Raw genomic sequence first — 50,769 nt, 5'->3', positions numbered from 1 at the left:
GCACCGCAGTAATTTTTCCCTTTTCGTTTGACAGATATTGGACACCCATACAGCAAATATAATCAAGATTAGCATCAAAAACAAATGTCCGGAGGAGGTTTGAACTCAAAATTTATTTTCTCTTAAAATACTCGAAGACTTCTTTCTTCGACGCCTCTCCTTTCAGCGTCTTCTTGGTTGTTTTCCGTTTTTCCAGTTCCTTGCCGACATAAGGGGCTAGCAATCCCATCTATATCCTCCNCTTCGACGCCTCTCCTTTCAGCGTCTTCTTGGTTGTTTTCCGTTTTTCCAGTTCCTTGCCGACATAAGGGGCTAGCAATCCCATCTATATCCTCCTTCTGGCCGTCTATGGCATCGATAGTGTGCTTACCATCATCCACCGGCTCATGAAGCGCGAGAACATCTTTGAGGCGCACCGCAGCCACCTCTACCAATACTTGGCCAATGAGGCAAAAGGGAACAGCCTACTCATCTCGTTTACTTATGGTCCATTGCAGGTGCTAATCGGCTTGCTCGTCATACAGATAGCTCAATGGGATACGTCTTTGCAATGGGTGTATGCCTTGGTGATAAATCCATCCAATATCACGAATGGAAAATGTTGCGGGATTTCCTACCAGCATTGCGGCATCGGTCACCTTTCCGAAAAGCGGTATACGACCCTTGGTGCGGACCGCGGCGTAACGCAGTGTAAACGTAAAACTAAATTTGTTAGTTTATTGCTTTTTGTGTAAGTTTGCTTTCAACACCATACCGTGAAAACATGGCCGACACCGAAAACAGCGTAAAAACCAACGGCAGGCAGGACGACCGCCTCTGGAAGGCCGTGCTGGAGCATGTCTTCCGGGATTTCCTGCGGTTCTTCTTCCCCCAAGACAGCGGACTGTTCGACTTCCGGAAAGGTTTTGTTTACTTGGACAAAGAGATGGACGAGCTTTTCCCCGAGCATAGGCAGGGAGGGAATAAAGGCGTGCGCTATGTGGACAAGCTGGTCAAGGTGTTCCTCAGGGACGGCGGCGAGCAATTCATACTATGCCATGTGGAAGTGCAGTCGCAGAAAGGGAAAGGCGATCTGGCCAGGCGCATGGCGGATTATTACATCAAGCTCCGTGAAAAATACAAGGCCCCCATCACGGCGATCGCCATACTCGGGGACGGCAATAAAAGCTACCGCCCGTCAGGCTACGAGGAGGGCTTGCTAGGCACCAAACTCACCTATGAATTCACCAGCTATAAGATATTGGACCAGAACGAGGTCGCGCTGCGTGCCGACCCCAATCCGTTTTCGGTGGTGGTGCTCACAGCGCTGATGGCCATCAGGCGCAAGAGTATGGATGACGATACCCTGCGGGGCATCAAACGGGACCTCTATTTCGAAATGAAAGCCAGGAAGATACCAAAGCACACCCGGACAGGTATTTACGACTTTTTAAAATACTACGTTTCTTTTGTCGATCCAAATCAATTCGCTATCTTTGAAGAAGAAACAGCACAAATAGAAGGAAGGAACACCGAAGCTATGGGAACAACGGAATATTTATTGGATAAGGCCGAAAGGCAAGGAATCCAAAAAGGCATAGAAAAAGGCATAGAAAAAGGCATTGAGAAAGGCGAGGAAACTAAAAGTTATAAAGTTGTAGCCAACCTAATCCAGCAATTGGGCTTAGACGATGCAGCTGCGGCAGGGATCGCTGAGGTCCCCATCGATTTCGTTCGCAAGGTCCGCGCTGTTTTGGCCAAAAAGAAATAGGGTACCCTATCCTATTATCCATATAACACAAGCCATACCCCAAAGGATATGGCTTTTTATTTCCTCACAAATTCAGTATTGCCCGGCCTCTGTTGATGATGGTATATTAGGTAGTGGTTTTTTCCGGAGGATTCTCCGATGGCAATGGGGTGGGGGATTTTACTCTTAAATAAAAAACCTCACATCCGACAGGTGTAATAGGCACGCTCAAATGGTTGTAAATTAAACTCGTTTTGCGTATTTTTGTATCATAAAAAATTGATCAAATGACAACATTGATTATTGAGAGTTCCGATCCAAAGAATGTGAAATTGCTTACTGAGTTGGCCAAGAAACTGGGGGATCGCGTGAAATCCATCAGTGCCACGGAAACGGAAGACTTGCTTTTAGGGGATTTGATGAATTCAGTGAAAACCGGAGAGTATGTGGACAAAGCCGACGTAATGAAAGCGTTGCGGTCCTAGTTTGACTTAAGTCCAAGCTTAACCTTCCATGAACCTAAAATTTTAAAATTTGACAAATCTTTTTTAAAGTCTGTTGAGAAAATTAAGGATGTCTCATTAAAACGGAAAATTGCGGATGCCATCGACAATGTGGAATCTGCTAAAGATCTGAATGAGGTTAAACAACTTAAGAAACTGAAGGGTTACGAAGCGAAGTTCGATTTCAGCAAATTGACGGTTTTTGAGGTATCGGTAAAGCTCTCGGAAAAACGCATTATTTGATTTTTGACTATCCAAAGGGCTACCCGAAACCACCCAAAAGACTACCCAAAGGCTTTCAAAATGATCTTCTTGATTTGCGGTAAACGATGCAGCGGAATATCCAATGAGCTTTAGACGGCTTCTTTTTTGATAATAATTGAGTATCTTTGACATTATGGATACGTTACAAGTTGATATTTTGAATCCAAAGGCGGAGAGATTGCTTAAAGATTTAGCTTCGTTGGGTTTAATTGAAATAAAACCTTTGGCTAACGATGGCTTCCTTGAAGCAGTTGAAAAAATCCGTTCCAAAGCCAAGAGGGATATTCCGAGCTTGGAAGATATAACCCAAGAGGTTGAATTGGTAAGATCGCAACGTTATGCCAAGAAAAAGGCATAGGGTAATTATCGATACTAATCTCTGGATAAGTTATCTGCTGTCCCCAAATTTCAAGAAGCTGGATGCCATTCTTGCTAGGAAAGAAATTAACCTATTGTTCTCTCAAGAACTATTAGACGAATTAATAACAGTTACCCAAAGACCAAAATTCAAGAAGTACTTTAATGCAAAGGATGTATCATCGCTATTATACCAGTTGAGAACAAGGGCAGAGTTAGTCAATGTTACCAGTATAGTACATGTTTGCAGGGATGATAAAGACAATTTTTTATTGGGTTTGGCTGAAGACGGAAAAGCTACTCATTTAATAACAGGCGATAAGGATTTGTTGATTCTGCAGAAGCATAAAAAAACAACAATTGTTTCAATAGCAGATTATCTTCGAAATCATTAAATTTAACCCATCAGCTTCAGCCAGGCGGGTAGTGTTTTTTTCAACAATTCTTTATCCTGAACTCACATTTACCTCTTTCTGTGAGGCAAAAGGGAACAGGCTACTCATCTCGTTTACTTATGGTCTATTGCAGGTGGTAATCGGCTTGCTCGTCATACAGATAGCCCAATGGGATACGTCTTTGCAATGGGTGTATGCCTTGGTGATATTGGGTGGGCTGGCGCTGGTGTATGTGGTGATGAAGATGTATTTGCTGAAGCGGTATGTGGGGTATCCACAGCCAATTTACTTTGAACCTGTGATGGCCCAAGTGACGTTTCACTTAACTTGAGCCAGAGAGGATAGCTTTTCTATTTCAGCAGCGTCCCGTCCTTCTCATATTGCTCCACGATGCCACGCTCTTATCTTTACCGCATAGGCGGAGCCGTGCTTTTTTCAAATTGAGCCACGGTTTTTTCATGGCTTCGGCAAGATGCATATGGCCGGGAGGCACGGTTGATACAACCAATTCTTGCTGATTGCTTTCCAGTAAATCGGAAAAAGCAGAAAGTGCTGTTCAAAGTGGGGAAACATCATATTTGTGGCCGATCAAAGTTTCGATTGCGTCACTAATTTCCGTACGCTCATCTCCTATTTTACGGGCTTTTTTATCGTGTGGTTTTTCCTCAGGGTGGCGGCATATTTCCGTTTATATTCTGAAGGGTTCATCCCGAAAAGCTTCGAAAACTGCTCCCTGAAATACTTGATATCATTAAATCCGGCCGCGAAAGCGGCTTCGCTGATATTTTGATTGGTGCTGATCAGCAGTTGCGCGACCTTGCGCAAGCGGATAAACCGGATGAATTCGCTGGCCGACTTTCCTGAAATCGACTTGATGCGCTTGTATAGATTCGGCCGGCTCATATCCAGTTCATCAGCCAGCGCGCTCACATTGAAATCTGGGTTGTTCAGCTGCAACTCGATCAGCTTGATGCACTTTTTCAGAAACTCGCTGTATTCGACGGGAATTTTATGGTCGTTGCTTTGCAGGGTGATTTCATTATAGAAAAATTGCTGCAACCGATTCCGGCTTTTGATGATGCTGGACACCCTGGCAATCAACAATTCGTTGTCAAAGGGTTTGGTCATGTAGTCGTCGGCTCCGCCCTCGATGCCTTTGAGCTTGACATCCGTGGATGAACTGGCCGTGAGCAGGATAACCGGTATATGGCTGTACAGCGGATCCTGCTTGATGCTTGAACATAAATCGATGCCAGTCATGCCGTTCATCACGACGTCGCTGATCACAATATCCGGTTCGTGTGTCTTGACCAGTTCGAAAGCATCATGCCCATTGTCGGCCTCGTATACCGTGAAGTCGTTTTCAAAAAGCCGGTAAATGTATTGCCGGATCTGCTCGTGGTCATCAACGACCAGCATCACAAGGCGATCGGAAATGACTTTAGAGACCTGATTCAGCTCCTTTTTGGCGATCGGCAATCGTGCGGCCTCCTCTCCAATCGGTGCTTCAGGGAGCAGCTCATCCAAGAAAACAGAATGCTCCCCGATGTCCTCGAACACCAAATGGCTGTCGAGGTGGTTTCTTCCCTCCAGCAAATGCAGGGTAAAACACGTCCCCTCCCCCGCAACGCTCGTATACGAAACGGACCCACTGTGGGCCTCGGCAAACGTTTTGACCAGAAACAGACCGATCCCGAATCCCTCTACCGCCTCTCCGTTGCTCGTATAGTCCCTGTGGAAACTGTTGAACAGTGCATCGCCCACATGCGGCGGGATACCGAACCCGGTGTCTGTTACGGTGATGTCGATGCCATCTCCTGCACGGGCCAGCGATACCTCCACGCTGCCCTGTTCGGGTGTAAACTTGATGGCATTGCTGATCAAATTGAACAGGCAGATTTCCAGTTTTTCACGGTCGCCGAGTACTTCAATATGGTCTGCGTCGCAGCTAAAGCGATAATCCAGCTGACGCGACGATGCATGCTGTTTGAAGCACAGAAATACTTCATGGCATAGGTTGACGATGTCCAACCGAGATAATCTCAATTCATCCATGCCGCTGTCCGCCTTCCGGAAGAGCAGCAGCTTGTCGACAAGGCTGAGCAGCCTCCTGGAATTCCGGTAGATGTTCGTCAGCTCCTCAGGATCGGTCATCTTGTTTTTGCTGTCGTACAGCATATCCTTGATGGGATTGACAATCAGTGTCAGCGGCGCGCGGAATTCATGGGAGATGTGGGTAAAAAAGGCAATCTTTTTCTCGTTGAGCTCCCGTTCTTTTTCCACCGTGACCTCGGCCAGCTCCAGGTGATGTTTCAGCTTCATCTGCCGCCGGTCGTAGTGCACGTACGCAGCGACGGCGGCCAAGGCCAGGCATAAATACAAGCCGTAGGCCCAGGGTGTGCGCCACCACGGTGGCAGCACCTCGATGGCCATGGTCCGTTCGAGCCCCGTCCATAGGCCGTTGGCGTCGGTAGATTTGATGCGCAGCGTATACTTGCCTTCATGCAGCCGAGAGTACCGCGCCGTCCGTTCGCCATTCACATAGTTCCAGTCGTTGTCCCATCCCTCCAGAAAGTAAGCGTACCTGATCTTATCCGGAAAAGAAAACTCCAATGCCGCAAACCCGAAGGTAAGCACCGCTTGATGGTACGGAATAACCAGCTTCTTTATGGTCAACAGGCTCTCGCCGTTTTCGTTGGTCCGATCAAACGGTTGGTTGTTGATGTGGAGGTCCGTAAGCACCATCTTGGGAGCGACGGATTCCAGGCGAACACCATCGGGATGGAATATGTTGAACCCGCGGATGCCACCAAACACAAATTCCCCGGATCTCAGCCTAAGGGCGGCATTGTAGCCGAATTGGTTGCTCTGCAATCCGTCTGATTCGAAAAAGTTCTGGAAGGTTCCGGCGGCGGGATGGAATTTCGATAGGCCATGATGGGTGGATATCCAAAAATTGCCCTTGCTGTCCTCCAACAGCTTCAGTAAGGTATTGCTGGGCAGGCCGTCCGATTCGGTGTAACGCCTGAACGTTTCGGTGACAATATCAAACTCCAGCAAGCCGCCTCCATTGGTACCGAGCCACAATACGTTGTCTTTTCCTTTGTGGATAAAGCGGATAGGGTGGTCAACCGGATACCGGTGTTTTGACCTGGACGCCATATCAACCCGGACAAGCTCCCCGTAATTCCCGAACCAAAGCACGTCGCTTCCGTCTTCCAATAGGCTGAGTACACTGGACACATCCATGTCAAACGGTTCAAACCGACCGGACTGCGCGTTCAACAGGAAGACGTGCCCGCCTTTAAGCGTAGTGGCCCAGATGCGGCCTTTGGAGTCCTCGTAGAGCTGCCAAATATAGGGGTTTTCATCGCGGGCATTGTTTTCCTTGCATGCATACCGGATAAACGATTGCGACCGGCTGTCCCATCGGTTGATGCCTCCGCCATACGTGCCTACCCAGATGTTATTTTTGCGGTCACGCAATACGCTCGTCACGTAATTACTGCTCAGCGAACCGTTAGCAGCGTCTTCGGCTCCGAAGCGCTTGAACCGGTTGGTCTTCCTATCCCAATTGATCAACCCACCACCGTCGGTACCGATCCATACCGATTGATCGCCATCTTCAGCCAGGGACAACACGAAATTCTTGGCACTTACCATGCCATTGGGAACCGGGTACTGGATACGCTCAAAATTCCGTTTATTGGGATCGATGATGTTGATGCCGCCCCGCAATGTGCCAATCCATTGACGGGATTGCGCATCTTCATACACCGCAAACACCGCATTGCTGGTTAGAATACCTCCTTCGTCATTACTCCGGATGTGCTGGATGGCTCCGGAAGCGCCATCCAGCACATTGATGCCCCCGCCATCCGTGCAAACCCACAACCGGTTGTCTTTCCCCAAGTAGAGTGCGGAAACGCTGTTGGACGACAGACCGTCTTGGCGGCTGTATCTTCGGTATTGTTCCGTGGTAGGGTCATAGCGGAACAGGCCCTTGTCACTTCCGATCCAGACCATTCCGTCTGGCGTTGTGCAAAGCGTGGTCGCCTCCCGGAGGTTGTGGGAAGCGATGCGTACGGAATGATGCTGGGAATCGTAGTAGCACAGTCCCACGTGCTGGACGAAAAGCCATAACTTGCCATCTTCATCCACAGCTATGCCATGTACCGAATAGCTGTGTTTTTTATGATATCCCTGCATGAGCGGTATGCTATGTCCCACGGGCACACCGTCCTGGCCATCGGATATTGCCAGCAACCCGACTCGTTCACTTCCGGCAAAAAGCTGTCCCGAGGCATCGATCGCGAATCCGTTGATGGCGGATCTGAGGGGCTGATGCTCCCGGTTGGCCGATGTAATTCGTAGGCGCCTGAAGGTGGAGCCGTTTTCCCCCAAGATAGCTGCCCCGCGTTTGGTGGCCACCCAGATGCGCTGCCGGGCATCTTCGATGATCGCCGAAACCCCGTTGTCGGGTAGTGAAGTCTCGTCATCCAATATGTGCTTGTACGCGCGGAATTCGTAACCGTCATAACGGTTCAAACCATCGAATGTGCCGATCCACATGAATCCATGCCTATCCTGATAGATGCAATTGACATAGTTGTTGGATAGACCATGTTCAATGCCCAGATAGGTTGCCTGAATCTTCTCCCCGGAGAAGGCGTGGCAGGTGCTTATGGCAAACCACAGGAGGATGGGCAGTACTTTTCCTGTCATGAGTCGGCGGTGTTTATAATTGAACATGCCAGATAAATATCGGAAAAATTTCCCGTTGGCACCAAATGCATGTATCCGGACGGCATTTTGTAGCGTTTTGACCCCCCAGATAGTTTATACACCCCCCTTGGTTTCGGTATAAATTGCCAATAATTGTCCCAGCCAACCAAGTTAGGAAAGAGAGTTGCCATCATGGAATAACGCTACTATGCTTTTAAGGGCTAAAAGCCTCTATTAACCAATGTAAATTAGTTCACCAGTTTAACCACTTAAAAGTTATAAACCAAATGTGTACAAATTATGATGTGTTGCAAGGCCTGTGCAGAACCTGCCGGGGCTTGATCAATCTAAAGGCGATGAAGCTGTTTGCCGTGCTTGCCGTGGCAGGGGCTATCAACGCCAACGTATTTGCCGGGGATCGACATATCCCACAGCAGCTGGAGGTGCGGGGTACCGTATCCGACTCGTTGGGCATGTTGCAGGGGATATCCGTGCTGGTAAAAGGGGCCAACCAAGGGACAGCCACCGACCAGCAGGGGCGCTATTCCATCCGCATAGCGGACAGGAATGCGGTGCTGGTATTCTCCATGATGGGCTACCAGACGCAGGAAATACCGGTAAACGGAAGAGCCGAAATCCATGTCGTCATGTCATCGGCCAGTTCAGCGCTTGACGAGGTCGTTGTCGTGGGCTTCGGCAGCCAGAAGAAGGTAAACCTGACCGGGGCCGTGGGCGTTGTGGATGCGAAAGCGCTGGAATCCCGCCCGGTAACTTCCGCCACCCAAGCATTGCAGGGCTTGGTGCCGGGCCTGAAGATCACCACTAGCTCCGGGGCGCTGGACCAAAATATGGGTATCAGCGTTCGCGGCACCGGCACCATCGGCAGTTCAAGCGGGGCGCCATTGATCCTGATCGACGGCATGGAAGGCGACCTGAATACCGTGAATCCGCAGGACATCGATAATATATCCGTATTGAAAGATGCCGCCGCATCCTCCATCTATGGATCGCGTGCGCCGTTCGGTGTCATCCTGGTGACCACCAAGTCCGGCAAGCAGGGCAGGATTTCCATCAATTACAACAACAGTTTCCGCTCCGCCAGTCCCATCAACATGCCCGAAATGATGGATTCGTACACCTTTGCGGTGATGATGAACTCCGCACTGATCAACAGCGGACGGACCGCGAGGTTTTCCGACGAGACCATGCAAAAGATGTTGGATTTCCAGGCGGGAAGACTGACCGGCGGGCTCGACCCGGCAGACAACGGTACCGATGCCTGGGAAGATGTCTGGGCGCTTGGCTATGCCAATACGGACCTGTACAAAGAGACGTATAAGCGTAACGTCTTATCAAACGAACATAACCTGAGCGCTACGGGCGGGAGCGAGAAGATGACCTATTATGCTTCCTTCAACTACCTCGACCAGGGCGGGCTGCTTATCCACGGCTCGGACGGCATGAAACGGTATAACCTGACAGGGAAGATCAATTCGACCCTTACCAATTGGCTTAAGTTCAACTACAGCTCTCGCTTTACACGTACCGACAACTGGCGTCCGACAGCCTTCAGCGGCGGTTTTTATAATTATTTTGGCCGGCAGAACTGGCCCAACATACCGGTCTATGACCCCAACGGACACATCTTCGCCCCCAACATCATTGGCCTTGAATTGGGCGGGCAACGCAATACACAAACCGACCAGCAGTATCACCAGGGAGCTTTTATTCTCGAACCCGTCAAAAACTGGGTGACGAACGTGGAATTGAACTACAGGATCGAAAACGGTGGGGTCAAGCAGGCTACATTGCCGGCTTACGCCCATGATGCCATGGGCAACGTGGTAGACACGAGAGGCACTTCCAGCCTGTACCAAGATCAGATCAAGGAGAATTACCTGAACATGAATGTGTACAGCAATTACTCGCACACCTTCAACGAAGTCCACAATTTCAAGGTGATGGGTGGCTTTCAGATGGAAGAACTGGATCAGCGTTTCTTCTCCGCGTCCAAAACCGGGCTGGTATCAACCGACCTGACCGAATTTGATTTGACGACCGGGTTGAACGGTGCGGGTGTTGCCCAGCCACCGGTAATCAGCGGCTACAGCAACGAATGGGCAACGGCTGCATTTTTCGGCAGGTTGAACTATGACTATGATGGTCGCTACCTGGCGGAAGTCAACTTGCGTTACGATGGCACCTCACGCTTCCGTATCGGCAACCAATGGCAGTGGAACCCATCATTTTCCGTCGGATGGAATATCGCAAGCGAACGTTTCTGGGCACCGCTCACGGACGTTGTCAACCAGTTGAAGCCGCGGTTTTCATATGGCCAGCTGGGTAACCAAAACACCAATAACTGGTACCCGACGTACCGGGCGATGACCCTATCGCCCCTCAGTGGTGCGTGGCTACAAAATGGCATCCGTCCCAATACGGCTGCAATCGGCGGACTGGTAAGCACATCGCTGACCTGGGAAAAAGTAAGGTCGTGGAATATCGGGCTGGATTATGGCTTGCTTAAAAACCGATTGACGGGGGCATTTGATTATTTTACCCGCTACACGGATAACATGGTGGGCCCAGCTCCTGAGCTGCCGGCCACCTTGGGTATCGCTACGCCACAAACGAATAATACCGACCTGCACACGAAAGGGTGGGAGGTTTCCATTGGATGGAGCGATCGCCTTGCTAACGGATTAAGTTATGGCATCAACCTGAACCTCTCTGACCAGATCACGATCATTGACAGCTACCCGAACAACAAGACCAATTCCATCAACACCTATATTGCTGGCCAACGCGATGGCCTGATCTGGGGATACGAAACCGTCGGCATCGCCAAGACCCAGGCAGAAATGGACGCCCACCTCACTTCCCTGCCAAACGGCGGTCAAAGCACGCTAAGCTCCCAATGGGGAGCGGGCGATATCATGTACCGCGACCTCAACGGGGATGGCAAGATCAGTGCCGGTTCGCGGACGTTGGGCGACCATGGCGACCTGAAGATACTCGGGGATTCGTACTCCCACTATTTCTTCGGCGTGGACCTCACGGCTGCCTGGAAGGGGTTTGATTTCCGTGCCTTCTTTCAGGGTGTCCTGAAGCACGACATGTGGGTGGGTGGCGATGCCACCACGAACAATGAAGGGGGCGGCGGCCAATTCTGGGGTGTCCGCGGCAACAGGAGCGAGTGGCATATGAGGGGCTTTATACAGCACAACGACTATTTCCGCGCCGAGCCGGTAGGCATGCCGGGGTACGAGGTCCCCGCAAACCTTGACGCTTACTTCCCCCGTCCGTTGATCAGCCCCTCCAGCGCCGACATCAGCAATGGGAAGAATCAGATGGTGCAGAGCCGTTACATCCAGGATGCGCGTTACGTGCGGCTGAAGAATATCCAACTGGGTTACTCCCTACCGGGCTCCTGGATGCGTAAAATCAATTTTTCCAACTGCCGTCTCTTTATGTCGGGCGAAAACCTGTTCACCTTCAGCCCGTTGTTCGCGGTGTTCGACCCCGAGACGGTAAGCGGCGGCGTGGGGGGCAATGCCTATCCGCTGTCATCTACGCTATCATTTGGAGTAAGTGCAACTTTTTAACGCAATAGTATCATGAAAACAAATAACATCTATATAGCCTTGTTGGCATTGACCATCGGTGGCGGGTTCACTTCCTGTGAGAAATTCCTTGAGCGCGAACCGCTGTCTACCTTAGCCCCAGAAACCTATCTCACAGAGGCCTCCCAATTGCAGGCCTATGCGGATGATAGCTATCCGCGTATCCTTCCGTCAAGCTCGGGCAATTCATACGGGATTTTTGCCCAAGACCAAGGTACCGACAACCAGATTTCCACGAATGCACCGAGCCGTTTCGCCACCGGCCTGTGGCGGGTGCCCAACAGCGGCGGAGATTGGTCGTTCCAAAACATCTATCGACTCAATTTTTTCTTTTCCATGGTCAATCCAAGATATGGCGACGATCTGGGCGGGGCACAAAATACCATTTCCGGCAACCTGGCCGACGTGCAGCACTACATCGGCGAAATGTATTTCCTGCGTGCACTCGAATATTTCAGTCGCTACCGGCAATTCGGCGACTTTCCGATCATCACCGAACCGCTTGCCGACGACCTTGCGGTGTTGACGAAGGCCAGCCGGCGTTCGCCGCGCAACGAAGTGGCGCGGTTCATCCTGTCCGACCTAGACAAAGCCATTACGCTGCTGGCAGCCAAGGATATGGCTACGACCCGTATCAACCGCGATGTCGCCCTGCTGCTGAAGTCGCGGGTGGCCTTGCATGAAGGTACTTGGCTGAAATATTTCAAGGGTACCGCGTTTGTGCCCAATGGGGATGGCTGGCCCGGTAAAGTGAAAGATTACAACGCCAACTACCAGTTTCCTGGCGGTAGCATTGACAGTGAAATTGATTTCTTCCTCGGGGAAGCCATGTCGGCCTCAAGGGAAGTGTCGGAAAAATACAAGAACACCCTCACCCAGAATACTGGCGCGCTGCAACAGGCAACGACGGAGCCCGCCAATCCCTACTTCAATATGTTCGGGTCTGAAAACCTGTCGTCGGTACCCGAAGTCTTGCTCTGGCGGCAGTACGCACTCGGTATACTGGGGCATGACGTAGCGCTTGCCGCCAACCAAGGGAATTGGGGAGTAGGTGTTACCCGCGGCTATGTGCAGAACTTCCTGATGGCAGATGGGACACCGGTCTACGCAAACGGCACCTATGCCGATGGCAACGGATACTACATGGGCGACAAGACGATTCGGGATGTCCGTGCCAACAGGGATTCCCGCCTGTCGTTGTTCCTCAAGGAGCCGGGGCAGCACAATATCCTGGTGGTGAGCCAGACCGGTCTAAACATCAACTATGAGGAACCCATCCCCAATATCACCACCGGCGATGCACAGCGGGGCTATACAACCGGTTATGCTTTACGGAAAGGGGGCAATTTCGACACCAAATACCATGTCCAGAATCAGGGTTATACCGGCATCATCATCTATCGCGCGGCCGAGGCGCTCCTGAACTACATGGAAGCTTCCTACGAACGGAACGGATCGTTGGACGCTTCCGCGCGGGAGTACTGGCAGATCATCCGCCGCCGTGCCCACGTGGGCGATGACATCGATGCAACGATTGCCGCCACCGATATGGGCAGGGAGGCTGGAAATGACTGGGGCGCTTATTCCGCCGGACAGGTGCTCACCGATAAAACGCTGTACAACATCCGTCGCGAGCGACGCAGCGAGTTTATTTCGGAAGGGTTGCGCTACATAGACCTGTGCCGCTGGAGGGCGATGGATCAGCTGATTGCCGGTCCCTACATTCCGGAAGGTTTCCACCTGTGGAATACACCGATGGAGAGCTGGTACACCGACCTGCGGGCCGATGGGACGGACAATGCCAACGTTTCTTCGCCCGCCCTCAGCGAATACCTGCGTCCATACCAACGGAATGCCAACCAGTTGGCCTATAATGGATTTACCTGGAAGATGGCCCACTACCTGACACCGATTGCGATAAACCAGTTTCTGCTGACGGCGCCTGATGGGCAAACGGTCTCCGACTCGCCAATTTACCAGAATCCTTACTGGCCTGCGGCAGCGGATCAGCCGGCAATGGAGTGAAACGGGGCTGAAACCAATTAACGATACGCAATTTGACAAATAGTATAACCACGATCCGAATTAATCAACGTATGGAAGAACGAGTGATTTCCCCATTCCAAGAGCCGTTGCTGGCATTGTTTATCTCGATTTTATATCTGACGGCACCGTTTTTCAGCCAGGCACAGGAGGGCAATGCCAACGCGGCCATCATCCTGAACGGCGTCCCTTGGTTTGATGACAACGGGAGCATCGTCAACGCCCACGGCGCCTGCATCGTCGAGGACGGTGGGCGGTACTATCTTTTCGGCGAGTATAAGACCGACAGCGTGAACAGGTTTATCGGCTTCAGTTGCTACTCCTCTGCTGACCTGGCCAATTGGAAATTCGAGCGCATCGTGCTGCCGGAACAACGAGATGGGCTGTTGGGGCCCAACCGTGTCGGCGAACGGGTAAAGGTGATGAAATGCCCCACCTCCGGCGAATACGTCATGTACATGCACACGGACAACAGGAAATACTCGGATCCGCATGTCGGATATGCCACTAGCAAAACCATAAACGGGGAATACGAATTTCATGGCGCCTTGCTGTATGACGGCCAGCCAATCCGCAAATGGGACATGGGCACCTTCCGGGATACCGACGGGCAGGGCTACCTGCTCATCCATCACGGCGATATCTACCGGCTGAGCAAAGACTACCGTTCCGCGGAAAAAAAGGTCGCCAGCTTCATCCCGGGAGTGGGCGAATCGCCGGCCATGTTCATGAAAGATGGATTGTACTATTTGCTGAGCTCCAACCTCACCAGCTGGGAGCGCAATGATAACAAGTATCACACCGCACCGTCCGTTGAAGGTCCATGGGAAGAACGTGGGCTGTTCTGCCCGGAAGGCTCGCTGACCTACAACTCGCAGTGTTCCTTTGTGTTCCCCCTTGTACGTGGCAACGACACCATCCCGCTTTATATGGGCGACCGCTGGTCGTTTCCGAACCAAGCCGACGCGGCTACGCAGGTGTGGCTGCCCCTGCAAACCAATGGCACCAAACTGTCCATCCCCGAATACTGGCCCTATTGGGATGCCAATAGCCTGGAGCCCGTGGCGTTTCCCGAAGATGTTTTGGTGACACTGCCGCCGAATACCGCCCTGGCTTCGAACAGAAAAGGGGATTTGATGCGCATCCCATACAACGGCTTGCCGGTGGGCCTCATCGGAGAAAGTGGTCCACACGGCGGTTATGCGCGCGTAAGCATCACCGGCAATGACGGGACGACTTTCCATACCTCGCTGGTCGATTTCTACAGCAAAGTGCCGGATACGGGCTTGCGTTTTGTTACCCCACCGCTGCCGGGGGGAGACTATACCCTACAGGTGGAGGTGTCGAGGGAGCAAGGCGTCTGGTTCAACAAACGCGGCGACCGGTATGGATCGGAGGGGTATTGGGTGCGCGTCCACCAGCTTGTGGTCTTTCCCCATGGACACGCAGGTAGTACCCGTAGGCACATCGCACCTTCGGATTACAGCCAAGAATGAAACGGTCAATATACAATCCATATAATTATAGCTATTAAATACACTGTTATGGTACACGACAACCGACGGGATTTTTTGAGGAAATCCCTAATGGCAACAGGGGCTGTGCTGGCTTCGGGCTCAGCGCTTTCACACCCTGCCATATTGAATCAAAAGCGCCCTAATGATCAGATTAATGTGGCCGTTATCGGAATTAACGGGAAGGGGAAACACCATTATTCCCGGTTCTGCCAGATTCCGAACACACGGGTGACCGTCATCTGTGACGTCGACGAGCGGCTGTTCCCTGCTGCAATCAAGGACATAGAAACGCTGTCGGGTTTTAAACCCAGAACGGAAATAGACATCCGCAACGTACTGGAAGATAAAGATGTAGATGTCATATCCATCGCTACGCCCGACCACTGGCATACGTTGATGACCGTGTGGGCTTGCCAGGCCGGAAAGGACGTATATGTTGAAAAGCCCGTTTCCTATACCATCGAAGAAGGACGGAAGATGGTAGAGGCTGCCCGCAAATACGGCCGCATCGTGCAAGCTGGAATGAACATGCGGTCGGAAGCGTCGGTCCAGGAAGCGATGAAATTCCTGCATGAAGGGAAGTTAGGGGATATTTATATGGCAAAAGGCGTTTGCTTCAAACCAAGGAACAGCATTGGCCATCTTAAAGATTCCAACGTGCCTGAAGGAGTGCATTGGGACTTATTCCTGGGGCCAGCACCGGAAAGGCCATTCAATCCGAATAGGTTCCACTATAATTGGCATTATTTCTGGGACTATTCCACCACGGAAATGGGGAATATCGTCCACCAAATGGACTTGGCACGTTGGGGGATGAATAAGCACGAGCATCCGGTAAAAGTGCATTCGGCCGGAGGTATGTTCGTGTGGGATTCCGACCAAGAAGTACCCAACACGCAACATGTAATCTTCGAATATGCGGATGGCAAAATCCTGCAATACGAGGTTCGCGGTGTGTACTCCAATGAAGAAGGCGACGTCAGCGTGGGTAACCTCTTTTTTGGGAGCGACGGTTGGATGACGTCTGCTGGAGGATGGAAAACCTTCTATGGAGGTACTGAAGGGGTGTCAGACCCTGATTATACGCCCGGTTTTCCCAAGAGGATCGAAAAGCCGGGGCCCATTATCCAGCAAATGGATTTATCCGCTTATCCCAAGACAGACCATTATGAAAACTTCATCAACTGTGTGCGTAGCCGGAAGCGGGAAGACCTCTATGCCGATATTATTGAGGGACACCGATCGGCCACGTTGAGCCACTTGGCGAACATCTCATTCCGGACAGGAAGAAAACTGATATTCAACCCGGATACGGAAACGTTCAACGGTGATACAGCGGCAAATGCGTATTTAAGCCGTCAATACCGTTATCCGTATATCATGCCCAAAGAAGTATAAAATAAATAACCATCATCAGGAGTTAACGAAAATCGTATATTGGCATGGACAAAAATCAAGCGTTGCATATAGCTGCCATATTCATGGCTATTGCATGTGTATTTTGCATAAGTAATCCAGCTTCTTCACAGGAAGTTGGGCCCAATGCATTGACAAAAAAAGAAATGGAGGAAGGCTGGGAGTTGCTTTTCGATGGTAAAACAACGAACGGTTGGCGTGGCGCAAATAAAGCGTCGTTCCCCGAAAAGGGCTGGGTCGTCGAAGATGGTACGTTGACCACGCAGCATAACGGTGGCGGTGGCGACATTGTGACCGAAAATATGTACAGCAATTTTGAGTTATCCGTCGATTTCAAAGCGCCGGTAAACGCAAACAGTGGGATAAAATATTTCGTACTGGAGGATGTATATGAAGCGGGCAAAGCATTGGGCCTTGAATACCAAACACACGATACGGGCATAAGGCCGCTGGATGATGGCAGCCTGCATTCCATTGCATGCCTTTATGAATTACTGCAGGCTACAAACCGTGTGGTAAATCCGGCCGGGGAATGGAACAGTGCCCGTATTGTTGCAAGGGGGATTTATGTTGAACATTGGCTGAACGGGATAAAGGTTTTGGAATACGAACGAGGTGGAAAACAGTTTCGTGAAGCAGTGGCTAAGAGCAAATTCAAAAATTATCCGAATTTTGGGAAAGCACTGAAAGGTCATATCCTGTTGCAGGATCATGCTGACTTGACCGCTTTCAGGAATATTAAAATCAGGGAATTGAGTTGTAATTAAATAGAGTCTGTCCATAAAGTCCGTGATACGATGAAGAGAATAGTAATCTGCTTTTTTTTGCTTTTTTCCTACGCCTATGCACGGGATGGCTTTGGTTTGGTTAACCATAACAAGGGTGCTTCGCTCTATTACCAAGGAAATGAACAGGTGATCCATACGGCGATCGACATGCTGGTCGACGATTCCAAATCGGTCTGCATAGATCCGTTCTCGCTGTCCGATAGCATGCCGGGTGGAACCGTCGTAATCGGTGTGGTCAACCAAGATAGGGCCTTCAAAAACCTGTTGGCTACACATCAGGTTGATATTTCAGGGATACGGGATAAATGGGAAGCATTCCAAATACAGGTGGTGGGAACCGGAAAGAAACGCTACCTATTTGTCGTCGGCAGTGATCCGAGGGGAGCTGCATACGGTGTGCTGGAACTCTCCCGCCTGATTGGCATCTCGCCCTGGAAATGGTGGGCGGACGTTACTCCGGAAAAAAAGACCACGGTATCCTTGCCGGCTGACTATAAAACGACACAGTACCCGTCGGTGCAGTACCGGGGCATCTTCCTGAACGACGAGGATTGGGGATTGAACCCCTGGAGCAGCGGGACATTCGAGCCTGAAGCCAAGCTGAAAGAAGGAATTGATCTGGCAAAAACCAGAAAAATGAAGACCATTGGCCCGAAGACCTACGCTAAAATCTTTGAGTTGTTGCTCCGCCTGAGAGCCAATACGATATGGCCAGCGATGCATGAGGTGACCGTGCCGTTCTATTTCGTAGAGGGCAATCGGGAAGCCGCCGAGCGATACGGTATCTACATCGGATCATCACACTGCGAGCCGCTGGCACGGAACAGCGCCACGGAATGGGACATCTCGGGCATAGGCGAATATAATTACCTGACCAACAAAGATCATGTGATATCCTATTGGACGGACCGGTTGAAAGAACTGGGGAGTTCAAATAACATTTTCACCATCGGTATGCGCGGCAAGCATGACGGCCCCATGGAGGGCGTAAAAACCACCGAGGAATATAAAGAAGCGATAAGCAAGGTCATCGCCGACCAAACCGAGTTGCTGAAAACGTACATCAACCCGGATCCCTCCAAGGTGCCGCAGGTAATCATTCCGTACAAAGAAGTGCTGGATGTTTACAAAGCAGGACTGGACGTGCCCGATTACGTGACGCTGATGTGGTGTGATGACAACTATGGCTACATCACCCATTTCCCAGACACGGCAGAAAAGAACCGCAGTGGTGGTAACGGCATATACTACCATGCGTCCTATTGGGGGCGGCCACACGATTACCTTTGGCTCGGCACAGCAAACCCTGTATTGCTCTACCAGCAAATGAAACTCGCGTATGACAAAGGGGTCCGTAAAATATGGATACTGAATGTTGGGGATATAAAAGCCATTGAATATCAGACGGAACTGTTTCTGGACATGGCATGGGATATCGATGGGGTGGCCGATGGCGGTGTAAACGCCCATTTGTACAACTGGCTGGGGCGGGATTTCGGTGAGCACGCCGCCGATCGGTTCATTCCGCTGATGCAGGAATACTATCGGTTGGCTTATATCCGCAAGCCGGAATTCATGGGAAATACAAGGGAAGAGGAGCGCGATCCGGCTTATAAAGTCATCAAAGACCTGCCCTGGAGCGAGGAGGAAATTTCGGGAAGGCTCCGCGCCTATAATGACCTGTCTGACCAGGTGGAAAAGCTGACGAACCTGATTCCGGCCCACCGACAGGCAGCCTATTTCGAGTTGGTGAAATACCCCGTGCAGGCCGCCTCGCAGATGAACCGTAAATTATTGTACGCACAGCTTGCCCGTCATGGCAAGGCCGAATGGCGGCAAAGCCATGCGGCCTTTGACAGCATAGCGGCGCTGACACACCAGTACGACACGCTGAAAGGCGGGAAATGGGATAAAATGCTGGACTACAAGCCGCGTAACCTGCCTGTATTCCAGCAAGTGAAGGAGGAACAGGCAGCTCAGCCTTTGCCCACCTACCGAACTCCTCGCTATGTATTTAATGGCATTGATTTTACCAGCAGTACGACCGAGCAAACCCCTATCGAGGGTCTAGGCTACGAAGGCAAGGCCTTAGCACTACAAAAGGGAAGCAGCATCACATTCGACCTGCCCCATTTACCCGGCGATTCCGTTTTTGTGGAAGTACGGCTATTGCCCAACCATCCGGTGGAGGGAGAGCAGCTGCGGTTTGGAATAGCCCTTAATGATACGCCTATGAAAGAAATTGACTACCGGACCCTCGGACGGAGCGAGGAATGGAAGGAAAATGTGCTGCGGAACCAAGCCATCAGGAAGGTTGCTTTTCCGGTAGCGCACCAATCAAACCACCGACTGACACTCAAAGCCCTGGACGCAGGGGTAGTCATTGACCAAGTGCTGGTGTATGGTCGAAGCGAAGGCGGGGTCGGTGTTACAATTTGAGTTCGCCCGTAGTGAGGTGGCCTAAACCGACGAACGGATACCACTCGGCATTGATCCGATGCATAGGTTGAATACCGAAGATGGATAATGATTCAACGGTAGGGATTTATCCGTTCGGACAAAACCCCTGAAATTGGGGATTTGCGATGAGGCCGAAAAGGGCAAACTTTGTAAATCTAATGTATGGGACAAAACGACGTTTATGAATATCACGCCATCTATACTAATCATCGCAACCATTTTGTTGTTGTCGTCTTGCAGCTGCCTCCGTGTGTTGATGGGAAGGATTAAAGACCGTGAAACGCAACAGCCAATTAAAACAGCCAGGATAACTGTGACAAACAAGGGTTATCACCGGTATTTCGAATCAGATAGTACGGGCTATTTCGAGTCCTTCCTTACTGGAGGTTACAGATGTCCGAGAATCCACGCCCGTATCGAGGCCGATGGCTACAAGCCTTTGGATATCAAAGAACCTAGAAAGCGGGATACGATTACTGTATATCTCGAAAAGTTGGAATAAGGAGCTCATGAAATCGTATGTATAAGCCATCGCCCCGTTTCGTGCTTCATCGTTCATCCATGCTCAGCGAGTAGGGAAGGTCCGTTTGTTGCACTGGGCGATCCGTGTCTGGTTGATCACTCATGGTAAAAAGCAACGTAGCGCCATCCATGAGTTGATTGTGTGTCAGAAATGCCTTCGTGTAGGCCGCTCCGTTTACAGCGAGCTGTTTGATGTACCTGTTGGCCGGACCGTTTTCCGGCGCCTGTATATCCAGTATGCGGTCCTTGGCAAGCTGCACACGCACATGTTTGAACAACGGCGTGCCCAGCACATACTGATCGGTGCCGGGGCAAACCGGATAAAAGCCCAATGCCGAAAACACATACCATGCAGACGTCTGTCCGTTGTCTTCGTCACCACAGTACCCATCAGGCCCTGCATGGTACAGCCTATCCATGGTTTCGCGTATCCAATATTGTCCTTTCCATGGCTCGTTGCTGTATCCGTAAAGGTAGGTCATGTGTTGGATAGGTTGTTTGCCGTGGGCATATTGCCCCATGTTGGCCACCTGCATTTCGCGCATCTCGTGGATGGGGCCGCGGCGACCACCCAAGCCGAAGCGGGTGGAGAGCGCAAAGATGGTACCCAGCTTGTTGACGAAAGCGCGCTCGCCACCCATCAACTGTTTGAGGCCGGCGATTCGGTCTCACCTGAGGCGAGACTGCTGTGGACCATCCAAAAGACAGCCGATCTCTTGATCCAATGCATCTCCTTTTAAGTTTTTTGCAACGATCAATCTATTCTCATCCAATAAAAAGGACGCTGGGATTGCCTGAACGCCATATTTTTTAGCAACAGGCTCATTCCAAAACGCCAGGTTCGAAACGTGAGTCCAATTGCTCATATTGTCATTGGCAATCGCATTTAACCAATTCTCCTTTTGACCTTCACGATCCATGGATACACTGATGATACGCAACCCTTTATCTTTATATTTGCTATACATCTTTACCAGATTAGGATTTTCGGCGCGACAGGGCACACACCAGGATGCCCAAAATTCGACGATGGTTATTTTACCGAGACTCTCCTTCAGTGACACCATTTCTCCGTCGGTATTGGGTGCATTAAACTCAGGAGCTTGACCGCCTACCTCGGTACTACTTATCCGCTCAAGACGTGATTTCACGTCTCTTGCAATATCTGAACGCTTGATACGATCAGATAACTTCTCATAGTATGCGTTGATTTCCGCAGAAGTATGCTTACTAAGCATTTCCATTAGCAGCATTGCACTTAAATAAGAATCTTGATTACGACTTAGCAATTCTTTTTTGAAAAGCTTTTCATTTTCCTTGATTTCTTTACGGGCATCCTCATAGGCTTTCATCTTCGATGAATCGTGACTCATTTTCGCTTTACGCATTTCATTTTGGGTGCCCGTCATTTTTTTGTTAATCTCCCGTATATATTCAATGTATTCCGAAAGAGCTTCGTTTTCTTTGCCACCAGAAACCTTTGAATGCAACAAACTATCGTAGTGAACATCAAATCTTATTTTTTGGTTCTCGGCGATGTATTGTATTTTGTTTGGAAATCCTTCAATTTGAAGAAAGCCAAGGTACGGGGATTCAACTTCAGGCATATCCAAATTAAATTGGCCGTCTCTTATTGTCATTGTGTCTATGGGAACATCAACGCGTGTAGATGCATCCAGTTTAGATAGATATACCTTCTTGCCATCCTCGATACCCTCGACATTTCCGGAAATAAAATATCCTTTGTTTTCCTGACATCCCGTGAATAACAGGCTTAGGAACAAAAACGTTAATGCGGTGATTCTCATCGTATAATTTTTTATTACTGGTGTTGGAATTTAGTACGATGGATTCTGCTCTACCACAAATCCTCCTACTTCTATCGAACTCGCTTCAATAGGTAGGATATATTTATCAGGATTAGTAGCAGTAGATTTTACTATAGTTATGTCAAAATCATCCACAAAATGGTATCGAACTAAGTCAAACCATTCTTCGCCAATTTCAATAGCCAGTTCGATGTATTTCTCAATACGTACTGCTTCAAGGAATTCACTCATGCTGATGGTACTGGGATAGGTTTCAAAGCCATCTCCTCCAATACTGCTAGCTCCGGCCCTTTCGCGAATTGTATTCAACGCGTCTAATGCCTCGGCTGTCACGCTGCCGGCAGCACGAGCTGCCGCTTCAGCGTAGATCAAGTACACTTCAGCCATTCTTAAATGATAGATCATTTCATACCTGTCTGTTGAACCCCGGGTAATATATTTTCTAGTATCCATACCCGTGGCTCCAGCATCAAAAATCGTGGAGGATATTCGATCTCCATCGTGTCTAATGTGCTGTCCACCTATTGTCGTAATGCCATTGGCAACTTCATTTAGCACTTCTGCGTTGACCTCCATCCAGAAACCGGTATAATTTCCTATACCTAGAATTGACTCACTTATATCTCCTTTGGAACCAAAAAGAACTTCCGGGTTATCGTAAATGACTGTACTGGTATTGTCAAACTGATCCAAATAATCGGCTGCAAGTACAAAATTAGATCCCGAATTTTCGATGACATCTTTGGCTAATAGTGCCGCGCCTTGGTAGTTCCCTTGGTATAGCAAGACCTTCGCTTTTAGTCCTTTTGCGTAGGTTGTATTTATATAATATTTGGCCCGTAAAGCAGGTGCGTTGGCGATAGCTTCATCAAGGTCATCGATAATGGCATCATAAACTTCTGCGACTGTATTTCTGGGCAAAGCCTCACCAGATCTGACAGGGTCTGTACGCAACGTAATCCCGTATTTAGAATCAAGATCATAGAATTGTCCCCATAAGCGTAATAGATAAAAATGAGCAGTAGCTCTTATAGCTTTTGCCTCAGCCAGGATTTCAGCCTGTCGGCCTGGGGTTGTAAAATCTTCGCCGGTCAAAAGAGTCACCTTTTCGATCAGCCAATTACAACGATTGACGATTTCATACATTCTGGCATAACAAGCAACATTGAATAGTGTTCCGCTGGAAATTGGATTATTGATTACATATGAAGCCATTTCGGGGGTGTTGTTAAAAGCGAGATTGGGCGTCCCTGCACCACTTAATATGGATGGTAGAAGAAATATTTGCGGCGTTCCCTCGGCTGTTCCCCTTTGTCGAAAACCAGCATACACTCCAATCAATGCTAATTCTGCCGTTCGTTCATTTACAATAGCGTCATCCGCATCCAGTGCATATTTTGGTATTCTATCGTCTAGATCCACTACTAATTGACAGGAGCACAGGCTAATAAAAATAGAACAATATATAATCTTTATAAAGCTATTTTTTAATAATTTCATGTTAATAGATTTAAATATTTATAGGCTGAGATTAATTCCAAAAGTGAACGTTCTTGCTTGTGGATAGGAAGCTCCATTATCCGTGATTGCATCAGTTGTACTTCCCGCCCTTTGTCCACTCACACTTTCTGGATCAATTCCAGGATACTTAGTGATAACGAATAGATTATTCCCGGATAGCGACAATCGCACGTTGGATATACCTATGGAAGCAAGCCAGGAAGGTTTCAAATTATAGCCAAGCGAAGCAGAGCGAAGCTTGATGTAGGATGCATCCTCCACCATTCTGGAAGACGGTACATGAGTTCCTGACCCAATTCTTGCATAGTAAGCATCCGTGTTGTCGGGGGTCCAGGTATGATAGATGTTTGTCGTTTTGTTCTCGTCTACGTTGACCGTTGAAAATTCGTCCCCACCCCTTCGCCATAGTCTTTCAATACCTTTAACAAAGTTGAAATTCATTGATAAGTCCCAATTTTTGTAAGATAAAGCGTTATTCCAACCACCATAATAATCGGGATTAATATCGCCAATGGGACCCTGATCGGCTGCAGTGATCTCTCCGTCTCCATTTAAGTCCCGGAATATATAATCCCCGGGTTGACGCAAAGAACTAAAATAACTTCCATCTGGTGCACCTGCGTTTAGGGCATCGATCTCTTGCTGTGTCTGTGCGACAGAAGCTACCTGATAGCCATAAATAAATCCGATAGGTTGTCCCTCCATGATCCCTATACTTCCAGTAGAAGAGGTGTTCCCGCCGTTTAAAGCATCAACATTATTATGTACAAAAGAAATATTGAGTGAAGAATTCCAATTAAAACCATTGGATCGAATGACATCGCCGCCAACCATAAATTCCCATCCCTTATTGGTCACATCGGCGATATTGGCATTCCACACAGATGCACCTGTTTCGGCAGGAATGGGCACAACAAGGATGATATCGCTTGTTTTCTTTTCAAAATAAATCACTTCCGCATTTAGCCTATTGTTAAACAATCCAAACTCAACGCCCAAATCTAACTGATTCGTCTCTTCCCAACGGATACCCCTATTGGGAACTCCTTCAACCACAATCCCATTAATACCATCGTAAGTCGATTCCCCCAGGGGCAATGCACCGTAATAGGCTAAATAAGAATACGCTGGCAAATTATCTGATCCTGTGCGTCCAAGACTCGCACGTAATTTAAGTTGACTGATGAGGTCGTTTCCTTTTAGAAAATCCTCGTTATGGACATTCCATGCTAAAGCGCTAGATGGGAAAAAGCCATACTGGTTGTCTGGACCAAACTTGATGGAACCATCATATCGGGCGGTAAAAGTTGCCAGATATTTATCGTCATAATTGTAATTAATTCGTCCAAAAGTAGAGTTTAGGGCATTTTCAGAATAGTCACTTCTGTAGTTATACACACCCTGTGAAGATCCGATATCAGTGAGGATGTCATCGTCCGGGAATCCATTATAGTATTGGGCATCTAAATCAAGATTGGAATAGTCCCAGGATAACCCGGCAACAATATCAAAAGTATGCTTCTGTGCAAAGGTGTTTCTATAATTTAAGGTATTTGACCAGGATGAGCTAATACCGGCTGTATTTTGCACGGCAAGTAGCGCTCCGCTTGTCCCGTACGCATATTCGCTGAATTGGGCATCAAACGTATACGAAGGGGAAAACACAGTGCTTTTATTATCGTTAAGGTTTAAACTCAATTGAGACCGGAAATTCAGCCCATCGAGCAACTTGTATTCTCCATATATCGAACCTAATATATTTTGCGAGATAGCCTTATCCCTTACTTTGCCCGCATCGCCCAAGGGATTATATTGAGGGAAACCATAACGGGTCGGTATACTCGTGTACGAACCATCCTCATTAAATATTGATTGATCCGGTCTGAAAAATGCACCCCTGGACAAACTTGTTAGGTGTGATTGTTTATTTATTGAGTAATTATAGGCAATGTTTGCTCCGGTTTTCAATTTGTCGGATATGTCCGCATCGACACTGGAAGAAACGTTGTATCTATCGAAATTATTTCCAAACATTAAACCTTCTTGATCACTTGCCCGAACAGAGATTAGATAGTTCACTTTGCTTGAACCACCGGAGACTCCAAGATCATATTGGTTCCAGATAGCATTCTTATTGGTGATTTCGTTCTGCCAATCCGTATCCGCGTCTCCGAATTCCACTTTATCCGCAAGACCCTGATCTCGGATAAAGTCTTCAAATTGTTGTGCGTTTAATACATCAAAAGAGTTTAATCTATTTTGTGCGGTGGTGTTATAAGAAAAATTTAAACGAGGGGCCTGATCTCTTTTTCCTCTTTTTGTCGTAATTAAAATTACGCCACTGGCAGCACGGGAGCCATATATTGCAGCAGCAGAGGCGTCTTTTAAAACATCTACACGCTCGATGTCGGCAGGACTGATCGAAAGCAAAGGGTTTTCCCGGTCTCCATTGACGCCTAGACTTGCTGCGTCAGCAAATCTTGGATTTACTGTTATTGGGACACCATCAATGACGTAAAGTGGTTGATTATCGCCTACAATCTGACTGAGCCCGCGTACATTAACAATAGCTCCACTTCCAGGGCCACCGGCCTGGGCATTTACAAATACCCCCGTCATTCTGCCAACCAGAGCCTCATCAATGGTCTGTGTCTTTATTTGCTCGATCTCCTTAGACCCGATAGAAGATACCGACCCGGTCAAGTCTTTTTTTCGGGTCGTACCGTAACCAACAACAAGTACCTCATCGAGATCAGATACGCTGGTTTGCATGACGATACTTCCCAGATCAAAGGTCGTCGCATCGAGTTCGATTTCCTGGCTGGCGTATCCGACCGAGGTGATCAGGAGTACATCGCCACGGTCCGCAGCGATGGAAAAGCGACCCTGCTCGTTGGATATAGTTTGCAGCGTGCCCTCCCGTACTTGAATGGTTGCATCTGTGACCGGCTGTCCTGATCCGTCAATCACCCTTCCGGTATACGGTTGTTGTTGAGGAATTACTCCAATCTTTTGGGGACTGACAACCTCTGGCTTCTCCACTGAAGGTACGATAACGATGGTTTTGTTCTTGATCTCATAGTCAAGTCCCCGTTGCGTGAGTACCTCATCCAGAAACTGGAGCAGGGGCTGTTCATTGGCGGAGACCGACAGCGTTCGCTTGCCCAATGTCTGGGCATTATAAACGACCACATAGCCGGTCTGGACTTCCACGGTGGTGAAAACCTCTTTCAGCGATAGCCGGTTGCCCTTCAGGGTCACGGTCTGTGACAGCACGGTCGCGTGGAGATGCACGCAGCAAACAATGAGTATAAAAGTGGTTATCCGCATAACCCGATATAATTTGGTTAAAAAGTCATCACTACGGATGCACGTTTTTTTGCGCATGGCAGCACCACGACAATGTGCATTTTTTTGCATACATTTGTTTTTTAGGGTTGGTAAATACTGATTAGTCCTTAGTCTGTACGAGCGGCTCTGAATTTCGCAGGAAGGCGAGCTCATTCGCTTTCCTGTTTTGTGTTCGAGCCGGCAAGGTGAGTTAAGCCTATGTTTTCTTCATAATCTATCGGTTTTTATTATTCAATACAACTAACCTGCGCTCCGCTTCCATCCGGTAGTCCAGGTTCAGGCGCTGCAAGATCTCCAGCACGGTCTGGAAGGATAGATCCCGCTCCATTTTTCCCCGGAGGACCACATTGTCCGGGATGCCATTTTCATAAACGACTTCGATGTCGTACCAGCGCGCGATTTGCCGCATGGCTTCTTCCAGACTGAGCGTATTAAAATCGAACAGTCCGTTCTTCCAGGCAACATAAGAGGTTACATCAATTTTTCGGATCTCCACCTGAGGGCCGTGTACTATGGCTTGCTCATTGGGATTCAGGATACGCATGTCATGGGAAGTCAGATTTGAAATTTTGACGCTACCTTCCACCAATGTGGTTTTGATCTCCGGCTCATCCGCATAAGCGGAAATATTGAATTGCGTACCCAGGACCTCCACGGTCTGGTCTTTGGTCACTACTTTAAAAGCACTTAATACATCGTCTTTGTGTTTTATACTTAGATCCCCCATTGCATTGGCCTGTCCTTGTGCCTTGATTTTTTGTTCCTTAATCTCAAAAAAGGCTTCGCCTTCTAGTTCCACGATCCGCTCGGCATCACCAAAGCGACTCGGATATTTCAACGTCGATCCGGCATTGAGCCATACCCGGGAACCGTCCGATAAGGTGGCTTGGTAGGTACCGCCCTTTGGGGTGGAGAGTGTCATTAGGGGAACCGAAAGAGCGGGAGAACCAAGACTTTCTAGGATTTCGGTGCCATCCCCGTACATCAACATGTCTTTCGTCACGACGATCCCTTCCTGGCTTTCGCTCAATAGTACGACCCGGCCGTCTGTCAGGGCAAGGGTCGCACGGTGACCTCCGGGTACAATACCATAGATCGTATCCGCCCGATCGTCGCTCTGAAATAACCAGAAATAGCCAGAAAACGCCAGGCCGATCAGCAAAACGGCCGCAGCGGCATAACGGATATAGCGCAAGCGATGTACTTTGACGTTCCTTTCTTTACGTCTTGTGGCTTGAGCGGAACGCAATATCCGCATCCGCAGGGCTTCGCTTTCCGCCGAGGTCATCCCTGACACGGATTCATCCAGCAGCAGTACCTCGGTTTCGTCCGCATCGAGCGCCGCTTCCCATTCCGCCTGGAACTCGCCCTGCTCCACCAGATCCAGGACCCGTAGCGCGTCTTCCCTGCCGCATTTGTTTTGCTGGTATTTCCTGAACAATTGATAGATTTCCTGATTCACAATCTTGGTTTTTCAGCTTGCATTTGTCGCATTATATTAAGTATACAATACTCCGTTAAAAAAAGAGACAAATTTCTGATTTACAGTAAAATAAGTAGATAAATAATGATTGAAAAATTTTAATAACCCTTTGCTTTTCAGTATCTTAATAGTGTTTTCGAAGCAGTATTTGAGATGCGGGCACCAAGGGTTATAGTCTATACAAGGCCCGGATAGTTAACAGATTGTTAAACATAAAGAATATCAACGCAGGCAGGCAGCAATTTCCAGCAGTTGGAACGGTACGGCAAAATAGTGCACAGCGCTAACGAAGACAATTCGAAAAGCCGTTCAATTTCCTCGAATTCAACAGCGGACTGGTCAAGTAGCACGGCAGTGGACATTACCTGATCACCCTTGACCCCAGCTTCATCTCCAAATCGGGCAAGAACACACTCCGGCTCGGACAGTTCTAGCCGTGGCAGGCCGCACGCACCAAGCGCGGTTTGGAGCTGCTGGGCATCGATTCGGTATGCGGGGCCGGCTTCCAATTTGTGGAAAGGATGAGAGAGGATGCCAACCTGAAATACCTCTACAATGGCCCGTAAAAAACTGGGCGTGGAAGGCCCAGGGTGTACGACGGTAAAGTCGACCACGGACATCAAGACCGAACACTCCTATGAAGTGGAACTGCAGGACGGAACCAAGGCAACCACAGCCGTCGTCCATCCGTGGCACTCAAACGGGTGCCATTCGGAAAAAAGCACAGACTGTACTTCTCCACCGACTCCAGATCGAGTTCATCTACCGTGACGCAAAACAGTTCACCGGGCTGGAGAACTGCCAGGCCAGAAGCGAAAACAAACTCGACTTCCACTTTAACGTGGCCTGACTGCCACCAATGTCGCCAAGGCTGCACATGGCTCCCAATTCCAGCGGAACAGCGCGAAGCGTTCTCTATGTCCACTATCAACCTCCGACGAAGGAGGAAGCTTGAGCACCTCAAAAACGAACAAGCCAGCGAAAAAACTATGAACCACAACGCTTTACTGATGGATGGATTTTTCAACCTTTGGGGTAACCCCACATTTGAAAAAAAATCAGAAACATGTCAAAGAACTATTACTATACGGTACTACTGCCGCTTAAAGATCAACTAACTATTGAACTATACAAATGGCAGCGATTTTTCCACTATGCCAGTTTAAACTTTCAGCACCAACTCCCAGAATCTGTCAGGGCAAGCGACCCTTATTGTCTGTCTTCCTTGAATATGTATGGCTTTTTTTATTGCCAGAATCTTCAATGTACCAAATTGGCACGTTAAACAGGTTTAAGCCTTCCAAATACTGATTATTGCCATTGACTTTGTAAATTTTATAATGTCGTTTCAGTATGACTTACATGTCAATCGACTGATATCAGTTGCCAAATGATAGCTGATGATTGAGGCGGATAGGCGTGTTGGTCGAATCTTTAACGTAAAGTCTAGCTCCTTAAACGCGTCATTTTCAATGTGTGTTGGCAAAAAGTGCTTTTGAGGGATGAGAAGGGCGATCTGCTTTGCATTTTTTTACTGCCAAAATCTTCAATGTAGCAAATTGGCATCTTTAAAATTTGACATAAGGGTACACCCCAACGTTATTTTGCGAAGGCTCGCTGCATATCACCGCCTCTAAACTTGCGCCAATCCGGTAATGAACCCCAGCAACAAGGCCAGGCCATGCTTCATCCGGATATGTTCCCTGACGATCTTCAATGCTTTGACCATCTGGTTGCTGACCGTGTTTTCGGAGATTCCCAACTGGGCAGCCGTCTCTTTATAGCTCAAGCCTTCCAGTTGGCATTTGACAAAAACTTCGCGGCACCTGTCCGGCAACCGCTCCAGGGCTTCCCGGACGAGTTCTTCGCTTTCACCATAATCAAGCGCGCGTCCCGTACTGTTCTCCGATGCAGACACAAAATTGCGCATTTCGGAAAGAATCGCAGTTTCATGCCCCGCACGATTGAGCAGATTGAGCAATAGGCGACGGGCAATGGTATAGATATAGGGTCGTAAGGATTGGGCAGGATCAATCTGGATCCGCTTCTCCCAGACTTTCACAAAGGTGTCATGGACCACATCTTCGGTCAAGGCCGGGGATTTGGCCGTACGGAGAATGAAATAACTCAACCGCTGATAATAATGGAGATACACTTCGCTCAATGCCTGCGTATCCCCTTTTTGCATGCGGATTATCCAATTTCTTTCGCTATCGGTCCCCTGATCAGCCATCTCTTTGGTTGTGGTTATTCCCTTCGGCCGGAAAAATACACAATATCTCTCATATCGCGTCAATCTTAACCCGGATTATCCCGGATGCCGCTTTGCAATCCGGCAGCGGGCGAGTGTATAAAGTACTCCTCATTGTTAGGACAAAATACTCCTTAATTTAAGAACAATAGTCAATACTACTCCCCCGACGAATAGATGGTAGTCGGCGCTGTTGAGAATTCATTAATGTTGACGGGCAAATAAAAAATATTTATTTTTGACTCTATATAGCCACAGAAATGCGACTGATCTTATTGTTGTTTCTTTCCACTATTTCGCTCATGCTTGCTGCACAACACAAGACACAAAAATTGATTGTCGCAGAATATAGGAAATCAAACCCGGATCGGGGCAATTACAACTACTTAGTGTCGTACAATTTCCAACAAGGCCATTTCATTTCCAAAGACACGATTTTTGAAGGACCAACATTCAAGGACGGCAAAGGGCCGCCGTATGTACAATTTCATACTAAGCCTAACTATATTCACCAAGACAGGTACATCATCACACGTAATGGATCTGTTATTGACCTGAATACTGGAAAACTAATTAAGGAGAATCCGGATTGGAACCACCGGTTTACTGAAGCCATTGGCGACACCCTGGTCTATGAAAAATGGGAAAATAGAGAATATCGCACATACTATTTCTTTAATTTGCGGAGTTTGAATTATACCAAAGCTCCGGAAGGCGCCTACAAGAGGTCTAAAAATTCCGTCAGTAACCACCGATACCTGAAATACTCGCCCAACAACACTCACTTCATATACCCGTCATCGGGAGTCGACGGGCATAATGTAGCCGGTCAATTCCGTATCATGTTGACTGACGCTAACCGACAAAAATCACCCGAAACAGCTGTACATAAAGTAAATGGTCCGACCATTCAAAATCTGGAATTTTCGAATATTGGGACATTCTGGCTTGACGATTCATCATTTGTTTATGATTCGCACCTCCTCCTGCTTTCATCCGACAGCGTACGCTATCATCAGGTGGAATTGAGGCAATACACGATTACAGATGGCACGGATAAACTGTTGTTTACCATTGACTCGGCTGGCATTTCAGGTGCACCCACCGGATATTTTAAGAGGGATGCCATCAATCAGCTGCATTATACCGGAAACAGCGGGAAACGCTTTTTGCTTGACACAGCAAAAAAGGAATTATTCCCCGACCCGCGATTCTACTTAAATGAGAAGATATCGGTCAACGGGTACGCATCATACGGAAGCAAATCAGGAGGTTTGACGATTCGATGTAATGATAAAGTGATTGGAACGATATACAGTTTACCTCCAATAGTTGCAGACGATGCGGTCGCAGTGGCTTATGGCGATGTCGGATCCAACCTTGGTTATCCCAACGGCATAAAAATCTGGACGAAAGCCCAGGGTGATTGGCTGACTTTCGATCTGCCTTGGCTCAATACGATTATTGGATGGATAGAAGAGTAATGTGCATGCTGGTGGTTTTGTTTTTCGGGTTGCTTTTCTGCCTGATAAGTGCTCAGCCTGTTGTTCAATCGGGGTCGTTATCGGCAAAGTAAATGAAAATAAACATTATTTTGTCGTATATTTGCCGATAACTGCAAACCTAAAGAAAGGGTATGAAGTATATTTCAGTAAATGAGTTTGCAAAAAAATGGAATTTGCCCGAAAGAACAGTCCGGCACTATTGTGCTACTGCCAAGATCAAAGGGGCTTTCCTAACCGGAAAAACCTGGAATATCCCGGAAGATGCTTTGCTACCGGAAAAAGAGGGTAAGAAAAAGTTCAGTACCAATACACTGCTCAACCAGCTGAAAGAGCAAAAGGACATGAGGCTCAAGGGCGGTATTTACCATCGCACTCAAATTGACTTGACCTATAACTCAAACCGCATCGAAGGAAGTAAACTCACCCATGATCAAACCCGATATATTTTCGAAACCAATACAATTGAAGCTTCCAAAGAAAGTGTTAATGTAGATGATATTATTGAGACTACTAATCACTTTCGTTGCATTGATTTGATTATTGATAAGGCAAAAAAAAAGCTAATAGAATCCCTGATTAAAGAGTTGCATTTTCTATTAAAATCTGGTACTTCCAACAGCCGAAAAGATTGGTTTAACGTAGGTGATTATAAAAAACGCCAAAATGAGGTTGGCGGCAATGAAACTTGTCCGCCTAAAGAAGTCTCAATCAAGATGAAGGAATTGCTTTTGAACTATCACACTATTGAAAAGAAAACTTTTGAAGATATTATCGACTTCCATTATCAGTTTGAAATCATTCATCCTTTTCAGGATGGAAATGGACGTGTAGGGCGCTTAATTATGTTTAAAGAATGCCTTGCAAACAATATTGTCCCTTTTATTATTGACGAAGATATAAAGCTGTTTTATTATAGGGGTCTGCAAGAATGGACTCAGGTCAGCGAATATTTGCTAGACACTTGCCTTACAGCTCAGGATAATTACAAGGCTATTCTTAAGTATTTTGAAATAAAATTTGATTAGATTAAGGACCATACTTCTTTGAGTAAAGGGTTTGCTACGTGATGCTGCCAGTACGTACCCTCTTCAGCGCCCCGAAGGCGGGCGTTCACCTATTCCCCATGCAGTATTGGGTTCATTTGCCATTTCAAACGAAAATGTTCCGCCTTTCATTAAATCTTGCCAGTTCATCCAAAGTTTATCGTAGGGATTTCCATCGACGCTAAGCGACCGGACATACACATTATGCGCACTATTGTCTTTCGTTTCGATGACGAGTGTATTGCCGCTTCCAAGCTTGATCGTAGCTCGGTCAAACACCGGGCTTCCAAACTGTACGGTTGGCTCGCTGTCCGAAAGTCCTTTTACATCAAACAGCCCTAATGATGCCATGACATACCAGGCCCCCAACTGCCCTTGGTCTTCATCCTGTCCAAACCCATAGCCATGTATGGGTTCCACACCGTAGAACTCCGCTCCAATGGCGCGGGTCCATTTCTGGGTAAGCCAGGGCTTACCTGAAAAGTTAAATAGCCAACTGATGTGCAGGTTGGGTTGGTTGCCGTGGTTGTATAGCCCCGATAACCCTGCAAATGCATCAATCGTTTTCCCTCCGCCGAAAATATTCGCTCTGGAGACCTCGAATACACTATCCAAACGGTCATTAAAGACATCCTCCCCCAACAGCCCGATGAGTCCTTGCGGATCGTGTGGAACATAAAATGTATATTGCCAGGCATTCCCTTCTTGAAAACCGCGCCAAGGCTCCGACGGATCAAAATCGCTGATAAAATTGCCCTCCGCATCACGTGGCCGTATGAATCCCGTTTCTGCATCATACAAGTGCCGCCAGCCTTTGGCGAGTTCCGACAGTTTTTGGTAATCCGCTTCCTTACCGAGCGCTTTGGCAAACTGTGCAACAGCATGTGCGCTAAACGCATATTCCAAAGTATGGGATGCACCAAATCCCGAGCCTTCGTCTGCCGTGTCAAACCCGAGGTGCTCCACATAAGGTGAATATCTCCGCTGCACGAATTGGCGTACGTCCGTTTTCCCCGCGCCTTCCAGCCGGCCTTCCCAGGCAAGTTCGTTTTTTCGGGCGGCTTCATAGGCCAATTCCACATCAAAATCACGTATGCCGGCACTGTATGCCGCAGCAATGGCCAACCCGGTAAAGTTGGTCCCTACGCCAGATACGTATTTGCTGTTGGCAATGCCATCGCCAAGCCATCCCGCATCCTGATAGACCAGCAGTTGGCTCTGTATCCAATCCGCATAATATTCCGGGTATGCCATGGCCCACAACTGCGTTAGGTTCCAAAAGGCACCCCAGATGGCGTCGGTGTTGTAATGGTTATGTCTGGGTTTTCCACTGGCATCCACCGGTATTTGCCCAACACCACCGTTGTTTATGGGGTAGGCTCCGTTGACATCACTCGCCAAACCGCGGCCTAGCAAGGCGTGGAACAGGCCAGTGTAAAATTTCCGTTTATCGTCATCATTCTTTCCTTCCACCGTGATGCGGCCGAGGTAATCGTTCCAAACCGACAAGGCCTGCTGCTTTGCCGCATCAAAACCCAGATCGGCGGCCTCCGTTTCCAGGTTAAGACGGGCATTGGCTATCGAGGTATAAGAAAGCCCGACTTTGACGGTGACGGCCTCGTCCTTCTTGGTATCAAATGTGAGGTATAAACCTGCTCCCTTACCTGAGGCTTGTTTTTCCTGGGGCCAGATTGAATCACCGTTAAAGACACCCCAATCCGTAGGGGTTTTGTCTAAGACCGCCGAGAAATACATGGCAATTTCAGCTCCTGCCTGGTATTTCTTGACATACTCCGGTGTGGTAATCACGTAACCTTCCACCCTGCCGTCTTGGGTTAGCGTCACCTCTGCGGCTTTTACGGCTCCGCTTTCTCCCTGCCGATTGCCGATGTCAAAGACGATATGCGAGTCGTTTGCATCGGGGAATACATATCGATGGTAGCCTACGCGCGGGGTAGCCGTCAATTCCGCCTTGACCCCATAATCCTTTAGCAACACCGAATAAAAGCCGGATGTGGCGTACTCATCATCCTTGTCAAACCGCGACCGATAACCTTCGTCGGGATTTTCCAGACTTCCTGGCGTCGTTTTCAACGCCCCGACCAAGGGCACCAACACGACACCCCCGATCTGGAATTCATGGAAATTGGCGAACCCTTCTATCGATTCGTGCCGGAAATCATAGCCTACAGCTTCCCACCCTTGCTTGTTGCCATAATGGGCATCCGTGGATGGGCCTACCTTGGCCATCCCAAAGGGAACGGCTGCCGGCGTGTAAAAAAACCAACGGGAATGCGCGGTCCCGATGTTCGGGTCAACATAGTCTGAAAGTATCTTTTTTTGCGTGGTGTCACACGAGGTGGCCAATAGGCATACGGCCCACAGGCCCAGGTACGTTAACTTCGATTTCATATTTATTATCCGTTTATTTTTCAGTTGTCCATGATGCGCGATGCCGCTCAATTTGTGCGAAGCGGGCATAAAGTTCGGGAATACAGGCCTGGTCAAGCAACCATTTGGGCGTGTACCACTCGTCTTTTTCGCCATTCCAGTCGGCATAGAATAGCCCGTTCCTGTCGCGGGCATGTTCGTAGGCATAGTTCACGTTGGCCATGATCGCATCTACGTAAGCCGGGTTGCCATCTACCGCAAACAAATCCTGATAGCCGCGGAACAATACCGTGGTGAACCAGGGTACATCCAGTATGGACGTACGCCCGTCTTCCATGGGCTTTCCGAAAAAATCAAACGATCCCTTGGCAAGATACTGTGCTTCTTCCAGAAAAGCTGGGTCTCCGGTGGCTTTATATAACGCCACGGCAGCTTGCAGCATTGTACCCGTGTTGTATGTCCAAGCAGTTTTCAATACCGATCGGTCCGCAGTTTTCATGTCGTTCCAGTAAATGCCACTGCTGTCGCGCAGATGGGTGTACATCCAATTGTAGAACTTAAGCCCCCATGTGAGGTAGTACTCGTCCTGCGTCTGCTGATGTATTTTCAGTGCGAGTACCGTCGCCTTACCATTCGAGCATGCCGGCTTCTGGTCGCGAACGCCTTCCAGCCACGTGACACCGCCTCCCAGCACATCATCCCAGCCGCTGATGATGAATTCAAACACCCGCTTCGCGCGTTCCAGGTACAGCGGGTTTTTGGTGACGGCAAACGCGTCGATGTAATCGATGCCTACCAAGCCGTTATCATCGTAGTACCGGTCTACTTGCTCAAACCGGGATGGATAAGCCTGGTAACCATAGGGTAGCCTGGTGGTGTCCAGGTATTCTTCCTGACTTTCGATGATCTGTAGGTGCATGGCCGCATAGCGGGTCGAATCCAACTCGTATAGCAGGTTGATGGCTGATGCCATGCCGCTGTAGGGCCATAGGAAAGATACGGCTTTTGCCTTCTTGTTCCCATCGTTAAAATAGGTCAGGTCTGTCTGCTGATCTTTTGGGTAATGTTCGGAGAATAAACCATATTGAGGCACGTGATACTTATCCCAAACGAGCCTGAAAGTTTCTTCGGCCCGATGGAGATAGCTGTTTTTCTGCTGTGCATTTATACTCACAATGAACAGACAAAAGCCCAACACCAATGATAATCCATGCTTCATGTAATTCAATTTATGCTTTCTTCTCTATATATTGCTAAGGCTCCGTAAGATTCGACGACTGCACCTTGCATAAGCAATGAATAATACCTTCCCTGGCTTCCACCGGTCCAGTCTTCATAAAAGAAACCGATAGCTGTTCTGGCTTTATCATAGCCATTGTTTATAAAATTGAAATAAGTGGCAATGTAGTTTTTAGCCTTTTCATCGTAGGGATCCAAATCAATATACGCTCTTAATAATTTGGTATTGAACCACGGATCGTGATCCGTATAAGCCAGGATTCCGTTACGCGTTCTGACAAAATAATCATAGGCTCCCTGCGCTGTTGTTTTTGCTTCGTCCAGGTATTGGCTATTCCCTGTAATCTCGTATAACCGTATGCCATTTTGTATCATCACGGCTGCATTGTAGGTCCACAATCGGGTATTTACAGTACCATTTGCAGCCTTGTCATTCCAATAGCATTTGGTATCCGGGTCATATAGATTTGCGCGCAGCCAACTATATAATTCTGCGGCAAAGTTTAATACATCAGCCTTTTCCGCTTCAGGACATACTTCATGATACTTTAGCAGGAAAAGGGTGGCGTATCCATTTGAACAAGTAGGTTTGTTGGCATCGGGTGCTGAGGGATTATATCGATGATCTTCATTCCACCACAATGCCCCACCTAAGTGGTTATCAATACCGCTTTCAAGAAAAGGTACAATCCTGGACGCACGCTCGATATACCTCGCATCTTGTGTAGCGTGGTATGCTTCGATCAAGTTGATCCCCACGATACCATTGTCATCGTAAAAACGTGTTCCTCCTCCAACACTCCCATTTGTGGAAGAACCATATGCTCCAATATTGTTGCCATGTGCAGACTGGCGGTAATATTTTTCGAAGCCGTCCACAATATCGTCGTATCTGACATTGTATCCCAATATATGAAGTTGGGACGCACCACTTACCACTGCATCATAAGGCCAGAGGTACGAATAGGTCCCATCTCCGGATTGTGCCGGGTAATTTTCCCTAAACAAATCTCCGGCTTTATAGTATTGGTTGATCAGATCAAATATTTCCTTAGCCCTCAAATGCGCATGTACAGTTTCTCCCGCCTGCGTTCCCCCGTTCTCGGGTTTCACATAGGGTTCAACATCGTCATCGCATGATGATGCTATAAGAGCGGTTATCAATATAATTAGTATTTTTCTCATGTTGCCTTATTTTATTGTGACTAAGCCCTGTACATATCCACCACAGTGTAAAGGATATGTACAGGAACCAGTTTAAAGATTAGTTATAGCTGAAAATTCATGTACCTTCAGATTTTCTTTGTTGGTATCTATGGTTATCGTGGCGCTTTTATTATCGAGATCTCCTTTCATTTTCCAAAGGTGCTCCCATTGCTCCCACGAAAATTCACCGAGTTCATAGAAAGATAAGGATTCTCCTCCGGTAGGCCTTTCTGGGCTTACACCGTCCATTCTACCCCAGCACCTATCTGCGCCGTCTACTGCAGCGATAAAATAGTACCGTTCCTCTATCCAGCCTAACCAGCTCGGAGGGTTCGTTTCGGGTTTGCTCGGATCGAGAAATCTGATGGCACAATCAGTTGCCGAAAACCTGCCATTACCAACATAGGATAAATTGCCGATTACATCGAACGATGCTCCCCAAATACATCGAACATTCGATATTGTTTCCGCTTTGACGGATAGCGTATTGAAGTCGACGGTTATTCTATATGGATTTGTATTCGGCGCTAAATGGATTGTTCCGGCACCATCTTTTAGCGTCGTGCCATCCAAATGGTATCCAAACTCTTCTTCTTCAATTTTTCCTTTCAGTTCGAGGTCTCCACTACCTGATACTTGGGAATAGATGATGTAAATTCCATCCGAAGCTTTACGGAACAACGAACCATCCGCTCCACTGCTTTCATTCCCTGGGCCATGTAAGTACAACTGATCAGCCATGTTGTCTATTCCTTCACCACGTGTCACCTCGATATCGTTCCTGAGATCGACGGTTTTGACATCTCCCGCTTTCGAGGCGAGGACTGTCCATGAAACCTCACCTGTCTCGCCCGGGCTTATTCCTGCTTTACGGGCAATACCATTTAATGTGGCATGTGTTAACGTTAACTGAGGCCTTGCACCTAAATCGCTTTGTATTTTCTCCACAGGTTCGGAGAAGCTGTCGCCTTTTTTTGCAAAGAGGACTTCGTATATCACATACGAACCATCACTTGCCCCCCCTCCGTTCCATGACAGCACGATATTGTTTGACGACGTCACGTCTATTTCTACTTTTTCCGGCGACGACAATTCAGTCGGAACTGTAAAGTCCGTGGAAAGCTGATAGTCGTCCGAACAGCTGCTGCAAAAAAGCAGGGCTGTTGCTACGATTAATAATGATAGGTATTTCATAATGTTCAGTTTAAATGTTACCATTGCGGATTTTGGGTGAGGTTGTTGTTCAAATCTCTTTCATTTTGGGGGATAGGCCACAGGTAGTGTTTTGCCGCATCGAAATTTCTGTTTTCGACACGTACATAACCGTTATCTGTACCCACTGCATCTCCGGTGTAAAGACCGTGACACCATCCATCAAGCACCTGTTCTGCCGTTTCCCAACGTATAATATCTTTATGTCTCAATCCTTCGAGCGCCAATTCGCTTCGACGTTCGCGACGAACGATATCGATAAGGTTGCCCGTCGCTGGAAAATCCAAAGCCCCTGGATCGGTAAATCCTGCCCGACTACGGATCAACCGTATGGTGCGGTTCCATTCTGCTGCATCCAGTTGACCTTGCTCCGCCAATGCTTCGGCATGCATCAATAAAATATCGGCGTAGCGCATCAGTATGATATTGAGACCTGACATGAGATTAGCCCTATAGGTATTGTCCCAGTATTTCTTGATATAGTACCCTGTGGCTGAAGCATCAGATGAGAAATCAAAACCATCAGGCGCTGCATCTTTGCGGCTATCCACTACATGTGTTGACCCGTTGGCCAGCGTGTACGAATTTCCCGTGTAAATAATGGTTGCCGCCAAACGTGGATCCCGATTTGCAAAAGGGTCGTTCGGATCGTAGCTGGTCGCAGGGGCATCTTGTATGGTGTACCCATCGAGCGTTATATAATCGTCGACCAACGCTTGAAGTGGTGAAAGTTGTGAATACCCTCCTAATGATGGTGGCAGGAAATGGTACTGCACCGAATGCTCCCGATCTACGGCCTTGTATTGCACATCCAGCATCACTTCTGAATTATTTTCATGTTGAATCGTGAACAGATCGCCATAGTCACCAAACAACGAAAAACCGCCCTCTGTGATAATCCTGTTGGTAATAGGGATAACCTCACTATACCTTGATCCGCCTTCGAACATCAGGATACGAGCTTTAAGTCCCATAGCAGCCCAACGGTTTATTCGTCCTACATTTTGCCCGTCGTATGAAGCAGGCAGGTAATTATTGTCTATAACAACCGATAAATCGTTCAGTAAATTGTTGATCACTTCCGATTTAGGAGTACGCCCTATTATTCTCGATTCGCCAATAGGAATGACTTCCGTGAAATAAGGAATATCACCGAATTTGGAATACAGCTCAAAATAATGATATGCTCTGATAAATGTGGCTTCTCCAATATAACGATTGCGCAATTCATCGGTCAGGTCCGGAACCGACTGTATATTGTTTAACAATAAATTACAGTCGCGTATCCCGGAATAACGGTAATCCCATACCGAACGAACATAATTGTCAGCGGTAGAAAATGATCCGTTGCCTATAGCCTGATTGTGCGAATTCGATACTTTGGTATAAGCGTTATCCGTCATCGCATCGGAATACAGAACCTCGTCTGCATTATTCATCCCTTGATAGCATTTGTTGATCATATAAATCGCTGATTCCGGCTTGTTCCAGTAATCTATATCCGTTTCTCTATCATGCGGGGAAAGGTCAAGATCGTGGCAGGATACTAAAAATATACATGCTATGGCGGTTGCTATGGTGTAGCGTAATATGTGCTTTTTCATGTGATTACTTTTTAAAAGTTAACATTCAATCCTATCGAATACGTTCTGTTTACCGGATAGATACGACCTGATCCATCAGCTGTTTCGGGATCCCAACCTACCCTCATATCCGAGATTGTCAATGCATTATGGACACTTGCGTAGATACGGAATCGATCTATTGATAATTTTTCGGTCAATCGTGCCGGTAGGGTATAGCCAAGCTGTACATTTTTGAGGCGTAGATAAGCGGCATCTTCAATCCAGAAATTTGATTTAGCCGCGTTGTTTGCTGATTCGGCCCCTAAGGTCAAACGAGGATAAGTCGCGTTCGGATTGTTCGGCGTCCAACGGTTGATGTGGAAATCAAATACGGGCCCCTCATTATTGTTGTGAAAGGCTTCCACAGACTCTCCCCTAAGCCATACCATACGTTGGCCAACCCCTTGCCAAAACATCGAGAAGTCAAGACCTTTCCACTGTGCGGCATAATTGAAACCATATAAGAAGCGAGGAAACCTATTGCCCAATACGAAACGATCGTCATCTTCCCTGACAAGCCCATCTCCATTCTTATCCAGGTAGCGCAGATCACCCGGCTTGGGTATAATACCATCCAAACGAGGCCCTTGATCTACTTCCTCTTGTGTATGAAAAAATCCGTCCCACCGGAAAGCGTAATATGAATCTATCGGATAACCTTCTTGTACAATCGTGTTTACATCAAAACCATTAATCCAATATGTTCCTTTCAGATCGGTAACCTTGTTTTTACTGTCCGAAAAATTGGCAGCGATGGTGTGATCAACATTTCCTGTTCTTAACTGATAACGTGCCGATAATTCCCACCCCTTGTTCTGTACGCTTCCGGCATTCTGGATAGGGGCGCCACCCCCAAATACTCCCGGAACAGGGATAGCAATAAGGATGTCGTAGGTATCATTCACATAATATTCTCCCGAAAAGGATAACGCATTGTTCAGGAAGCCCAAGTCGGCACCAATATTGAACATGCGTGTAGTCTCCCATTTCAAATCCGGATTTATGGCATCGAACGATGCCACGGGATACATGGTCTCCCCGAAATTATATCCCTGCGAGACGTTGACAGTAGCTTGGTATTGATAGTCCGCGATACGGTTGTTACCAACGAGCCCCCAGGATGTCCTGATCTTGGCAGACGGTAGAATATCTTTTAAACTTTCGGAGTAGAAGCTTTCTTCAGACACTCTCCATCCCGCAGATAGGGAAGGAAACCATGCTGACCGGTTACCTTTTCGGAACTTGGATGAAATATCGTTACGAAGATTAAACTCAAACAGGTATTTGTCGGCAAAATCATAATTCGCACGGAAAAATGCTGAATAAATGGACCATTCTGTTTGCCACTCCTGGTTACCGGTATTGGAAGTCTGCTCACCTCCCATGATATCATAATTTGATTCGTCCAAGAGCCTGAAGGTTTCGAAGCGATTATCCGTTCCTCCTTCATATGAATACCCACCCATTGAGCTTAATGTATGCTTGCCCCATGTTCTATCATAAGATAAAATCAGGTTGGAGGTGATATTTTGGATACGTTGGGAGCTATTTGTCATCCGGTTCTCTTGATCCCCCGAACCTGGTATAGCCTTACGGTTTTCTTTCAGGCGGTTATAATATAGTTGAGCCCCCATCATTCCCCGCAACTTCAATCCATCCACAATTTTCAATTCAGCATTTAAAATACCGGATAAATCGTCATTCCAACTGGTACGTCTTCCTCCCTGTTCCAATCGGGCCAAGGAATTGGAATTACTGCCACTGGGGTACGTATAATTGCCCTCTGCATCTATTATGGGATATATAGATGGCATACGTGTTGCTTGTTCGATAATCCATTCTGTCCAATAAGCATGATCACTTAGGGTATTGCGAGCATAGGCTGCTAACACGTTGAATTTGAAGCGTTCGGATACTTGAGTTTCTATATTTGTACGGAAATTAACACGCTCAAGCCCATAATCGGGTCCCTGGAGCATACTTTCCTGATCAGTATAGGCACCCGAAACTAAATAAGTCGTCTTGTCGTTACCCCCCGACAGGGAAAGATTATGTGTCTGTTGCGGTGAGCTTGGGCGGTATATTTCTTTCATCCAATTAGCGTTGGGCCCGCTTAATCTGAAGTCTCTTATTTGTTCGGATGTGAATTGAAGGGGCCGGTCCGAATTGAATAATGCTTCGTTTCTCAATTCGGCGTACACCCAGGAATCCACGATCTGTGGCATAAAGGTCGGTGTTTGGACTCCATATAGGTAATCATATCCTACACGTGCAGCTCCTTTGCTTCCCTTTTTAGTGGTGATGAGAATAACGCCATTGGATGCCCTCGATCCATAGATAGCCGCTGAAGCGGCATCTTTCAGAACAGATATACTTTCAATATCATTGATATTTACATTTTGAATATCACCTATTATACCGTCGATGATTACCATCGGATCATTGTTGTTCAACGTGTTCACCCCCCGTATATTAATAGCGGGCCGACTTCCCGGCTGCGAATTACTTTGTTGGATAGTTAGTCCTGGTGTCGTTCCCTGCAATGCTTCTACGACATTTATAACCGGTCTGCTCTCCAATTCTTTCATATCGACGGAAGAAACGGCTCCGGTAAGATTCACTTTTTTTTGTATGCCGTATCCTACGACCACCACCTCATCGAGGGCCGAGACAGTCGGTTGCAATTGTACGGTTACGGATGTTTGGCTGGCACCCACCTCGATTTCCTGTGTTTCAAACCCCACGCTGTAGATCACCAGGAGTTGTGTGCCTTGCGGTACGCTGAGGGAGAATCGTCCATCGTCACCAGTGGATGCACCTCTTGTACCATCACCTTTTACGGTTACCGATGCCCCTGGCACCGGCTGCCGCCCTTCGTCGAGGACCGTCCCTTGCACTTGCCTTCCTTGTTGCTGGGCGTAAGCCACAACCACATGTAAGGAAATCGCCATGAACAGCAACCCGATCCTGCAAAAATTAATGTTTACTATCATAATTGGTTTTAAATTTGGTTATATTCAACTTCTTATTTCTGGCTCTGCCATTGGCTTTCGATGGCCTCCAGGGACTTGCCTTTGGTCTCCGGCAACAACCGGTATACGGTCACAAAGGCGAGGACACACCACAATGCGAAGAACCAGAATGTAAACGCGACCCCTATGCCCTCCAACAGGATGGGCGTCAGCTGCCCGATGACCGTGTCGGCCACCCACATCACCATGATACTGAGCGCCATCGCCCTTCCCCGGATGTGCGCGGGAAAAATCTCAGCAGCCACGACAAACTTCAGTGGCCCGATCGAAAACGCGAAGCTCGCCAGAAAAACGATGACCGCCGCAAGCAGCAGCACCCCTTGTGTATTTTCTGCATACAGGCTGCCACCCACGACCACCAGGCTCAATGCTGCTGCCGATGTCCCGATCAGGTACAGCGGTCTCCTACCTAGTTTATCCACTTTCCATACCGCGATCAGCGTAAACACAAAATTGGCGACACCAAAGATGACCTGGCTTTGCAGCGAGCTTGACAAGCTCACGCCGGTGGCGCTCAATATACTTGGTCCGTAATAAATGATTGCATTGATCCCGCAGAACTGCGAAAAAAGCGGCAAAAGCAAACCCAGCAGGAGCGGTTTGCGCAAATGCGGCGAAAACAACTCGCGGTAAGACGAACGGTGCGCACCCCCATACTGTCGCCTGCTTTCCGAGTCCACCGTTGCTTCCACTTCGCCCACAAACCGGTTGAGCAGGGCCATCCCGGCAGCTGTTTGTCCTTTTTGCAGCATCCATCGTGGACTTTCGGGGATACCCAATAATCCCAGCAAAAACACCAGTGCAGGCAGTGCTTCGACGATAAACATCCCCCGCCATACTTCGTCATGGAACCATACACCAAGCCATCCGGACGTGTTTGCTATGGCACCGGATACCGTTTGTACCAAGAATGCATTGCTGAGGTATGCCACGAGGATGCCCAGCGTCACGGCGAGCTGGTAATACGTGACCAACCGGCCCCTGATCCTGGCAGGAGCGATTTCGGAAATATACAGCGGCACCATGCTCGACGCGATGCCCACACCCACACCGCCCAAAATACGGGACGCGATAATGGACGAAAAGGTAGGCAATAACCCGCATCCCAGGGCAGACACCAGAAATAAGATGGCGGACAACACCAACACCCGGCGGCGACCGTACCGGTCGCCGAGCTCACCAGAAACGGCCACCCCTACAATGCATCCCACCAGCGCCGAGGAGACAAACCAGCCCTGCTGAACCGCAGAAAGCGCGAACTGCTTCGTCACCAGTGGTAGTATCCCAGACACCACCGCCATGTCAAACCCAAACAAGAAGCCCCCCAGGGCCGCCACGGCACAGGCCACCCATAGGATTTTTGGCAGTTTACGATGCGTATCCATAATTGTCTTTAACAAAAGCTTTCATCACCTTGGCGGTCCCTCCACCGATATTGACCAACGTATACGCTGATACGGCTGCCGGGATCACGAAGGTTTCCGCATACCGGAACACCGTTTTTCGGTCGCCTATCTGTACCCTGATTTCCGCGCCCTCCACCAGCATCAGCACGTGGCAGACCTGCTGGGTGTGGATGGTCACTTCGTTTTCAAATTCGATCCGGTGCACGTCATAAAAATGCGCCTCATGTGTGGGCAGGTGGATGGTTTTCCAGCCATCACCTTGTTCCAAGGCATACGGCTTGGCGATATGTTCCTCAGCCACCCGTTGCCCTTTCCGGTCAAACCGCAGGTTATTGAAGGCATGTTCGATATTGATTGGGCGGGGGTCACCGTTGAGGTCCTTGCCCAGCCAGTCATACATCTTGAACGTGAAAATATAGGGTGTTGCACTAATCTCAAGCACCAGGTTGTTTTTGCCGGAGCTATGCACCGTACCGTTCGGAATCAAAAATAAGTCATGCTTTGCCGCCGGGAAGGTCTGCACATAGTTGGCAATGGCCACCTCCGTATTGTTTTCCAAGCTGTTCTCAAGCTCCTGCCTGAACGCAACAGGATCGATATCATCCTGAAAGCCCAGGTACACTTTCGCATCCGGTGCGCAGTCCAGGATATAGTAGGTCTCATCCTGGGTGATTTCCTCGCCGAAGTTTTCCCTGATGTAAGGCAATGACGGGTGGCATTGGATGGACAAATTGCCACCCTCAAACGTGTCGAGGAAATCAAACCGTATCGGAAATTCACTACCGAAACGCCCATGGTGTTTACCTAGAACCTCCACCCCGGCGACTGCCATCAGGCAATCGAATGAGATCTCCAGCAAGGTGCCGCTACTTTCGAAAACCAGGCCGTTTTCAGGTGCGATCAATTCGAACGACCAGGCGTAGTTGGGTTCTTCCTGATTAATCTGGGGGATGTGCTCCTTGATCCATTGTCCGCCCCAAGAACCCGGCGTAAACCAAGGACGCGGCCTGAACACCGATTGGGAAAGCGTTTTTAAGCCGTTCAATATAGCTGGCGCATACGCCCACGTGATCCAGTCAATCCCTTGGCCATCCGCCCATACATCCACACGGTGCAACACCGATTCCTTATGCTTATTGCAGACCACCCAATCGACGAAGTAAAATCGTTTGTACATCGCTGCCGGTTTTTCGGAAGACGATTTGCCCAGGTTGGTGATTGCGCTGGCATTCATGCGATGCTGCAACTCGTTCTTGGGCAGGTCGATATAAATCACCGATGCATCCCATCCGCTCAGGGCGGCACCCGTGCCGATCAGGATGTTGACCGCGTAATCCGGATCAGGTTCAAGCGCGGCCAGGGAATTCCGTCGATAAAAATCGGTGAGCTCGAGTGTGGTTTTCGTACCCCATACCGAATCTTCGTTTCCCAAAAAGGGTTTCACCAGTTGTTCGATCTCTGATTCAGGTTTTAGGAAATCGTCCATGACGTACCAATTCGTTTTGGCTCCCAACTTTTCCAACTCGGCGTTAAGGTCGGCGGCTATACGATCCCAGAAATTTCCTACGTAACCATCAATGACCACCGTTTTTTGTTCGACCACCCATTGCGCCAGCGTGTTGTAGCCATCGTGGATCTTCCCCTCACCCAGTGGGTGAACGGGGTAGATATCATACCCACCATGGTTCGTAGCCCGCATCTTGGCCGGCATGATTTCTTGCTTGGTTTTACGCAACGTTGAAGTCTGCTCCGATGTCATTGTCTCCGGCACCTCACCGATTCCCTTTAATTCCATTCACTAAAAAATTTAACTTGTTTAACATGATTATATACCACATACCCAGGGCAACCGCATTTAAAACTTTTTCGTCATTGGTAAACTGTGTTGGGTTGAGCGAGTTGACCGCGAAGACGCTGGGTAGTTTTTAAAAGCGAAATCCCTTGGCATACCATGTGGTTAGTATGGACGATGTCTCAATGATTTGTAGCTGCAAATTCTTCCAACAAAACGATGGCATCATAAAGTACGCCCGCGCTCCCCCAGAAGGTTCCCGAACCTTTGGGCTCGTTGTCAACGGTATACCATTCATAATCATAGCGATTGATAATTGGTAATCAGATAGTATATATGTATACACATACAATTGTATTTTATGACTTTCGATTCTATAATATTGTTAGTGGCACAGTATATTAGTTTATTATGTTAGTATGTATGTACATATGCAAATATAAACCTTTTTTTATTAATCCAAATTTTTTTCTAAATTAGCACTCACATTTTTCTTATATTATTATATTGCATTTCAAGATAAATCATAAAAGCCCGATACCGCTGCATGTGCAGGCAGAAAAGCTATTGCGTCAGTTGATTGCGGATCCGCAATACCAAGCAGGCAAGTTTTTGCCTAACGAGATTGATTTGGCGAAGCGCTTGGCCATATCCAGGGCCACGTTAAGGCAAGCGATAAATAAACTGGTATATGAGGAATTATTGGTCCGGAAAAAAGGGGTCGGCACCAAGGTAGTCACCAAGAAGTTCAGTTCAAAATCCAATAATTGGCTGAGTTTCTCCCAGGAAATGGCGGCTAGGGGAATCCCCGTCAGGAATTTTGAACTCCATGTTTCGTGGGTCGTTCCAAACGATGGGTTGGCCGATTTTTTTGGGATAGACCCCAACCAGAAAATCCTGAAGCTGGAGCGGGTACGTGGGCAAGCAGAAGGACCATTCGTTTATTTCATATCCTATTTCCATCCACGTATCGGGTTGACGGGAGACGAAGATTTCAAACGCCCACTTTATGATATCCTGGAATCCGATTTCAACACGGTGGCCGATTTGTCGAAAGAAGAAATTAGCGCGATTTTGGCCGATAAATCCCTCGCCGAAAAGCTCGAAACCGACGTGGGTGCAGCCCTGCTTTTCCGCAAGCGTTACGTATTTGACCAAGCAGACCGTCCACTGGAGTATAACCTCGGTTATTACAAGGCAGATAGTTTTGTGTATACCGTTGAAAGCCGACGGCAGCACAGCAGCGCAACGGGATAAGCCATACGTTGTCTCTAAATACCCTAGCCACCACACCGTCGCTCACGAACACGATACAGGGGCCGTTGGACACCTTTTAGGGTCTAATAGAAACCATACCGGATGTAATGAACCCCATACCGGGTCTATTCAACACGTGGTCGGGACTGATGGAAACCATATGGTTTGCAATGAACCCAATAGCAAGGTCCATTGGATACCGTTTAGGGCCCAATAGCCACCATATTGGATGCAATAAACCCGATACCGGGGGTATCAGACACCGTTTAGGGTCCAATGGAGGCCCTATGATTTGTAATGAACCCAGTGCCGGGTCTATGCATCATCGTTTAGGATTCAATGGTGTCCGTACGGTTTTAAGTGAAAACCATACGGGGTCGGTTGGCCACCGTTCAGGGGCCAATGGCCACTATATGGTTAGCGGCGAACCCGATAGCGGGGCTATTGGCCATCGCTTAGGACTTAATGGCCACCGTTTAGGGGGTTAATGGTTACTATACGGTTTGCGGTGAATCCCATACCGGGACTATTTGTCACCGGTTGGGGGCTAATAGCCACCATACGGTGTGCAATGGATCCGATACGGTGGCCGTGGAAACCGGTATGGGGATTGGGGGGTTTTACCGGTGACGGATAAACCAGTAGAGTAGGGACAAGCCGAGGAGCAGTGCGGCGATCGCTAGCCAACCGGGGAAGCGCGATATGTATTGCGAAGTGCTGGCTTCACTGCTGCTTCCTGTTTCTTCAGCACTTGTAACCACCGTTTGGCCGTCGGTATACTGGGAATCATGCCCCTGTGTGCGGTGCAGGCTATCGGTCTCCCGTGCTTCATCGCGGTAAACCACGACTTGTGAAGCCGTTCCGGAGAAACCGGAATCGGGGTGGTAGGAGAAATTCCCCACTGGAGAAATGGCCACCAACTCACGGCTGTGGTGGAGTTTCTTGGTAGTGACCTCGTTCAGTCTATCACGGTGGCTGGCAACCAAGTGCCGCTCATGCGAAAGCGCTGCTGATGTGGTACGGTTGCTCGTGGTGTGTTGCTGACGCTTCACCCCGCACGCCGTGGCCAGGGATACGGCAGTAATCAGGTATATCGTTTTCATGGGTTGTGGGATAAAACATGGTAAAAAAATGCCGGGGAACTTACTGTCCCCCGGCGTAGGCAATGCAATTGTTTATGCATTGACACGGGCGCGGAGCGAAGCCACCGGGCTCCAGGCACTCACGCCACGCTTGTTGCGCGAGCGCACACGGAAGTAGTAGGTCACGCCGTCCTGCACGGGCGAATAGAAATTGCCCAATGCGCGGGAAACCGGCTCCAGTTCCTGCCACACCGGCTGCCCCGATCCATCCAGTCCGGAAGCGAAGGCCAGCTCGTACTGGTAAGCTTCCCTGATCGCTTCGAACTGTAGTAAAATTTCACCCGGGCGGGTGGAATCGAGCAGGCGGGCCCATGTGGAGCTCCTCGGCGCCTGCAAGCCTTTCGGATCAGCCACGGGTTCGAAACCCGAACCCAATTGGATGGAGCTTATGCTCGTGAAATTGTTGATGTAGGAGGTTACCCGCCGCATCATCACAATCAATTCTTCGCGGGCTTCATCCTTTTCCCTAGCCTGCTGGGTACTGCTGCGGCCTGTGGCCGTGATACCCTGTTTGGCGATGTAATCCATTGCCACCGGTTCGTACTCGGCAAAAGTAGGATCCATATCCGGGAAATTCGTGTTCGTGCGCAATGCGTCGGTGCTGCGTGTGGCCAAAGAAGCGAGCTCAGTGTCGCTAAGGTGTTTATAGTTCGTTACTAATTTTGGTGTTCTCATTTTCTTTTTTATTTATTTGTTTATTCGTTTATTATTGATTCCCTGTTTGTTTTTAAAGGTATCAATGAACCCTCCTGTGTCGGGTTTTGTTTATTCGCTGATTTGCTTATTCGTTTATTCGCTTTTTGCATATTGGCGCATTTGCGAATCGGCGAATCTGCGGATGTGTGGCTATTGCCACCGTGCCACGGCATGGATCGTCCTGACCGGCCGTCGCTTCCTGTATACACCTTCCGTGGAAGGGCCTGCACGGATGGGATTGGATGGGTCGCCATTTTCATCCACGGCGCCGTCCGGCCCGGTGTTGCCTTCTACGGTGATGCACCAGGTGCTGTCCCATGCATCCACGAAACCCACATGGCCAATGCGCCGGAGGTTGCTGTAGTAGATGCCGAAGATGTCGCCCACCTGAACGTCATTGTGAGGCAGGCGATGGGCAGTGCGAGCTGACCGCGAAGCAGCTCCGA

Annotated in this window: 37 protein-coding genes and 1 pseudogene; 17 read left to right on the top strand and 21 right to left on the bottom strand. The window is 48.5% G+C overall.

Translation table 11 applies throughout. The features are described 5' to 3' along the window. Positions 1–386 precede the first annotated feature (386 nt). The 3 genes from NF543_RS23225 (at position 387) to NF543_RS23215 (ending at position 2,214) form a co-directional block, all read left to right on the top strand. On the top strand, positions 387–734 hold the full coding sequence (locus NF543_RS23225) for a hypothetical protein (protein ID WP_257670596.1): 348 nt from the start codon (positions 387–389) through the stop codon (positions 732–734). Between the two features lie 29 nt (positions 735–763). Continuing rightward, entirely contained in the window at positions 764–1,750 is a 987-nt protein-coding gene (locus NF543_RS23220) for an RpnC/YadD family protein (RefSeq protein WP_257670595.1), read from the top strand. Positions 1,751–2,016: 266 nt separating this feature from the next. After that, a complete protein-coding gene (locus NF543_RS23215; RefSeq protein WP_257670594.1) occupies positions 2,017–2,214 on the top strand; it encodes a hypothetical protein in 198 nt (65 codons plus the stop codon). Between the two features lie 96 nt (positions 2,215–2,310). On the opposite strand, the gene NF543_RS23210 is transcribed toward NF543_RS23215, so the two are convergent. Next, positions 2,311–2,628, bottom strand: coding sequence for a hypothetical protein (locus tag NF543_RS23210; protein ID WP_257670593.1), 318 nt, complete (start codon positions 2,626–2,628; stop codon positions 2,311–2,313). A 1-nt stretch (position 2,629) separates the two neighbouring features. On the opposite strand from NF543_RS23210, the gene NF543_RS23205 reads away from it, so the two are divergent. From NF543_RS23205 to NF543_RS23195, 3 genes are read left to right on the top strand one after another with little or no spacing between them, the layout of a single operon-like run. Further along, positions 2,630–2,854: a hypothetical protein gene (locus tag NF543_RS23205; protein WP_257670592.1), complete on the top strand. Its 225-nt coding sequence runs from the start codon at positions 2,630–2,632 to the stop codon at positions 2,852–2,854. Beyond that, positions 2,835–3,248 (top strand): putative toxin-antitoxin system toxin component, PIN family, encoded by a 414-nt coding sequence (locus NF543_RS23200; protein WP_257670591.1) that lies wholly within the window; start codon positions 2,835–2,837, stop codon positions 3,246–3,248. The genes NF543_RS23205 and NF543_RS23200 overlap by 20 nt, the downstream gene beginning before the upstream one ends. Before the next feature lie 31 nt (positions 3,249–3,279). Beyond that, the gene (locus NF543_RS23195) at positions 3,280–3,579 is read left to right on the top strand and encodes a hypothetical protein (RefSeq protein WP_257670590.1); all 300 of its coding nucleotides are present in this window, start codon (positions 3,280–3,282) and stop codon (positions 3,577–3,579) included. Between the two features lie 299 nt (positions 3,580–3,878). Here NF543_RS23195 and NF543_RS23190 read toward each other — a convergent pair whose 3' ends face one another. Continuing rightward, positions 3,879–7,973, bottom strand: coding sequence for a hybrid sensor histidine kinase/response regulator transcription factor (locus NF543_RS23190; RefSeq protein ID WP_257670589.1), 4,095 nt, complete (start codon positions 7,971–7,973; stop codon positions 3,879–3,881). Positions 7,974–8,260: 287 nt separating this feature from the next. On the opposite strand from NF543_RS23190, the gene NF543_RS23185 reads away from it, so the two are divergent. Together NF543_RS23185 and NF543_RS23180 are read left to right on the top strand one after the other, a co-directional pair. After that, positions 8,261–11,578, top strand: a complete 3,318-nt coding sequence (locus NF543_RS23185) for a SusC/RagA family TonB-linked outer membrane protein (RefSeq protein WP_257670588.1) — start codon at positions 8,261–8,263, stop codon at positions 11,576–11,578. 12 nt (positions 11,579–11,590) lie between these two features. Then, positions 11,591–13,621: a RagB/SusD family nutrient uptake outer membrane protein gene (locus NF543_RS23180; protein WP_257670587.1), complete on the top strand. Its 2,031-nt coding sequence runs from the start codon at positions 11,591–11,593 to the stop codon at positions 13,619–13,621. A gap of 64 nt (positions 13,622–13,685) precedes the next feature. On the opposite strand, the gene NF543_RS23175 is transcribed toward NF543_RS23180, so the two are convergent. Then, a complete protein-coding gene (locus NF543_RS23175) occupies positions 13,686–13,877 on the bottom strand; it encodes a hypothetical protein (protein WP_257957560.1) in 192 nt (63 codons plus the stop codon). Between the two features lie 52 nt (positions 13,878–13,929). Between NF543_RS23175 and NF543_RS23170 the strand changes: the two genes are divergently transcribed. The 5 genes from NF543_RS23170 to NF543_RS23150 all read left to right on the top strand — a co-directional run bounded on the left by NF543_RS23170 (position 13,930) and on the right by NF543_RS23150 (position 20,322). Beyond that, the gene (locus NF543_RS23170; RefSeq protein ID WP_257957559.1) at positions 13,930–15,135 is read left to right on the top strand and encodes a family 43 glycosylhydrolase; all 1,206 of its coding nucleotides are present in this window, start codon (positions 13,930–13,932) and stop codon (positions 15,133–15,135) included. A gap of 48 nt (positions 15,136–15,183) precedes the next feature. Beyond that, entirely contained in the window at positions 15,184–16,554 is a 1,371-nt protein-coding gene (locus NF543_RS23165) for a Gfo/Idh/MocA family protein (RefSeq protein ID WP_257670586.1), read from the top strand. 44 nt (positions 16,555–16,598) lie between these two features. Continuing rightward, complete coding sequence (locus NF543_RS23160; RefSeq protein ID WP_257670585.1) at positions 16,599–17,339, top strand: 3-keto-disaccharide hydrolase; 741 nt, start codon at positions 16,599–16,601, stop codon at positions 17,337–17,339. A 30-nt stretch (positions 17,340–17,369) separates the two neighbouring features. Further along, positions 17,370–19,799, top strand: coding sequence for a glycosyl hydrolase 115 family protein (locus NF543_RS23155; RefSeq protein WP_257670584.1), 2,430 nt, complete (start codon positions 17,370–17,372; stop codon positions 19,797–19,799). Positions 19,800–20,001: 202 nt separating this feature from the next. Continuing rightward, positions 20,002–20,322: a hypothetical protein gene (locus NF543_RS23150; protein ID WP_257670583.1), complete on the top strand. Its 321-nt coding sequence runs from the start codon at positions 20,002–20,004 to the stop codon at positions 20,320–20,322. A 46-nt stretch (positions 20,323–20,368) separates the two neighbouring features. Here NF543_RS23150 and NF543_RS23145 read toward each other — a convergent pair whose 3' ends face one another. The 7 genes from NF543_RS23145 to NF543_RS23110 all read right to left on the bottom strand — a co-directional run bounded on the left by NF543_RS23145 (position 20,369) and on the right by NF543_RS23110 (position 30,759). Then, positions 20,369–21,004: a glycoside hydrolase domain-containing protein gene (locus NF543_RS23145; RefSeq protein WP_257670597.1), complete on the bottom strand. Its 636-nt coding sequence runs from the start codon at positions 21,002–21,004 to the stop codon at positions 20,369–20,371. Positions 21,005–21,010: 6 nt separating this feature from the next. Then, positions 21,011–22,150: a TlpA disulfide reductase family protein gene (locus tag NF543_RS23140; protein WP_257670582.1), complete on the bottom strand. Its 1,140-nt coding sequence runs from the start codon at positions 22,148–22,150 to the stop codon at positions 21,011–21,013. 30 nt (positions 22,151–22,180) lie between these two features. Then, complete coding sequence (locus NF543_RS23135; RefSeq protein ID WP_257670581.1) at positions 22,181–23,671, bottom strand: RagB/SusD family nutrient uptake outer membrane protein; 1,491 nt, start codon at positions 23,669–23,671, stop codon at positions 22,181–22,183. A gap of 18 nt (positions 23,672–23,689) precedes the next feature. Next, a complete protein-coding gene (locus tag NF543_RS23130; protein ID WP_257670580.1) occupies positions 23,690–27,022 on the bottom strand; it encodes a TonB-dependent receptor in 3,333 nt (1,110 codons plus the stop codon). Positions 27,023–27,257: 235 nt separating this feature from the next. Beyond that, positions 27,258–28,505: a FecR family protein gene (locus NF543_RS23125; RefSeq protein WP_257670579.1), complete on the bottom strand. Its 1,248-nt coding sequence runs from the start codon at positions 28,503–28,505 to the stop codon at positions 27,258–27,260. 227 nt (positions 28,506–28,732) lie between these two features. Beyond that, the gene (locus tag NF543_RS23120) at positions 28,733–29,146 is read right to left on the bottom strand and encodes a hypothetical protein (protein ID WP_257670578.1); all 414 of its coding nucleotides are present in this window, start codon (positions 29,144–29,146) and stop codon (positions 28,733–28,735) included. A 1,013-nt stretch (positions 29,147–30,159) separates the two neighbouring features. Then, on the bottom strand, positions 30,160–30,759 hold the full coding sequence (locus NF543_RS23110) for an RNA polymerase sigma factor (RefSeq protein WP_257670577.1): 600 nt from the start codon (positions 30,757–30,759) through the stop codon (positions 30,160–30,162). Positions 30,760–31,037: 278 nt separating this feature from the next. Between NF543_RS23110 and NF543_RS23105 the strand changes: the two genes are divergently transcribed. Continuing rightward, a complete protein-coding gene (locus NF543_RS23105; RefSeq protein WP_257670576.1) occupies positions 31,038–32,261 on the top strand; it encodes a hypothetical protein in 1,224 nt (407 codons plus the stop codon). Positions 32,262–32,413: 152 nt separating this feature from the next. Further along, positions 32,414–33,307: a Fic family protein gene (locus NF543_RS23100; RefSeq protein ID WP_257670575.1), complete on the top strand. Its 894-nt coding sequence runs from the start codon at positions 32,414–32,416 to the stop codon at positions 33,305–33,307. Positions 33,308–33,370: 63 nt separating this feature from the next. Here the strand turns inward: NF543_RS23100 and NF543_RS23095 are convergent, their stop codons facing one another. The 8 genes from NF543_RS23095 to NF543_RS23060 form a co-directional block, all read right to left on the bottom strand. Continuing rightward, entirely contained in the window at positions 33,371–35,737 is a 2,367-nt protein-coding gene (locus tag NF543_RS23095) for a GH92 family glycosyl hydrolase (RefSeq protein WP_257670574.1), read from the bottom strand. A 13-nt stretch (positions 35,738–35,750) separates the two neighbouring features. Beyond that, the gene (locus NF543_RS23090) at positions 35,751–36,935 is read right to left on the bottom strand and encodes a glycoside hydrolase family 76 protein (RefSeq protein WP_257670573.1); all 1,185 of its coding nucleotides are present in this window, start codon (positions 36,933–36,935) and stop codon (positions 35,751–35,753) included. Positions 36,936–36,940: 5 nt separating this feature from the next. Beyond that, on the bottom strand, positions 36,941–38,140 hold the full coding sequence (locus NF543_RS23085; RefSeq protein WP_257670572.1) for a glycoside hydrolase family 76 protein: 1,200 nt from the start codon (positions 38,138–38,140) through the stop codon (positions 36,941–36,943). A gap of 72 nt (positions 38,141–38,212) precedes the next feature. Then, positions 38,213–39,355: a SusE domain-containing protein gene (locus NF543_RS23080; protein WP_257670571.1), complete on the bottom strand. Its 1,143-nt coding sequence runs from the start codon at positions 39,353–39,355 to the stop codon at positions 38,213–38,215. A gap of 17 nt (positions 39,356–39,372) precedes the next feature. Next, complete coding sequence (locus tag NF543_RS23075; RefSeq protein ID WP_257670570.1) at positions 39,373–40,977, bottom strand: RagB/SusD family nutrient uptake outer membrane protein; 1,605 nt, start codon at positions 40,975–40,977, stop codon at positions 39,373–39,375. An 11-nt stretch (positions 40,978–40,988) separates the two neighbouring features. Continuing rightward, the gene (locus tag NF543_RS23070; RefSeq protein WP_257670569.1) at positions 40,989–43,991 is read right to left on the bottom strand and encodes a SusC/RagA family TonB-linked outer membrane protein; all 3,003 of its coding nucleotides are present in this window, start codon (positions 43,989–43,991) and stop codon (positions 40,989–40,991) included. Positions 43,992–44,023: 32 nt separating this feature from the next. After that, a complete protein-coding gene (locus NF543_RS23065) occupies positions 44,024–45,415 on the bottom strand; it encodes a sugar porter family MFS transporter (protein ID WP_257670568.1) in 1,392 nt (463 codons plus the stop codon). Next, positions 45,399–47,231: a class I mannose-6-phosphate isomerase gene (locus NF543_RS23060; RefSeq protein ID WP_257670567.1), complete on the bottom strand. Its 1,833-nt coding sequence runs from the start codon at positions 47,229–47,231 to the stop codon at positions 45,399–45,401. The genes NF543_RS23065 and NF543_RS23060 overlap by 17 nt, the downstream gene beginning before the upstream one ends. A gap of 504 nt (positions 47,232–47,735) precedes the next feature. On the opposite strand from NF543_RS23060, the gene NF543_RS23055 reads away from it, so the two are divergent. After that, complete coding sequence (locus NF543_RS23055; protein WP_257670566.1) at positions 47,736–48,485, top strand: GntR family transcriptional regulator; 750 nt, start codon at positions 47,736–47,738, stop codon at positions 48,483–48,485. A 107-nt stretch (positions 48,486–48,592) separates the two neighbouring features. After that, a complete protein-coding gene (locus NF543_RS23050; RefSeq protein ID WP_257670565.1) occupies positions 48,593–48,973 on the top strand; it encodes a hypothetical protein in 381 nt (126 codons plus the stop codon). Positions 48,974–49,105: 132 nt separating this feature from the next. Here NF543_RS23050 and NF543_RS23045 read toward each other — a convergent pair whose 3' ends face one another. From NF543_RS23045 to NF543_RS23035, 3 genes and pseudogenes are all read right to left on the bottom strand, one after another. Beyond that, positions 49,106–49,588: a hypothetical protein gene (locus tag NF543_RS23045; RefSeq protein ID WP_257670564.1), complete on the bottom strand. Its 483-nt coding sequence runs from the start codon at positions 49,586–49,588 to the stop codon at positions 49,106–49,108. A gap of 72 nt (positions 49,589–49,660) precedes the next feature. Beyond that, entirely contained in the window at positions 49,661–50,302 is a 642-nt protein-coding gene (locus tag NF543_RS23040) for a hypothetical protein (RefSeq protein ID WP_257670563.1), read from the bottom strand. 171 nt (positions 50,303–50,473) lie between these two features. Beyond that, positions 50,474–50,769, bottom strand: a pseudogene (locus NF543_RS23035) (hypothetical protein); the annotation flags it as partial.

It is taken from the genome of Parapedobacter tibetensis (genome assembly GCF_024704835.1).
Taxonomy (GTDB): Bacteria; Bacteroidota; Bacteroidia; order Sphingobacteriales; family Sphingobacteriaceae; genus Parapedobacter; species Parapedobacter tibetensis.
This window is presented reverse-complemented; position numbering and strand designations above follow the sequence as displayed.

Excerpts from the sequence above, each read along its gene's own strand:
- NF543_RS23225 (WP_257670596.1), top strand. The coding sequence starts at position 387 with ATGAAGCGCGAGAACATCTTTGAGGCGCACCGCAGCCACCTCTACCAA.
- NF543_RS23220 (WP_257670595.1), top strand. The coding sequence starts at position 764 with ATGGCCGACACCGAAAACAGCGTAAAAACCAACGGCAGGCAGGACGAC.
- NF543_RS23215 (WP_257670594.1), top strand. The coding sequence starts at position 2,017 with ATGACAACATTGATTATTGAGAGTTCCGATCCAAAGAATGTGAAATTG.
- NF543_RS23210 (WP_257670593.1), bottom strand. The coding sequence starts at position 2,628 with ATGTCAAAGATACTCAATTATTATCAAAAAAGAAGCCGTCTAAAGCTC.
- NF543_RS23205 (WP_257670592.1), top strand. The coding sequence starts at position 2,630 with ATGGATACGTTACAAGTTGATATTTTGAATCCAAAGGCGGAGAGATTG.
- NF543_RS23200 (WP_257670591.1), top strand. The coding sequence starts at position 2,835 with ATGCCAAGAAAAAGGCATAGGGTAATTATCGATACTAATCTCTGGATA.
- NF543_RS23190 (WP_257670589.1), bottom strand. The coding sequence starts at position 7,973 with ATGACAGGAAAAGTACTGCCCATCCTCCTGTGGTTTGCCATAAGCACC.
- NF543_RS23185 (WP_257670588.1), top strand. The coding sequence starts at position 8,261 with ATGTGTACAAATTATGATGTGTTGCAAGGCCTGTGCAGAACCTGCCGG.
- NF543_RS23180 (WP_257670587.1), top strand. The coding sequence starts at position 11,591 with ATGAAAACAAATAACATCTATATAGCCTTGTTGGCATTGACCATCGGT.
- NF543_RS23175 (WP_257957560.1), bottom strand. The coding sequence starts at position 13,877 with ATGCAGGCGCCGTGGGCGTTGACGATGCTCCCGTTGTCATCAAACCAA.
- NF543_RS23165 (WP_257670586.1), top strand. The coding sequence starts at position 15,184 with ATGGTACACGACAACCGACGGGATTTTTTGAGGAAATCCCTAATGGCA.
- NF543_RS23160 (WP_257670585.1), top strand. The coding sequence starts at position 16,599 with ATGGACAAAAATCAAGCGTTGCATATAGCTGCCATATTCATGGCTATT.
- NF543_RS23155 (WP_257670584.1), top strand. The coding sequence starts at position 17,370 with ATGAAGAGAATAGTAATCTGCTTTTTTTTGCTTTTTTCCTACGCCTAT.
- NF543_RS23150 (WP_257670583.1), top strand. The coding sequence starts at position 20,002 with ATGAATATCACGCCATCTATACTAATCATCGCAACCATTTTGTTGTTG.
- NF543_RS23140 (WP_257670582.1), bottom strand. The coding sequence starts at position 22,150 with ATGAGAATCACCGCATTAACGTTTTTGTTCCTAAGCCTGTTATTCACG.
- NF543_RS23135 (WP_257670581.1), bottom strand. The coding sequence starts at position 23,671 with ATGAAATTATTAAAAAATAGCTTTATAAAGATTATATATTGTTCTATT.
- NF543_RS23130 (WP_257670580.1), bottom strand. The coding sequence starts at position 27,022 with ATGCGGATAACCACTTTTATACTCATTGTTTGCTGCGTGCATCTCCAC.
- NF543_RS23120 (WP_257670578.1), bottom strand. The coding sequence starts at position 29,146 with ATGTCCGTGGTCGACTTTACCGTCGTACACCCTGGGCCTTCCACGCCC.
- NF543_RS23110 (WP_257670577.1), bottom strand. The coding sequence starts at position 30,759 with ATGGCTGATCAGGGGACCGATAGCGAAAGAAATTGGATAATCCGCATG.
- NF543_RS23105 (WP_257670576.1), top strand. The coding sequence starts at position 31,038 with ATGCGACTGATCTTATTGTTGTTTCTTTCCACTATTTCGCTCATGCTT.
- NF543_RS23100 (WP_257670575.1), top strand. The coding sequence starts at position 32,414 with ATGAAGTATATTTCAGTAAATGAGTTTGCAAAAAAATGGAATTTGCCC.
- NF543_RS23095 (WP_257670574.1), bottom strand. The coding sequence starts at position 35,737 with ATGAAATCGAAGTTAACGTACCTGGGCCTGTGGGCCGTATGCCTATTG.
- NF543_RS23090 (WP_257670573.1), bottom strand. The coding sequence starts at position 36,935 with ATGAAGCATGGATTATCATTGGTGTTGGGCTTTTGTCTGTTCATTGTG.
- NF543_RS23085 (WP_257670572.1), bottom strand. The coding sequence starts at position 38,140 with ATGAGAAAAATACTAATTATATTGATAACCGCTCTTATAGCATCATCA.
- NF543_RS23080 (WP_257670571.1), bottom strand. The coding sequence starts at position 39,355 with ATGAAATACCTATCATTATTAATCGTAGCAACAGCCCTGCTTTTTTGC.
- NF543_RS23075 (WP_257670570.1), bottom strand. The coding sequence starts at position 40,977 with ATGAAAAAGCACATATTACGCTACACCATAGCAACCGCCATAGCATGT.
- NF543_RS23070 (WP_257670569.1), bottom strand. The coding sequence starts at position 43,991 with ATGATAGTAAACATTAATTTTTGCAGGATCGGGTTGCTGTTCATGGCG.
- NF543_RS23065 (WP_257670568.1), bottom strand. The coding sequence starts at position 45,415 with ATGGATACGCATCGTAAACTGCCAAAAATCCTATGGGTGGCCTGTGCC.
- NF543_RS23060 (WP_257670567.1), bottom strand. The coding sequence starts at position 47,231 with ATGGAATTAAAGGGAATCGGTGAGGTGCCGGAGACAATGACATCGGAG.
- NF543_RS23050 (WP_257670565.1), top strand. The coding sequence starts at position 48,593 with ATGAACCCCATACCGGGTCTATTCAACACGTGGTCGGGACTGATGGAA.
- NF543_RS23045 (WP_257670564.1), bottom strand. The coding sequence starts at position 49,588 with ATGAAAACGATATACCTGATTACTGCCGTATCCCTGGCCACGGCGTGC.
- NF543_RS23040 (WP_257670563.1), bottom strand. The coding sequence starts at position 50,302 with ATGAGAACACCAAAATTAGTAACGAACTATAAACACCTTAGCGACACT.